This is a genomic window from Exiguobacterium sp. K1 (assembly GCF_033721435.1).
In the GTDB taxonomy this organism is placed as follows: domain Bacteria; phylum Bacillota; class Bacilli; order Exiguobacteriales; family Exiguobacteriaceae; genus Exiguobacterium_A; species Exiguobacterium_A artemiae.
Genome location: NZ_JAOTIT010000002.1, coordinates 115,344 through 173,014, shown reverse-complemented (window position 1 = coordinate 173,014; position 57,671 = coordinate 115,344). Strand labels below are relative to the sequence as shown.

Genomic DNA, 57,671 nt, shown 5'->3' with positions numbered 1-57,671 from the left:
GACGTCATGACGCCGAAGTTCCGGATCGACGAGATGGAAACGATCAATTTACAGCTACAGGCACAAGAACAGGAAACGAATCTCGCGTAAGACGCGGGATTTTCTAGGAGGAAAACAATATGATTCCAGTACAAAAAAACGATGAGCACGTCGTCGATATCGTCGACTTGACGCACGACGGTTCAGGAGTTGCCCGGATTGACGGCTACACGGTCTTCATTCCCGGTGCTTTGCCGACGGAACAAGTCAAAATCAGAATTACAAAAACGACGAAATCATACGGTTTCGGACGGATCATCCGTCAAAAAACGAAGAGTGTCGATCGTGTCGAGCCGCCTTGCCCGGTCTATAACCAGTGCGGCGGTTGCCAGTTGCAGCACCTCTCGTATGAGGCGGAACTGAAATTCAAACACAACCGTGTCCGTGATGCGTTCGCACGTCTTGCCGGTCTTGAGATTCCGGTCCACGAAACGATGGGCATGGAAGATCCATGGGGTTACCGCAACAAGGCACAAGTCCCGGTCGCGTTCCAATCCAACAAGTTAATGGCTGGTTTTTATCAAAAACGCAGTCACCGGATCATCGATATGGATTACTGTCTGATCCAAAATAAAGAGAACGACGATGCCATCCAAGCTGTCCGCAAAGTACTGGCTGACCTGAAGGTTCCAGCTTACGATGAAAAGAAAAACAGCGGTGTCATCCGTCACATCATGGCACGCCACGGGTACCACACAAACGAATTGATGATCGTCCTCGTGACGAAGGTCAAACAATTGCGCGGTGCTGATAAAATCGTCGAAGGCATCTTAAAAGCTGTCCCGAACGTTACATCGATCCAGCAAAACATCAACCCGGATGAGACGAATGTCATCCTCGGAAAACGGAACATCGTCTTACACGGACCGTCTGTCATCCGCGATCAAATCGCCGGATTGACGTATGAAATTTCACCGCATTCGTTCTTCCAGGTCAATCCGTTGCAAACGGAAAAACTGTACGGAAAAGCGCTGGAATACGCGCAATTGACAGGCGATGAAATCGTCGTTGATGCGTACTGCGGAATCGGTTCGATTTCATTATCGCTCGCCCAACAGGCAAAACACGTCTACGGCATTGAAATGGTACCGCAAGCGATTGACGACGCACGCCGGAATGCAAAAGCTAACGGCATCGATAACGTCTCGTTCGAATACGGAACGGCAGAAACGGTCATGCCGGCACTCGTTAAAGGCGGCATCAAGCCGGACGTCATCGTCGTTGACCCGCCGCGTAAAGGCTGTGACGAAGAATTCCTCCGTGCTGCTGCTGAAGTCGCGCCAAAGCGGATCGTTTACGTTTCTTGTAACGCTTCAACACAAGCGCGTGACGCGAAGCTTCTTGCTGAACTCGGCTACAAGCTGATGGAAGTGACACCGGTCGATATGTTCCCGCATACGACACACGTCGAGAGCGTTGCTTTGTTCGTGCGTGAAGAAAACTAAGTTCTCTTAAATTATAAAAAGCGAGAATCCCTTTACCGATCTTTCGGTAAGAGATTCTCGCTTTTTTATATGATTTTAGCTGGAAACAATGCATTAACAACCCGTTGACTGGCTTTCCCGTCATCCAGGCTGCAAAAGCGTTCCTGGAACGCGGTGTATTTCTCTTCGTACTGTTTGGATCGGGTTTCGATGTGTTCGATATAATCGATGACCTGATCACTTTCTTTTAACAGTGGACCGGGAACGACCGCTTCAAAATCAAAATAGAATCCCCGGAGGACGGAAGCGTATTTTTCTAAATCATACGTAAAGAATAACATCGGACGGTTCAAGTGAGCATAATCGAAGAAGACGGACGAGTAATCCGTAATCAACAGATCACTGATCAGATACAGTTCCGCGATATCGCCGTAAGCGGACACGTCGTATGCAAACCCGTCAAACGCCGTCAAGTCCAGGTGTTCCGCAATCAAGTAGTGCATCCGTAACAGAACGATGTAATCGTCACCTAAACGGGATTGCATCTGTTTCAAATCCAGTTTGAGATTAAACCGGTACTGACCTTTCGTTACGAACTCGTCGTCCCGCCAGGTCGGTGCATACAATATGACTTTTTTACCGGGCGGCAATCGCAGTGACTGTTTGATCTGCTCGGCTTGTTGCTGACGGTCCGGCGCATACAACAGGTCATTTCGCGGATAACCGGTTTCAAGAAGCAGTCCCCGGAAATCAAAGGCCCGTTTGAAGATGGCGCTGGAATAGAGATTGGGTGAAAGCAGATAGTTCCATTCCTTGGCCTGGGCAGAAAAGTTCGTTTTGTACTGTTCGGTATTCGTACCCGGCATATGGACCTCATCCATGTCGAGTCCGAGCCGTTTTAAAGGAGTCCCGTGCCAGGTCTGTAAATACATCGTTTCCCGTCGTTTTTTTAAGCTGAGCGGCTGACGCGTATTGAAAATCCAGTACTGCGCCCGGGCCATCAGGTAATAGTATTTCGGGCTGTTCCGCAATACCCAGTTCGGACAAGCTGCCTTGACTGCGGCGTTCGGTTCTTTGGCAAAAATCCAGACGAGCTGAAGTTCCGGACGCTGTTTTTGAAGTGTCAGGTAGAGCGCTTTCGGATTGTCCGAATAACCGCGACCTAAAAAGCTTTCAAACAGGACAAGATTTTTTTGAACCGGAAGCTGTTGAAACAGCCGATAGAGAAGCAATCCTTTATGGATTTTCTTGCGGCGGATTTTCGTAAGTAGCTGTGTCATGTCATACTCCTTTAAAAAAGATTAAAAATGATGTTGTCTGTAATGAGTCGGTGTCTCGCCGGTCGTCTGTTTGAACGCCTGACTAAAATGACTTTGACTCGAGAAATGTAACTTGTTCGAGATCGTCAGCAGGGAATCATCCGTCGAACGCAACAGCCGTTTCGCTTCACGAATCCGTTCACGAATGACGTAACGTGCGAGCGGAAGTCCCGTCTCTTCCTTGAACAGGACGGATAAATAATTTGATGAAACGTGAATCGCCTGGCTGATCGACGAGACCGATAACGGATCATACAAGTGCTGCTGGATATAACGGATCGCGGCGAGTACGTGCGGCGAATGGCGCAACTCCTGAATCTGTTTGACGGCCTCTGCAAAGCTGACCGTGATCCGGACGTGGCGGTTACGCAGCTCGGAAATACTAGTTGCCGCTTCAATCGATTCAATCATCCGGTCGCTGAGCATAAAGGCTTCATCCGGTTCCAGCCCGCCGTTAATCGCAGCCCGGGCGCTCAACAACACTGTGCCGAGCAACAGATTTTTTTCAGCCCTTAACGGCTGGTGACGCGCAAGTGATCCGAATTCACCGTAAGCGGGTAGAGAGTAGGTCGTCGCCAAGCGTTCGCTTTGTCCGGACGAAATCCATTCGATGATCTGCTGTTCCCGCTCCCAGGCCTTGATGTAGGCAGTCGTTGCAGTATGAGGGGAAACATCGGCAATCAGCGGAATTTCCTGCTCTTCGCTTTCCGATTCGGTTCGGATGTCCCGTTTAGCGAGTTGCTGGCCGGTCAGTAAACGGTGGACCAGATGAGCGCAGTCGATCAACCGGTTTTCCGTCGTCCGGGTCAAGGCTTTATAAAATTGATGGAACGCTTCATCCTGAATGTGCGCACGGAACAGAGCCGATTGCAGTAAGACCGGACCGATCCGGTACTGTCCTTGTTCCTGGACGGGAATAAACAGGTAAGCCGTTCCATCTTTTAAGGTATACAGGAGCGGTGTCTGATCCGGTGCCGGCCATTCCTGTTCGATCGATAACCGGCTCGGATGCGAAGGCGCGGCCGGACTGATATCCAGTTCCTCACCGGTCAGGGACTGGTACGAAACAAAAAAGCCCGTCGTCCCGTAAAGACTTTCCGCGATTTGAATCAAATCTTCTGTTGATAAGGGCGACACTGGAGTTCCTCCGTTCTTTAAAAACGTGTTGTTTTCAGTTTACGTCGTGTCCCGATGATTGTATAGCAAGAATCATTTGAAGCCGAGAAGACATTTTAAAAAACAAAAGACATCAACGGCCCGTTTGTTCAGGCGGTTGATGTCTTTTGAGTTGGAAGGAAAATCGTTTACCGGGGAGCATCGTCAGAAGAGTCTGAGTCAGCCGAATCAGCCGATTCATCGTCCTTTGACGTTTGCTCGGGTTCAGTATGTTCATCGAGTGAAGCCGCCACTTCGTCGTAAGACAAGTCGTGTACGAGTGGTTCAGATGTTTCAGCCGGAGGGAGAAGTTCGTCCCCGTCAATCGGTTCATCGACTTGGAAGTCGACGGTCAAGGCATGGAGTTCCGTTGCGATTTGCGCGAGATGAGCCGCTGCTGTCGTGACGGCTTCGATCGTCGCATTTGTTTCCTGGATGCTTGCGGCACTCGTCTCGATACCGGCAGCATTTTCTTCCGTCAAGGCAAGAATCGTTCCCATCGCGTCAGATACCTCTTCGGTCGCATGAGTCAGGGCACTGATATCTCCCGTCAAAGATTCTGTCCGGTTCGAGACATGCTGGACGGATCCGGCAATCTGTTCGAAATCGACCCCGGTCGTTTTGACCGATTCAAGCGATTGTTTTAAGTCATCCATGACGCCGTTCATCGCACCCATTGCTGTCTGCGTTTCGTGTTGGATATTATCGAGTAACTGTTTGATTTGTTTTGCGGACTGATCACTTTCTTCGGCCAGTTTCCGTACTTCGCTCGCGACGACGGCAAACCCGCGTCCCTGTTCCCCGACACGTGCCGCCTCGATGGCCGCGTTTAAAGCCAAGAGATTGGTTTGACTGGAGATGGCCTGTAACGTTCCAAGAATCTTGCCGATTTCTTCAGAACGTTTGCCGAGGAAGTCGGATGTATTTTGAATCTCCTGTTCCAATGAATCAGAATGCTGCAACAGATCCGTGATGGTCTGTTTCGTCAGGCGACTGCCGCGTGTCGCGGCAGAGGCGACGGATGCGACTTCGGTCAGCGTTTCGGTAGCAGCGGTCTGCATCGCAATCGATCGTTCTTTGACGCCGTAAACCGCATGAGAAGAGCGTTCCGCTTGTTTCGTCTGCGTTTCGCCGGCAGCAGCAATTTCTTCCATTGTCTGTCCGATTTGAACCGATGCATTTTGAACATGAACGGCATTTGACGATAAATCGTGCGAAGCATCCCGGACGGTGCCGGCGGACTCGGTCATCGCTGTAATTGTTTGCCGGAGCTTTTGGCGCATGGCGTCAAAGTTTTCGCCGAGATCCGACAGTTCATCGCGAATCCAGCGTTTCGGGCGGTTCGTTGTGCGTAAATCACCGCTTGCGATGGCTAACGCCTCACGGCGAAGACCGGCTAACGGCCGATTGATGGAACGGCCGATGAGCCAGGCGATTAAAGTCGCCAAGGCGATTGCAATGACGAAGTTGATCAACGATTGTGTCAGCATTGCGTCTTTAGGGGCATACAACGAGGCATAATCGAGAACGACCGCCAGTTTAAAGCCCGTCTTCGAGGACAGTTGCCAGATGACGACGGATTTTTTTCCGCCGACCTCCATGATCGTCGAACCGGATTCTTGGCTGATCATTTGTTTAGGGGCTTCGAAATACGCTTTTCCATCTTCGCGTAACTGGTCGACTTTCTTAAAGAAATAGTTTTTATTCGGATGCGTGACGATCTGACCGTCTTTTGTATAACTGAAAACAAATCCTTTTTGACCGATTTCAATCCGTTTCATGTCTTCCGATAACCGGTCGACACTTTTATAGACGGATAAGACACCTTTGATATTCGCCTGATCATCGAGCGCTGCTTTTGAAAAACCAATGACCGAAAGCTTCGTTGCTTGATCATAGTACGGTTCACTCATCGCGACCGTACTCGAATTTTCCAACGCCTGTTTGTACCAGACGTCCTGACGGGGGTCGTACCCCGACGCGGCTTCCTGTTTCGGCCAGTTTAAATAACCGCCCTTGGTATCCGCATACTGAACAAAGGAATTTTCGATTTTTGATGAACCGTATTTCTCAAGGACGCTGTAGATGTCTTTTGCTTTTTGGGACGGGAGTTCCGCTCCCGGTTCCGGTGTATTGCTTATGTAACTCGGCAGTTGTCCGTTCGTCCGGTTAAACGGGAGACCGGCCAACAGGGTCGTATCTTTTTTTGTGTCATCGATGATACGGGAGAAGGATTGCTCAAGCTGTTTTAAGGCCGTTTGGGAGGTCGAATCGACCAACCGTTCGACAGTCTGACTCGTCTGATTATATGAAAACCAGGTCGAGACTCCTAACGTGAGAGCGGGCAGTAAAATTAACCCGATGAAAAGCCGGCGTGTGATTGGAAGACGCATATGTAATTCTCCTATCTTTTTAAATAGTCTTTAAAATCTGTCTATTCTGATTATCGGAAGGGTAGTACTAAATATGAAGGAATTGTGGGGAGATTTTCATGATTTGGGAACTGAACGAAACCTGAGTTCATGATAAAATAGAAGCGGTGTCACAGAGTGGCTAGGGAGGAACGAACATGAATATTGCTTTTTTCTTATTACCAAAAGACGAAGTGAAATACTTAGATCCTGAATCAACGGTCAGACAAGCACTTGAAAAGATGAAACATCATCGATTCACATCGGTCCCACTCGTTGATGACAAAGGAAAATATGCAGGAACCCTGACGGAAGGGGATGTCCTGTGGGCACTTGAAAAAAATCTTGAACATGCGGATTACGATCATGTCCTGCAAACCCGTTTAACGGATATCAAACAGCGTGTCCGGTACAAACCGGTCTCGATCACAGCACAGATGGAAGAGATGATTGAAGTCATCACCGATCAAAATTTCGTACCGGTCATCGATGACGGGAAACACTTTATCGGCATCATTCGTCGCCGTGACATCATTGACTATTTTGCTAAAAAAGTGGCACGCGAGAACGTTCAATACTAAAATCTAGTATAAAAAGCACTGATTTTCACGAAAAGTGGGAAGAAGTGCTTTTTATTGACCCTTTTTAACTGCTTTTGACTTCACGAACCGGCCCGACAAGACGATATAGAAACATAATGACAAGTTAGGGAGGACGATGTGTTGCGACGTTTATCACCAGTCTCCATCGTAGAAGCATTCCGAAAACGCTCCTACTACAAAACGTTCTCATGGATGATTTCAGTTATCGGTCTGTTAGCGTTGTTGATCGCGACGCAACAACTGGTAAAGAATCTGGAAGAAGGATATCAGTTCAAACGCTCAAGCGAGATGATGGATATTTTTGAACGACTCAATCAGGTCGAACGGGATGTGACGAATGAGTATTACCTCACCTTAAGTGAAACGACGGGAGATGCCGTTGCGACACGGACCGAGACGTGGCAACAAACGAAAACGGAACTGACGGCACTTGACCGGCAGATCAAAGATCTCAAGATGGAGGGACCGGCCCAAAAAGAACTCCTGACTGAAATCAACCGGCTGCAGACCGGCGGATATCAGTCGGAGCATCAATTTTTTCAAGCGGCGACTGCCTATAAAAGCGAAGTCCTGTTCAACCAACTGTATTTGAGCGGCGAGACCGGGACTTATTACACGTTTTTCTCGAATCTCTTTTTGATGCAGGAAGAGCTTGGCCGGGCGGGACAGTTTTTAGTGAGCATTAACCGGGAGAATCAATTGAACTCGATTGATCTGTTGCGCCTTCGTCAGACACGCCAGGAGCTGAACTCACGGAACAACGCTTTGATCCAGTCCTTCTACGCAACGATGCGGCCGGAAGATGAAGAGCTTCGCCGGGATATCTCGGTGATGAGCAATCAGATGTACGCCTATTTACGAATGATCGATGCGACCATCAATCAACCGGAACTGAAACAATACGGAACGATGGACGAAGTGGCAAAGCGGTATCAAACCAGTATGTACCGGTCGTTTGATCAAGGGATTGCCGATGTTCAGACCGAAATGACGGATCATGGAAATACGTTGATCCGAAATGCCTGGCTGATGTTCATTGCGACGTGCTGTGTGATTCTGCTTCTGCTTTGGCTGACCTTATCCCTGTTGCGGGCATTCCGAAAGGACTTACATATTTTGCAGGCGGAAGCCGACTTTTTTGCGGAAGGTCCGAAACAGTCGCATCATCAGGTGCCGGAGTTAAATGACTTCCATCCGGTCGTTGAAGCGTTCCGGACGATGACGACGATCATTTCCGGATTACTCGATTATAACGATAAAAAAACGATGGAAATCAAACAGAAGAAAGCAGAAATCGAATCCTTATTTTCTCAAAATACGAATCCGATTGTTGCACTCTCCTCTGATTTTCAACTGCTCAGCGGAAATGACCGTTTCAAACAGTTGGCCCAGTCGTCTGAATTGATGACAATCGAGGAACTGATTCATCCGGCAGATTTAAACCGTGTCCGCCGGGCCCTCAACCGGGCAATCGACGGGTACAGCCAGACCATCCGTTGCCAGATGATTTTCAAGCAGGACATTCGGAACATGTTCGTCAACATCATTCATGTTCCTTCGAAAAACGGCAACGGAACGGCACTTTATCTGACCTGTCATGATGAGACCGATCAATTTAAGCGCGAAGAAAAGATCACGCAACTGGCCCTGTTTGATGTGTTGACCTCTTTGTTGAACCGGAACGGGTTTGAGCAAAAGATGGAGGAAGCCATCGCTGCGCCGCAACCGGGAGAACTGGTGACGATCGGCGTCCGGCAGTTCAGACGGATCAACGATATCTACGGACACAGTGCCGGTGATCAAATCCTAAAAGAACTGGCAAACCGCTTGCGTCACCATTTCATCGGGACAGGTTCAGCAGCCCGGATTGGCGGCGATGAGTTTGCCGTCCTGATTTTCCAACAGGAGATCGTTGATTACCGCGATCTGAAAACGATTTTGGAACGTCCTTACCGGATCGACGGTGAAAAAATCGATGTCAGTATCAGTATGAGTATGGTCCGTTATCCGGATGATGCGGTCGCGGTGACGTCGTTGCTGTCTTCCGTCGACATCGCGATGCAGCATGCGAAACGGGAACAGACCGGTGGACCGATCTGGTTTGAGTCCTGGATGAGTGAAGAATACCGGGAATCCGTCGTTCTCGAAGCCGAGTTGCGGGAAGCGATTGCCCGGAACGAACTGCAACTGTTTTATCAGCCGCAAGTCAATCTGAAAACCAAAACGGTCGACGGATGCGAAGCCTTGTTGCGCTGGTTCCATCCCGAGCGTGGGATGATCAGTCCGGCTGTCTTCATCCCGATTGCCGAACGGTCGATGCTGATTGAAGAAATCGGAATGTGGGTGGTCCAGGAATCCGTCAATCAGGTCAGACGATGGGAAGGGACACCGCTTGAGTCACTTCGTGTGTCCGCCAATCTATCCGTCAAAGAACTGGTCTCCGGCCGGATCGTCGAGTTGTTGACGGATGTCCGGGAACGTTATCCCGGGATTGAACAACGGATGGAGCTGGAAATTACCGAATCATTTGGTGTTTTTTCCGATACGCGCGTCTTTGATGCCTTGCAGACACTGAATCGACTCGGTTACCGGCTGGCGATTGACGACTTCGGAACCGGCTATTCCTCGCTGTCGTATTTGAGCCGTTTGCCGATTCAACGACTGAAGATTGACCGTTCGTTCATCAGTGGAACGGATGCCTGTTCAAATGCTCCGTTAATCGAGACAATCATCCGACTCGCCCATACGTTAAAGTATGATGTCGTGGCGGAAGGGATTGAACAGGCCGAACAGGGAGAGAACTTACGAAAGCTCGATTGTGAGTATGGTCAAGGGTTCTATTACTCTCGTCCGATTCCGGCTGATGAATTCGAAATCTGGTATGACCGTTATCAAGAAGATATTAAACAATCCGGATGATCCATTCATCCGATATCATCTGCATACGAAAAGTGACCGCTTCCCGACTGGTGTCGGGAGCGGTCACTTTTTTAATGGAATCAGAACGTCTTGCCGGCGAATTAATCAAACACGATCGAGTGCGAGATCATCCGTTTCCGATAAATAGGCTTTGATCGGTTCGACGGCTGCCCCGACGGTTCCCGGAGCGAACGGAGATTTCAGTCCGGCACGTTCCACGAGTGTCAGGAAGCTTTCCGATCCACCCGCTTTACAGAGTTCAAGATACGATTTCCAGGCGGCTTCCCGGTCTTGCTCCATCCAGGCATAGAACTGGAAGGCACAGACTTGCGCCAGCGTGTAATCGATATAGTAGAACGGGCTACCGAAAACGTGGCCTTGTTGATGCCACCAAGCGCCTGAATCCAGGTAATCATTTTCTTCATAATTCCGGTGCGGCAGGTATTTCTTCTCAATGTCGCGCCATGCCGTCCGGCGTTCAGCCGGTGTCAGCTCCGGTTGATTGTAGATGACGTGTTGGAACTCATCGATGGCGACTCCGTAAGGCAGGAACGTCACGCCACCGGCAAGGTGACTGAACTTGTACTTGGCCGTCTGATCGCCGAAGAATTCTTCCATCCACGGATAAGCAAAGTATTCCATCGACATCGAGTGGATTTCACAGGCTTCATACGTCGGGAACCCGTATTCCGGCACGGTGAAGTGACGGCTTTCGTAGACCTGGAACGCGTGTCCGACTTCGTGTGTCAGGACATCGATGTCACCGGCCGTTCCGTTGAAGTTCGAGAAGATGAATGGGAGTTTTTCGTCCGCGATGTACGTGCAATAGCCGCCGCCTGCTTTACCCGGTTTCGCCGTCAAGTCGAGCGCGCCGCGTTCAAGCATGTATTCAAAGAACTCATTTGTCTCCGGTGACATATCACGGTACATCTTTTTCCCGCCTTCGATGATGAATGCTTCTTCGCCCTGCGGTGTCGCGTTGCCGGTTTTAAAAGCAAATCCTTCATCGTAATAGTAGAGGGAATCGACGCCGATCCGGCGCTGCTGGCGTTCTTTGAGGGATGTCGCAATCGGGACGATCGTCTCGAGAATTTGTTGACGGTAGTTTTCGACCATCGATTGATCGTAATCGACACGCAACATCCGGGCATAGCCGAGTTCGACGAACGACGGGAAACCAAGTGTCTTCGCGATATCGGTCCGGACATGGACAAGTTTGTCGTAAATCGTATCGATGGCGTCACCGTGTTCTTTTAAATAGCCGTAGCGTGCTTCGGAAGCAGCTTTTCGGACAGTTCGGTCAGCTGACTGGAGATAGGGACCGAACTGGGACAAGTTTAGTGTCTTGCCGTCGAATTCGATTTGCGCCGCCGACATCAGTTTCGTATATTCACTGGCCAGGCGATTTTCTTCCTGGAGTTTCGGAATGATTTCGTCAGAGAATGTTTTCAGACTGGCTTCCGCAAGTAAGAAAAGCTGTTTGCCCCACGTCAATTCGAGCGAAGAACGGAGAGGATGAGTCGTCAGTGCCTGATAATAACTCGAGACGTATCCTTGGTAAACCGGACCGGCTTCGTCAAAGAAACCCTGTTCTGTTTCGTAGAAACCGTCACGCGTATCGATCGTATGACGGATCTCCACCAACTGACTGGCTGTTTCAAATTGATTTCTAAGGGTATTAATCTCAGAGATGGCATTGTTTGCTGTATCGACATCTGTTGCTTCACGCAAGCGATCGATAGCAGCATGCATAGAAGTTTCAAGGACGTTCAGGTCAGGACGGACATATGTAAGTTCTGAAAATGTTAACATGTAAGCGCCTCCTTGTGATTTCTAACTATTATCACACAAAAATACTTGCAAAACCAGAGTTACAAACGTATGCTTTTTGTGAGAACGTGAGCGAGTTTGCATTTAACTGGCTCCTATAAAAAAATCGAATCTTCTTTAAGAAGAAAACGATCGAGAAAGTAGAGGGATAGTATCATGGGATTCTTTAAAAAATTGTTTGGTGGTAATGACGCAGGAAACACAAAAATCGCTTCTGCCCTTACAGGTAAAATCGTCAGCATCGAGAACGTACCTGATCAAGTTTTCTCGCAAAAAATGATGGGTGACGGTATCGCAATCGAGCCGACGGAAGGTAAAGTCGTTTCACCAATCAACGCAACGGTCGAAACAATCTTCCCTACAAAACACGCAATTGGTCTTAAAGGCGAAGATGGTCTTGAGTTGTTGATCCACGTTGGATTAGACACAGTTAACCTTAAAGGTGAAGGCTTCACGGCACACGTTCAGTCTGGCGATAAAGTTAAAGCCGGTGACGTCCTCGTTGAGTTTGATCTCGAATTCATCCGTGCAAACGCACCATCTACAATCACACCAATCATCGTGACAAACCACGATCAATTTACACTTTCTGCAGTACCGGCTGAAGGAACATCTGTTGTCGCAGGCGAAACAGAACTCTTCAAAGCAACACATAAATAATCATATAACGAATACGTCCCCTCGTCTTAGACGAAGGGACTTTTTTTGTTGTCTCCTACCCGAACTTACTATTTTGTAAGATGAATGAAAGTCTGACCGATTCTTTGAAAGACGGATTGCCCGGTATACTGACAGCAAGATTAAGAATACGGGAGGAAACACATCATGAAAGCCATCTTACACGCAGAACAGATCACGAAAGTCTACCATACGAAAAACGCACGGCACGAGGCGCTCCGACCGACGACACTGACGATTCACGACGCAGAGTTCGTCAGTATCATGGGACCGTCAGGCGCAGGGAAGTCGACCTTATTAAATTTGTTGTCGACCATTGACCAACCGACGGACGGGACAATTCATATCAATGGAAAAGACGTGACGGGGATGAAAGAAAAACAGTTGGCCCGGTTTCGGCGGGAACAGCTCGGATTTATTTTTCAGGACTTTAACCTGCTCGACACGATGACGGTCGAAGAAAACATTGCCTTACCGCTGGCGTTACAACACATGCCGAAAGCCGATATTCTCGTTCGAGTCACATCCGTCGCCCGGGAGCTTGGAATTGAGGATCTGCTCGCAAAACGGCCGTCTGAACTGTCGGGAGGTCAAAAGCAACGGACAGCTGCTGCACGCGCCATCGTTCATCAGCCGTCACTGATCTTGGCGGATGAGCCGACCGGAGCACTCGACTCGAAATCAGCGACCGGTCTGCTTGAAGCCATGGTCGGCTTGAATGAACAGGGTGCAACGATTTTAATGGTGACCCACGATCCGGTGACCGCATCGTACGCGGAACGGGTGCTGTTCGTCAAAGACGGAGAGTTGTTCCGGGAAATTCACCAGTTCGGGACACGCAAGGAGTTTTTCGAACAGATCATGGAAGTCCAACGTGAACTCGGAGGTGCGGTCCGTGAACTTGTTTAAGTTAGCTTTCCGGAATTTAAAAAACATCCGGCAGAACATGATGTATCTCGGCGCAGTTACGTTCGCGATTTTGATTTATTACACGTTTTTAGCCATCCGTTCCAATGAGGCGATGTTACAAGCCAATGAACTATACGGGAAACTCGGGACGGTCTTTACCGGTTCAAGCGTCATCCTGGCTCTTTTTTCCGCCGTCTTCATCTGGTATTCGAGTGATTTTTTCCTGCGGCGCCGAAAACAGGAAATCGGGCTGTATGCACTGCTAGGTCTCGAACGCCGGCAAATTGCCAAGTTGCTGTTTCTTGAGACGATGGGGTACGGACTGATCGGTCTATTAATCGGTGTTTCACTCGGAACGATTGCCTCAAAATACTTTGTCCAACTGTTGGCCTACGTTATGGGAATGACGATTGAATCCGATTTCTCCATCAATGCCGGAGCAATCGGTCAGACGGTTGTCGTCTTTTTGACAATCTTCCTTGTGATTGCGCTCCGGTCAGCCCGGACGATTTATCGATTTACCCTGATCGAGTTGTTTAAGGCGAAACAGCAGGTCGAAACGATTCCGAAAGTCCATCCGGTCCTGGCTCTTGTTTCCATCCTGTTGATTGGTGTCGGGTATTATTTGACCGGGGAACCGTTGCTCGCACACTTTACGATCGTTGCGCCGGTCTTGATGCTCTGCATCATCGTCGGAACGTTCGGTACGATGAGCTATTTCACGATTTTTTTACTCCGTCTCCTCAGCAAACGTGGTCGCCATTATCGCGGTACGAACCTGATCTTACACGGACAGTTGCTGTCGCGGATTAAATCGAATGCCGTCATGTTGTCGACGATTACCGTCATCACGGCCGTCACCTTGACGACGGTCGGAACCGCGACGTCAATCTATTATTATATTGACCGGACAGTCGAGGAACAGATGCCGTACAGTTTATCGATTGCAAGCCAGCAACAGGCAGCCGAAAAATTAATTCGGTCATCCGACCAAACGATTGAATCGCGGACGATGGTCAACGTCAAAACGGTGAATCATCCATTGAAGGAGTTACCAAATCCGTTGTCGTTTACGATGTCCTATCAGACATTCGGATTTGACGGCGAGCCGGGACAGTTCAGCTACATCAGTTATTCCGACTATCAGAAGTTGGCCAAAAGCAACGGGAAGAAGCAGTTGCCGGAACCGGGAGCCGGTGAAGCAATCGTGCTTGAGACGTTCAAAGGGAACGATTTGCTGAAGGAATCGGTCAAGTCACCGGTGGGCGTGACGTTTAAAGACGATCACTCGTCCTTTCGGATTACCGGTGCGACGGATTTACCAATCACTCAACTCTATGCGAAAAAACGGCTGGCTTTTGCCGTTTCGGATGATGTCTTTGCCATGATGCCGGAAAAAGCAGCGATGCTGACAAACTATCAGTTCTCGGACGAACGTTCAGATGACGGACTGATCGACCGACTGGAGCAATTGTACGGCAAAAAAACGGAGACGGAGATGGCCGCTTATTATCCGGTCTATGCCATGACGACAGCGACGACAGGTCTGCTTGCTTTTGCCGCCGGATTCCTCGGACTCGTCTTTTTACTGGCGACGGGATCCATCATCTACTTTAAGATGCTCGCAGAGGCGGAAGAATCGAAACAACGGTTTACGATCATCCAAAAAATCGGCGTCGATCAGCAAGAACAGACCGGTATCATCCGGCAATCAGTCGGATTCATGTTCGTCCTGCCGTATCTGCTCGGTCTTGTCCACAGCCTGTTTGCGATGCAGGTCCTGGAAAAGTTATTAAATTATGATTTGCGGTTACCGATGTCGCTTGCAATCGGTTGTTATACCGTCGTTTATCTCGTGTACTATCTCGTCACGGTACGCGCCTATCGACGGATTGTCATCTAATGTAAATGGACAGGAGACGATTAATCGTTTCCAGTCCATTTTTTGTTCGGTATCATGGAAGAAGAAGGAGTTGAATCTGCAGATGGAAACGATTTTATTGGTAGAAGACGATCAACAAATTGCACTGTTATTAAAAGAATTGTTGGAACGGTATGATTTTAACGTCATTCATGAAGATGGATTAGGAGACGTCGTCGCTCGATTTGAAGAAACGCAACCGGACGTCATCCTGCTTGATGTCAATTTACCGAAGTTTGACGGGTTTTACTGGTGCCGCCAGCTCCGAATGAAGACGCGGGCACCGATTCTGTTCATCTCGGCCCGGGTCGGGGAGATGGATCAAGTCATGGCACTCGAATACGGCGCGGATGATTACATCGTCAAGCCGTTCCAGGGAGCCGTCGTTATCGCGAAAATCAAAAGTCAGATTCGACGCGCTTACGGGACATTGTCGCAGGAAAGTGACGAGCGGACGGTCAGTCGTGCCGGACTGACGTTGTATTTGGACCGGTATATCGTCGAGCACGAGGACCGATCGATCGAGCTGTCGAAAAAAGAAGGACTGATTTTAGAGATGTTGTTGACGGTGAGCCCGCGGATCGTCAGTCGGGGTGACTTGCTGGAACGGATTTGGGATGATGAAGCGTTCGTCGATGAAAATACCCTGAACGTCAACATCACCCGTGTCCGGAAACGGTTGGCGGAAATCGGCATCGGGGGTCTTGAGACGGTTCGGGGAGTCGGCTACAAATTGGTCCTCGACAAATGAGACTTTTCTTCAAACATGCGATTCCGGGGGTTCTGTTCTTCAGTGGGCAGATGGTAGCCTTGTTTCTTATCCTGTGGTTATACGATCTGTATCGTCCGGCAGCCTTTTTTTACATCGCGCTCTTAAATGCAATCGCCTTGCTGATTTATTTAAGTTACCGTTTCTTCAGTATGTTACCGTTGCTCAAACGATTGCAGACACCGATTGAGTCGGTTGCGGAACCGATCCGGGCCGACAGTGACGAACCGCTGGCAGCAGCCGTCGAGCACTTCTTGGAACGCCAACAGACCGTCTTTCGGAACAGCTTGTTTGCTGAACGACGGAAGGAAAAGGAACGGCACCGGTATGTCGACCAATGGATTCATCAAATGAAGACGCCGTTGTCGGTCATCGAGTTGATTCTGGAACATCCGGGCGAACAGTTCCAGGCGGACTTACGCCATGAAGTCGACCGGCTGCGGATCGGACTGGATCAGATGTTGTATTCATCGCGTCTCGAAGCGATCGAGACGGACTTAAAGGCGGAACGGCTAAATCTGCGGACGTTAGTGACGGGCATCATCAATCAGGAAAAACGGCTGTTCGTCAAAAATAAAGTGTATCCGAAGCTTGAGCTTGCACCGGAGCTGTATATCTATACCGACTCCAAGTGGTTCCGTTTTGTGGTCCTGCAGTTGCTGACGAATGCCGTCAAATACACGGCCGGTCACGGACATGAAGTCTATATCCGTGCCGTCGAACAAGCGGGGAAAATCGTGCTGACGATTGAAGATGACGGCGTCGGCATACCGAAACGCGATCTGCCGCGTGTCTTCAACGCCTTCTTCACCGGGGAAAACGGCCGGCGTTACGGCGAATCAACCGGAATGGGATTGTACTTCGTCAGTCAGATTTGCCTGAAGCTCGGTCATACCATTGAACTCGACAGCACGGAAGGGGTCGGGACGACCTGTCGTCTGACGCTCGTAGGAGGGAAACAAGATGATTGAAGTCAAACAGTTAGGAAAAGTCTATCCCGGAAAAGTGACGGAACAGCCGTTGACCGACATCAATTTTCGTGTGGAAGAAGGGGAGATGGTCGCCGTCATGGGACCGTCCGGCAGCGGCAAGTCGACCTTGATCAATCTGCTTGCGACACTGGATCAGCCGAGTTGGGGCTCGATTTTGATTCAAGGCATCGATACGGCGACGTTCAAACGGAAAGAAACAACCCGCTTCCGGCGCGAGACGCTCGGAATCATCTTTCAGGAATTCAACCTGCTTGATTCGTTGACGGTAGCTGAGAATATGCTTGTTCCTTTGATGCTCAGCGGTAAAAAAACGAAGGAAGCCCGGGAAGAGATGCAGCATCTCGCAAAACGGTTACAGATTGATGAGTTGCTTGATAAACAGGTCGACGAGGTCTCGGGCGGGCAACGGCAACGGACGGCCATCGGACGGGCTTTAATTCACGCACCGCGTCTGATGCTCGCCGACGAACCGACGGGGGCACTTGATTTTCAGGCGACGAAACACGTCATGGAGTTGCTGGCAGAACTGAATGCAGCCGGTATGACGATGGTCATCGTCACCCATGATCCGACGGTCGCCTCGTATTGCAATCATGTCCTGTTTCTGAAGGACGGCAGCATTCAGACGGAACTGTTCCGCGATGAACCGCGCCGGGTCTTTTTCCAGCGTGTCATCGAATCGCTCTCGTTATTAGGAGGGGATGAACATCACTTATCTGCAATACGCCCTACGTAACATCAGACGTTATCAACGTCTTTATTATGGCTATGCGTTAACGATCATCGTCGCGATGACGATTGCGACCAGTTACTGGAATCTCGTCGTCAGTGAATCGTTTCAGAACATCGCCAAAGTCCTGAGCCAATTGAATCAGGTCATTGAATTTACGATGATCTTTGTGTTCATTGCCGAAGTCATCATTCTGTTTTTCAGTATTTTATTCATCTATTCGACGACCTATACGATGCTCGAGCACCGGAAAAACGACTTACGGATCATGCGGACGCTTGGAAGCGGATTTTCACATTTTCTGAAATATTTTATGATTGAAATCCTGATTGTCGGCGGGCTCGCGATTATGGGCGGCATCACGCTCGGCGTTGTCCTGACGAAGCTGATGTTACTTTCGATTGAAAAAGTCATGTTCTTACCGCGCCTGACGATTGAGCTTTCCGTTCTTTCTTTTTTAGTATTGATTGCAGGAGCGATGTTGACGTTGTTGATTGCGACGGTCCTCGCGATTTATAGATTCCGTCCGGACCGACCTGTCCGGACTCGTTCCCGGCTTCGTGTCCGATTCGGTCTTGCGATGCAGGGAACGGCCGTACTGATCCTGTTTTACGGCTATTTCATGGCATTGACGCGGCAGGATAACTTTCTATTTGTCTTTCCCTTCATCATCTTCGTCGGTTCGTTCTTTTTCTGCCGCCACGTCATTCCGGTCGCGCTCAAACTCTACCGGCCCCGCCGGTTGTCGTTACGCAAGTTAATCGTCTCGGAAATCGCGGTTCAATTACGGACGAACAGTACACTGGTTGCCTTGGGGACGATTTTGACCTCCTGTGCCTTAACGGCTGTCGGTCTGATCTTTATCTTTCAAATGATCGGGTTTGACCTCTCGTCTGACAATCAGTTCGGACTGGTCTATTACGAGGAATCGTCTGTTCCGTCCGGTCGTCTGGAGACTCTGGAACGGACGATGACAAAAGCGTTTCCGGATAAATACCGGCAGGATGTCCGGCTCAAAGGCGGGAAGAGCCGGTACGTGATTCCGTTGTCGGACTACAATCAGCTGATGAAGCATTTGGGTTACGAGCAACGGACGTTGTTGACGGACAAACAGACGTTTATGATTCCGGCCCGCCCGGTTCAAGTCGAGGAAGTCACACCGACGATGAAAAAAGCAAAAACGGAAATGAAGCAAGCTGGCTATCAGCTGGAACCAATGGCGGAGCACGGTCTGTTATTCGGATACAACGACCGGATTAAAACATTGTTCGTCGTCAGTGACCGGGTGTTTGCTACGATGAATCGTCCGGTCGCCCGGATCCGTGTCTTTGATACACCCTCGTACGCCGATTACGGGACAGAGCGTTGGACAAGTTGGATGTCGATTGTCCGGGACATCCAATCGAAAACGGAGCTCGGTAAAAAAGCATCGGTTCCTTATCAATTGATCAATGAGACGGAAGATAAACTGGACGGGATCCGGATCATTCGTCTTGTCTCGTTTGTCGTCATCCTGTTGACAATCTGGCTGTTTGTCATCAATGCAAGCTTCCTGCACGTCTGGATGCAGATGACGGCGGAGCGTGAACAAAAACGGCTGAAGACCCTGTTTGCGCTTGGTTTCAGTAAAGAGAGCATTCGCCGTTTCCTGTTCATCAAATACGGTACGGTGTTGATGGTTCCGTACTTTATTTCGATTTTTCATGCCTGGTTACTCTTTCAAGTCATCATATCGGAAGGGGGACTCGAGATCGGTCCGTTTCTTCCGTTGTCCTTCACCTGGATCGGAATCGTCACCGGCTGTTATTTCATCAGTATCCTGCCGTTATGGGCCCGCTATCCGCGTTATTTATTAAAAAAATCGTGCGAAAGTTCGATGTATCCGATACCGGATTCGAGGGTATGATAATAGCATAGCGAGGAGGGGTAACATGCTGGACCATTCACCTTACCGGGGATACGGTGACCGCATCCGAATCTTACGGGAACGCGCCGGAATCTCAATCGACCAGTTGGCGGACAATCTCGGGGTCGCTCCCTATTTCATCCGCCGGACGGAACTCAGCGAAGTGTATCCGACAAAAGCTTATATCGAATCCTTGGCGGAAGCCCTGCATATCGATTCCAGTTATCTGGCACGGCATATCTGGACCGGGGAGTCCTTAAAATTCGTCATGCAGGAAAAAACGCCGCTTGAAGAAATGCGATTGGCGTATGAACAGACAATGGGACAAGACGAAACGATGATTGAACAGCAGCTGGAAGAACGGATGCGCCTGTTTGATTTGATGTATGATGAGGACGTCAAACGGATTGAACAGACGATGAGTGCCACGGAACAACGGATTTTTCATGAGCTGGTGGAGGCGGTCATGGAGGCGGGGGAATTGCAACGGGAAGACGCGGCAGAGACGTTTGAACTGTTTGCCGACAAACTCCCGACGATGCTTCAACTCGATGAATACCTCAACCGTCTGACGGAAGACACTGAGACGACGACAACCGATTGTTATACGGAGTTCAGCCGAAAGATTGACCGAACACGTTATCACCGCAAATGAACGACCGGAATTGATGTTCAGCCAAACAAAAAGAGGAAGACGGATCAAATGTCCGTTTTCCTCTTTTGTGTACACCGACGCTAAAGCCGGTGATGTTTTTTTAACGATTAACGCTGTGGCGCAGGACGTGGAGCCCGGCGTCCCTTTTGTCGTGTCCGTCCAATCAAGAAACCGATGATGGCATTTGCGATGACAAGCACCCAGCCGACATAGCCGAAGTTTAAAGTCAGACTGCCGAGCATGGCCTGCCATTTTAAAATCATCATGAAGTCTCCCCGAATCAGGAAACGAGCGACACAAACGAGTAAAACCGTCGTTCCGCCGATAAAGACGCCGATCCAGCTTCCGAATAAACGCGAGGACTGGATCCGTACAGCGACGAAAGACCAATAAAATAAACTGACGATGAATGTCACTCCGCCGTAAGCGAGGACCAGCTTCCATGTCTCACTTGCTTGTGGAAATTTCGTGAACATGACAAGGGACGAGACGATGGCGGCAGCTGTGAATAAAATCGCTGCCCAAAAACGAGACCGCATAACGTAATTCCTCCTCAAGGCTTTTTCTCACCTAACGATAGCGGAAACGGTTCGTCTTGTAAACTACTACTGGCGTCCGCCTAAAATACGGCGCAATTGCTTCAGCGGATTTGATCCGTAAAAGAGGACACCCCCGCGGTAGAATCGTGTTCCGACGAACAGGGCGAGTGCGATGCTGATCACCATCAGGATGAGTGATAACGCGACTTGCCAGACCGGGACTTCCGTCAGCATGACGCGTAGGAACATCAGCATCGGGGTAAAGAACGGCACGAATGACAGAATGACGACGGCCTGGTTCGTCGGAGCGTTCAGGCTGAAAATCGACACCGTGAAAGCAGCGACGATCAACATGATGACCGGTAGGGTGACCTGTTGGGCATCTTCGACCCGGCTGACGAGCGAACCGAGTGCGGCGAGGAGCGTCGCATACAGCAGATAACCGAGCAGGAAAAAGACGAACAGGTAAACAATCGTCTTGACACTCAGGGAATCAAGCGACAGCTGATCAAACAGGCTGCTGCTCTGAGCGCTGTAATAGCCGACTCCGACGAGTAACGACAATTGAATCAGACTGACGGTGGCGATTGACGTGATTTTCGCCAACATATGCTGAATCGGACTGGCGGCGGAAATCAGCAGTTCCATGACACGTGATGATTTTTCATTGGCGATTTCCGTCACGATCATGCCGCCGTAGATGGCAATCGTAAAGTACATCAGAAACAGCAACACATAGACGAGAGCTGACGCGGCGAATAATTCGTCCTCGCTTTTACCGCCGGTTGATGTCAATTCCTGTTTCACGTCGATCGGAGCGGCAAGCGAAGCCAGTAAAGCCGGATCGACGTCGGCGTCCGTAATGATCGTCTGGTCACGGACTTGTTTTAAAGCAGTCGACAGTTGTGTCTGCAACTCCTGTTCCGGACTGGCACTGATTAACGTCACCCGGTACGGATCGTCGGACAACAAAGCGACTGCGTCATACGTCCCTTTGTCGACGACTTGTCGTGCCTGCTTCAGGGAATAATCTTTTTCGGTGATCTTTGTTTTGATGCCGACTTCTTTTAGAACCGGAACGATCGGAGCTTCAAGCGAGCTGACGACCGCGATTTTAGGATCGTCTCCCGAGAACCAGTCGATGATCCGCTCGATGTTGCTGAATCCGACAAGGAACACGACCATCAGGACGGTCGAAATCAGAAAACTTTTCGCCCGTAATTTTTGAAACAGACTGAAACGATACAATGTCAGGAATTTACGGTTCATAACGTTTTCCAACCTCCTCGATGAAGATGTCTTGCAGGGATAATTGATCCCATACGAATCGCTCGACATGGAATCCTTCTGTAATCAAATGACGGAGCAGCAAGTCGGCCGCCTCTTTTGACTCGACTTGTAAGCTGTGGCCGGTTCCGTCCGATTCGACTTGAAGAATGCCCGGCAGTGCATCCCAAAGCAGGGCAGGCGCATCGGTCGTCAATAAGACACGTGTCTTGCCGTATCCTGCCTTGATCTCCGGAAGATACCCGGCGACAACCGGTTTCCCGTGATCGAGAATGGCGACATGTTCACACAGTTCCTCGACATGATCCATCCGGTGGCTTGAGAAGACGATCGTCGTGCCTTCTGCCGTCAGTTTCCGGACCGCTTTTTTCAACTGTTCGACGTTGACGGGATCAAGTCCGCTGAACGGTTCGTCGAGGATTAATAAGTCGGGTTTATGTAGGACGGCAGAAATCAGCTGGATTTTTTGCTGATTTCCTTTTGATAATTGTTCGACCCGCATCTTTTCGTACTGCGGAATCTGGAAGTAGTTGAGCCATTCGAGTAAAGAGGCTTTGGCATCTTTTCGTTTCATGTCGCGGAGTTCAGCTAAAAAAATCAATTGTTCATCGACCCGGATTTTCGGATACAAGCCACGTTCCTCAGGAAGGTAACCGATTTTTGATAAAGGAATCGGTTGTCCTTTCCACGTGATCGACCCTTCCGTCGGTTGCAATAAACCGAGCAACATCCGGAACGTCGTTGTTTTTCCGGCTCCGTTCGCTCCAAGTAATCCGAAAATCTGTCCTTCCGGCACTTCGAATGATAAATCGTCGACCGCTGTGAACGACCCGAATCGTTTCGTGATGGCTTTAATTTCAAGCATGGAATCAGTCCTCCTTCATTCAGATAAAGTGCATGGTCCAGTTGAAGTATCTCTTATTCTTACGGGTAAATGGAAGAAAGGTTCCAAAAAAGAGATGTTTAAGCATAATGATTTACTTTTAGTAAATGAGTTACTATTATTGTGTTAAAGGAAATGAAGAGAAGGGAGCGTGAACGAATATGAAAACGAAAGGCATTCATCACATTTCAGCAATGGTCGGTAATCCACAGGAAAATCTTGATTTTTACGGTACGACGCTTGGTCTGCGTTTCGTCAAGAAAACGGTCAACTTTGACGATCCGGGAACCTATCACTTTTATTTCGGCAATGAATCGGGTAAACCTGGAACAATCATCACTTTTTTCCCGTTTGAAGGCATGCAGCAGGGGAAAGTCGGAGCGGGTCAAGTCGGAACGACGGCATATGCGATTCCGACAGGCAGCTATGACTTTTGGAAAAACCGTTTAACGGAAAAGTTAGTGACGTTCGAAGAAGCAGAACGCTTCGGAGAAAAGCAGCTTGTTTTCCAAGATCCGCACGGATTACAGATTGAGTTGGTTGAACGAAGCAAAGGTCCGAACAGTCGCTTTGAAATCGACGGGATCTCGACGGATGTCGCGATCAAAGGATTTGCCGGTGCGACGTTGTTGTCGCGTGATCCGGCCGATACGGCACGTCTTTTGACGGAAGCATTCGGATTAACGATTGCGAAACGCTCCGAGACGATGGACCGCTATACAGCGGAAGGCGAGTTCGGCAATACCATCGATATTTTGCATACGAACGTACCGGTCGGCCGTCCGGGTGCCGGCACAGTCCACCATATTGCGTGGCGGGCCGACGACCAGACCGAACAACTGGACTGGATGAAACAAATCAATGCATTCGGATTGATGACGACGGAAGTGAAGGACCGTAATTACTTTACATCGATCTACTTCCACGACCGGGGGCGGATTCTGCATGAAATCGCAACGGACAATCCGGGATTTACGGTCGACGAAGCGTTTGAGCTGCTTGGAGAAGATTTGAAATTACCGGAACAGTTTGAAGCACACCGGGCGACGATCGAGGGACATGTCGCACCAATTACACTACCAAAGGGGAGACTTGTATGATTCATTTATTTGAACCGGCGAAACGACCGGGCGCACCGATTTTTCTTTTATTACACGGAACAGGCGGAACTGAACAGGATTTAGTCGGGCTCGTCCGACTCCTCGATCCGGAGGCCGGTTATCTGTCGATCCGGGGCGAAGTGACAGAAAACGGGATGCCGCGGTTCTTTAAACGATTGGCGGAAGGTGTCTTTGATGAAGAGGATCTCGCTTTGCGGACAGCCCGTCTGATTGATTTCGTGAAAGAGACAAGCCGTACTTCCGGTTTTTCCCTTCAAGACGTCATCCCGGTCGGTTATTCGAACGGTGCGAATATCGCGGCGAATATGATGTTTGAAGAACGGTTGTTTGAACAGGCGATCTTGTTGCATCCGATGGTCCCGCGTCGCGGCGTGACGTTACCGGATTCGTCACAAGTTCGCGTCTTTATCGGAGCCGGAACCAATGATCCGATTTGTCCGGCTTCGGAGACGGAAGATTTAAAAGTGATTTTCGAACAGGCAGGGGCTACGGTCGATGTGACCTGGTCGAACCATGGTCATCAGCTCATCATGCCGACGATTGAAGCAGCAGCAAGTTGGCTTGCCCAAAAATAATCATAGAAAAAGAGCATGGAATCCAGGAAGCGTGTCCTGATTTTCCATGCTCTTTTTCCATTCAAGCAGGATGGTCACTCTTAGGACGGGAATAGACGATGAGGATACCACGTTCGACAAGTTCGTTCGCAAGTGTCTCGATGGCTTCTGGTGAAGTTTTCGTTCGGGTGATGTGTCGGTAGAGGTGACGGAGTTCACGGCGCATCGGTTTACGGATCAACCACATGCTGTCGATGATGAGGCACCAAGTCACGACGGTTTCATGACCGATGTAAAACTGGGTTTGACGATTGAGGTACCGGATCCACCATTCATCCCGGGCCATTTTTAACAGGACACCGGTAGTCAAGAGGACAGCCAACACAAGCGGAATGCTTTCGTAGATGGGGAGGCTCGCCAGTCGATCGCGAAGTCCGGTTACGAAACTGAGCATCGTCCATCCAATGAGACCGATGACGAACCAATAACTAAAGTTGACTATACTTCGTTGCTTCATCTGGAGTCGGGGTTTTAGGATTGGGGTTGACATCAGAATCACCTCCTCGTTAAAATATCGAATTTTCTGACAATTTATAGTTGTCCTTCTACTATAGTTACTTTTTCCCGAAACGTCCAGTCGTTAGACATAGAAAATGTGTTTCTTTCTTGACGAATTTCGTGTACGCTAAAAAAAGAAAGTGAACGGTTACATACAAGGGGGAGAAATGATGGATCAAGTCGTATGGATTGCAATCGGTATCGTCGCGATTGCTGTATTTTCAGCATCGAGCGTCGCCGCGTACATGGGTGTTAAAAACCAGGAAGACTGATGACACGGTGCCTGTCACCGCGTAGATGAACGTCGAAAAAAGGAGACTCCGTAAAAAACGCAGTCTCCTTTTTTCGACGTTCATTTGTTTTCCGTAATCTGAATCCGTTCCGCAAATGGTTTTAACGCATCACTCCATCGCAGGTAGCCGCCGCCGACCAGATGGAGTCCGTCGTACGTCATCCGGTTTTGAAGATAACCCTGTTGATTCGTCAACTCCGGACGTAAATCGACAAACGGAACACCGGCTGATTTGGCAAGCTGCTCGAGATTCCGGTTCAAGGCTTCGACGTCACGATTGACACGGACCGAATCGGAGTACTTGGGTGCGACGGGTAACGTTGACTGAATGACGACATCAATGTTATTTTTTCGCAGTGTCGTCACGATTGTCGTCATGTTTTCCGTGATCGTCGGAATCGGGGTGAAGTGCCGGATGTCGTTGATGCCGCCCATCAGGAAAACACGTTTCGGTTTCATCTCGACAATCAGGTCGAGGCGGGTCAGAAAGCCTTCCGTCGTATCACCGGGAATTCCGAAATTGACAATTGTCGGATCATTGAGCAGGATCCGCCAATCACCAAAATTCGTCATCGAGTCACCGAGCATGACAGAATTCGGTGATTTTGGGTATTGATAAGTATGGAAAAGACTATTCAAGCGGACGTAGTTCGGATTTTTCGTATATTGGAATGTCGAAATAGGCTGTGTGTTCGTCGCAGGAAAGGCCTGCTCGAATAACTCGATCGGTTTACGTCCGAGTAATAACGCGAGGAGGACGACGTTGGCGACGATCGAGAGAATGACTAGTGCTTTTTTCATAAAACAATCGTTCCTTTCGAGGGAGTATAAGGGGTAGTGTAACATGAATCGAAATCCGTGGTTTGATAATATCAAAGGATTCCTTGTCATTTTCGTAGTAATTGGTCACATGCTGACGGATTTACGGTTTGATTACGATGGAAAGTTACTCGAAACAGTGTACCTGGTCATTTATTCGTTTCACATGCCATTATTCATTATTTTAAGCGGCTACTTCTTCCGGGAAAATAAATACTTGCGTGTCATTCAACTGTTTGCCGTCTATTGTGTCTGGCAGATTTTGATTGGCTCATGGGCAACGTTTGGAGAAGGACTGCCGTTGTTATCCGGACAAAATCTCGGAACGCATCTGCTCCGGCCGTACTGGGCACTCTGGTATTTATTCGTCATGGTCGTCTGGTATATCGTCACGCCGTATGTCGTCCATCTGCGCGGCTATGTCTGGTTCGGACTCGCTTTTGCCTTATTATACGGTTTTGAATTAGAAAACACCGGATTTCTGGCTTTACGAAAATTGATCATGTTCTATCCGTACTTCCTGCTCGGGAACTACTTGTCGGAACACGAATTCATCCGGATTTTCGAAATGCCGAAAAGCTTTAAACGGCGGATGAACGTCCGATTGATCGGCGGGCTGGCTTTCGCAAGCGTCGTCGGCTTCCTTCTCTATGAAGCATGGCGCGATACACCGCAGGAAATCGTCGCCTTGGCAAATGCGTTCAAACATCGTTTCCCGTATGTCGAACAGTACGACAGTGATGCCTGGATCGGTGTGTTGAAACACAGTGTCATCTACTTCCTGTCGATTACGGCGTCGCTTGGCTTCATGATGCTCGTCCCGATGCGTCGTCTGCCGCTCGTCACGCGGGCAGGGGAACTCAGTTTATATGTCTACCTGTTGCACGTCTTCTTCGTCATGGCATGGCGGCAGTATGTAACGACAGCCTTCGTACCGCAAACCTGGCTCGCCCTGCTGATCGTCATCGGTGTCGCCTTGTTGATTGTCGGCGTCATCATTCATCCGTTGATTGTCCGTCTGATGCGTCCGTTGATCGAAATCGATATTCGTCCGATCGTCGAAGAACGACAAGACCTTTCAAAAAAAGGTTAAATGCTATACACTTTAAAGTAGAGCGATTAATAGATGAAGGGCGTGGAAAGTATGTCGTATAACTTAAACAATGCGGATGGTGTCGTCAACGTTTCTCAACAAGTGATTGAAGTGATTGCCGGGGTAGCGGTTCAGGAAACAGAAGGAATTGCTTTTACTCAGGACGATTCGAAGTTACAGGAAAAACAGATGGTCAAGCTCGTGAAGGTCGAAGACGAGGACGGTGCCATTACGGTCAGTCTTTCGGTTCATATCAAATACGGGATGTCGATTATCAAGACAGCAGGAAAAGTACAGGAACGGATTGCCCAAGACATGGAAAACATGTTGGCATTCCAGCCGAAAGCGGTCAATGTTCGTGTCATCGGTTTATTAAAAGGATAATCCAAAAGGGGCTTTTCGTCATTGACGAGAAGCCCCTTTTTTTGAAGGAATTATTCCGGCAGGTACCGTAAAGCCAAAGCATCACTCGGATGTGCCGTGTAGTCAAACAGCAGGCGGACCGCTTGTTCGCTTTGCGGAGACACGGTCACCGAGGCATGCCGGGTTACGGCGACCACCTGATCACCAAGCAACAACTCAAACGCAAGTGAGTCGAGTTCGAGCGTTTGTCCACTCGGATTGCGGACCAGTAAAATGGACTCGACGATCTGTTCCTGTTTGAAAATTGAGACCGGCAACAAGGACCAGCCGTCTGTCGGTGGAGCAGGATGAGAGAAAGCAATTTGACGAATCAGGCGTTGCTCCGAAGCAGTAAAGGAATCATCGATGACGAGATCCGTTAACTGTTCATTGGAGAAAACCAGTTCGAGCGGAGCATCAAGCGTCGACAACTCGACGAACTGCTCTTCCTCCGAAAAGTCGAGCCAAAGCGGTAAGGTCGCTTTCGGAAGCAACACCGGTACCTCTTCAATCGTAAATGTCTTCCTTGCGACGAGCTGATCGCTTGACAGGACGAGGACAACCAGATCATTGAGCTGGAAAGAACGTTCAAGTGTATTTTGGAACAACGCAATCAGCTGCAACGGTTCCGTCTGCAATACTTGAAAGAGGTGGATAGCCAACTGATTCGGTCCGAGTTTCGGTAACTGATTGAGTGCGTACCGAAAAACATACTCGTCTTCTTTGACGATCGGCATATCTTCGGTAAAGTAAAGCGCAGGTTGAATTTCATCTTCAATCGACGGTTGCATGAAGCAGTCCTCCTTGCAGAGTGGTTTCTTCCAGACGGCATAGTCCGGAAACGACTTGTTTTTCAAAACTGAAGATCGCATAACGGAAATAATCCATACCTTCCTGTTCGAAAATCCGGACCGGCTGTTCTTGACCGTAGCTACGTAAATGAATCCCTTCCTTGAGGGAATTCATCGCTGTCAAATGACTCGTCCACTGCTCATCGAGTGCCAGTAACATGAACCGTCGCGCCGTTTCTTCATCTTCGGTGATCTGTAAGGCCATTCGCTGGTCGACCGCAGCAATGAGCGGTTCCAATTGCTGTTTGATTGTTTCAATCGAGTCAGCCAGAGGCAGTTCGACCGGCTGATGCAACAATTGTTCCAGTTCCGTCGTCAATAATTCAATCGGCCATTCTTCCGGAACGAGGTCGTCCGTCAAATACTGATCGAGATAGGCGTGGACGGTCCGGGCGGCAAACGGCTGGACGAATTGGTCCAGTGTCGCCGAATCAACGATTTGATTGCGGAGACGATAGATGGCAAGACGTTGTTCACTGATGACTTCCTCGAGTTGGACGAGATCGTCACGGACGCTGCGGTTGACCGATTCGCAGGTTTCCTGCGCATAAGCCATCAGCTGCTGAGCTTCTTTTGCACTGATCGGACCGGTGACGGAACCGAGCTTCTTTTTGACGCGCTCTAACCGTTCACGGGCAAACCGTCGAGGCAGTTCATCTTCGAGCGACAGGTAGAAACGTGTCAGACCGGGATCTCCTTGACGTCCCGCCCGGCCACGCAACTGGTTATCGATCCGGACTGATTCGTGACGTTCCGTGCCGATGACGAACAGACCGCCTTGCGCTTTCGCCGCATCATCGAGCAGGATATCCGTTCCGCGTCCTGCCATGTTCGTCGCAATCGTCACCCGGCCGTGGCGGCCGGCGGACTCGATGATCCGAATTTCCTGGTCGACCGTTTTGGCGTTCAGAATCTCGTAAGGAATGTGCCGCTGATCGAGGACGTCTGCCACCTTTAAGGATTGTTCGATCGAAGTCGTTCCGATCAAGACCGGTTGCCCCGTCGAATGAGCTGTTTCGGTCGCTGCCGCAATCGCGCTGTATTTCTCAGGACTCGTCAAGAACAGGACATCCGCTTCATCGATTCGGATTTTCGGACGGTTCGGTGGAATCGATACCACATCCATCCGGTACGTCTTCAAAAATTCATCACGGGAAGTGGCAGCGGTCCCGGTCATCCCGCACACTTGTTGATAGAGACGGAAGTAATGCTGGATCGTGATTTGCGCTGTCGTCCGATTTTCTTCGGTCACGCTGACGTGTTCCTTCGCTTCAAGCGCTTGGTGGAGACCGTCCGATAAACTGCGTCCTTCCATCAAACGACCGGTGAACAGGTCGACGAGTGCAATCTTATCGTCCTTGACGATGTAATCAACGTCTCTTTGGAGAACGACATGAGCCCGCAGCGCCTGAATGACATAATGGAACAAGACAGCATGTTCCGCTGCAAACAGCTGATTGATGCCGAAAGTCCGCTCAATCGTCTCGATGCCTTGATCCGTCAAGGCGACCGCCTTGATTTCTTCATCGAACGTATAATCGGCGTCTTCTTTAAAGTCTTTGACGACATGACGGACCAACTGTTGTAAACCTTCGTGAACGGTGTCCCGTTCCGCCATGATGAGAGGGGTTTTGGCTTCGTCGATCAAGACACTGTCGACTTCATCGATTAACGCGAAGCGGAGGGGACGTTGCAGACGATCTTCCTGCCGCATGACCAAATGGTCCCGCAGATAGTCGAAGCCGAATTCCGTTCCGACTCCGTATGTAATATCAGCGGCATAAGCCTGCTGTTTTTCTTCGAATGACAGTTCTGCTGAATTGATGCCGACCGTCAAACCCAGGAAACGGTGAATCTGACCAATCTGTTCCGCATCACGCTGAGCGAGGTATTCGTTGACGGTGATGACATGGACCCCTTGACCGTGCAGGGCCTGGGTGAAACTAGCGAGTGACGCGACGAGTGTTTTTCCCTCACCGGTCGCCATTTCGGCGATATGTCCGGACAGAAGGGCGAGTCCGCCGATCAACTGGACATCGTAATGACGAAGACCGAGTGTCCGCTTGCTGGCTTCCCGGACAAGGGCAAAGGCAGTCACGGTGATTGCCTCGATTTTCTCACCGGCCTGCAGACGATTTTTCAAAGATGTGGTCAAAAGCTGTAGTTCTTCATCCGTTTTTTGTTCCATTTCTGCTTCTAAGCTGTTAATTAATAAAACGGTTTTTTCATAACGACGCATTCTGCGACTCTGTTCATCTATTAATTGTTTAACGCGCTGAAACATGATTGGTCACTCCTTCGGTTCGACTGTCAAACTCGCTTTTATTATAACAGTTAAAAATTGTAAAACGAATAGAAAAGAACGAAATAAGTAAAACATTCCCTTGAAATTGAAAACGGTTTCTTTTCAGAAAGGGAAACGATTTGGATTTGTTTTTTGATAACGCTTGCAAAGGGGGAGGGGAACAGGTAAAATAATTCTTGAGGCAAGTGCAATCGTTTGCGCAAATCATTCGATTTCTTGTCTTTCATGTACGATGGATGAAAGGATGGATGTCGGATGGCACCAACGATTGAAGCGGTCATTTTTGACTTGGACGGCGTAATTACCGATACAGCCGAGTATCATTATCTGGCTTGGAAACAACTGGGTGAGGAGTTGGACATTCCGTTCGACCGGGAGTTCAACGAAACACTGAAAGGCGTCAGTCGGACTGATTCACTGGAGCGGATTTTGACACTTGGCGGGAAGCAGGATGCTTTTACCGCTCAGGAAAAAGAAGCGCTCGCAACGAAAAAGAACGACCATTACGTCACGTTGATCCAACATATTTCAGAACAGGATCTTTTACCGGGAATCATTGCATTCCTGGATGAAATCCGTGCGACTGGGCTGAAAATCGGAATGGCGTCAGCTTCTAAAAATGCGTTGACTGTCGTTGAGGCACTTGGAGTCCGGCACTATTTTGATGACATCGTCGATGCGGCAACCGTCGCCCAGTCAAAACCACACCCTGAAGTGTTTTTACGGGCAGCAGAGGCGCTTGGCGTCGCACCTGAACGTTGCATCGGTGTAGAAGATGCAGCGGCAGGAATCACGGCCATTCACGCAGCGGGTATGTACGCTGTCGGAGTCGGTCCGGAAACGACGTTACATGAGGCAGACTATCGTGTCGATTCGACGGATTTGCTTTCCCTTGAGCAGATTCTAGCTAGTCGCTAATGAACATCCGCCATTCCCTGATGGCAGATGGTTTTATCTGATCAATCTCTTTTCATGTGAGTACAAAAGGACCGCTTCCCTGAGCGGTCCTTTTGTCATATAAAAAACGCTCGTTCCGATAGACGGAATGAGCGTTTTACAGTCTTTGAACTTAAAGTGTCGCGAGAATACCGTCGGCAATCGCCTGGGCGTAACGTGCCTGATAAGCGGGGTCTGCCAGTTTCGCACGATCTGACGCATTCGATAGGAAACCGAGTTCCGCCAGGACGGCCGGTGCCTGCGTTCCGCGAATGACAGCATAATTGGCAAAGTGGACACCGCGGTCGCGCATGCCGGCATAACCTGTCAGCCGTTGCTGGATTGCCTGTGCAAGTTGAATCGAAGCCGCTCCTCTATAGTAGTAACTTTCCGCACCGGACGCACTGACGGCATTCGAAGCATTGATGTGGATGCTGACGAACCGTGACGTCGACAAAGCGTTTGCCATCGCACTCCGGTCGCCGAGTGACGGATAATAATCGTTTGTGTAGCGTGTTAACGTCAAATCCACTTTTCCTGCCAGCAGACCGGCGACTTGACGGGCAACAGACAGGACGATGTCCCGTTCTGCGAGTCCTGCCCGGACAGCGCCCGGATCGTAAGCACCGTGTCCGGGATCGAGGACAATCAATGGACGATTAGACGGACTTGGTTGAAAGAGCGTCAAATAAGTAGCTTCCACATAACCGCGACGTCCGTCAGCTGTTTGGACAGCTACAAAACCACGTGTCTTATGAAGATTGTTTGTCACGACAACCGGTGTACCACGGCCGAGACGGGTGATTTGTCCGCTGAGAACGGAAGCGGATGCCCGTAAGGCGACGGTGCTTCCGGCATCAATCAGGACGTACATCTTGCTACCGCTGTAATCCGCCGTTCCGGCAGTCGGGACGGTCGGAGAAGCCGTACCTTTTTTTAAATACGTCCCCATGACATATCCGGTTTTCCCGCCGTAACTGATTTTGTGCCAGTTGGAGCTGACGGATAAGGACTGGACGACTTGATTGCTCGGAATCGTCATCAATAGAGCGCCAGATGTCGTCGGTGCAGTCCGGAAGTTCAGCCGTTCCGTCGTCGTATAGGCTGTCGACGATGCCGTCACTTTCTTTAGATAGGCACCCGATACGAAACCGGTTTTATTGTTATACGTCACTTTGTACCAATTGCCGTCACGGAAGCTCGACGTAACCGTCGTCTTGACCGGAATGGTCAAAAGGCGGACTGAAGATGTCGAAGCATCCTGACGCAACGATAAAGCATCCGTCGTCTGGTAGGCCGTCTTCGCGAAGGCCGTCCCGCTGACGACTTTCGTTAAGTATTGACCGAGTACGTAACCGGTCTTTCCGCTGTGTGTGACACGATACCAGTCACCGATCCGGTAGTTGGACGTCAGCGTCGTTTTTTTCGGGATCGTCGTTAATTTTTTGGAGGAAACCGAGTCGGACGAACGTAAATTCAGTAAATCTGTCGTTTGATAGGTCGTTTTCGTAAACGTTACGCCGGAAGCAGCCGATACTAATGAGGACGGAAAAGCGATGGTCACTAGAAGCAAAAGTACTAGCGTCATTGTGAGGATTTTAGTTAATTTGTCCATTAAATTCCCAGTCTCCTTTTAAGTAGAATGAATACGTAGAAATGCTTATATAGTCAATTAAGTATTTTTAAAATAGTTTAATTTATAATTTATCTGTTCCGTTCTATCTCCTTTCTGTTAATATGAAGTGTAGTCAAGTGACAACCAATGAGAGAAAAATATTACAGAATAATTAAATATATAATAAAATTATATATTAAAGAGGCAAATTGTAGTTTATTTTATTTCAAAAAACATACAATTGAAACATAATTGAAATATTTATGTTTAATTTAGGAAAGTGGGTTAACAAATGGGATCGAGTGAACATATCTACCGAGAACTGATGGAAATTGAAGAGGAATACCGTCGTCTGCAACGGCGCGCTGAATATTTAATCGCAGAATTAAGTCGGGGAACAAGTGATTCGGCAAAAGAAGTTGCCGTGACACAGGAACGTCCGCTCAAGCAACGCCGAGTCAACCAACGTTACCCACTGGAAGTTTATGTGCATCAAATCAGCGACTTGATGCGTGAACGCGAATCAATGTCGGCACGGGACATTCAAATGGAACTGGAACTCCGGTACCGTCACCAAATCAGCAACATCTATCAACTGATGGCAAAAGTGGAACAAGCGAATCCGGCGATTAAAAAAGTCGGACGCGGCATCTATACATATGATCCATCTGCAGAAGTCCCAATCTTCATGTGAGCCGCTCGTCGGCTCTTTTTTTTTATGATATAATTCGCGCAGGAGCGTGATGTTATTATGTTATGGACGGCGTCCATTGTCTGTTTTATCGCGGCCTTACTGATCACACCCGTCGTAAAACGCTTTGCGATTGCCGTCGGTGCCGTTGACAGTCCGGACGCACGAAAAGTACACGTACGAATTATGCCGCGTTTAGGCGGTCTTGCGATTTACATTGCATTTATGATCGGTTACTTTATTTTGCAACCTTCAAGCCCGTATGCGACACATATTCTGGTCGGAGGCTTTGTCGTGATTTTGACAGGCGCACTCGATGACCGTTTTCAATTAAATGCCCGACTGAAACTGATGGGGCAGATCGTTGCGGCCGTGGTCGTCTTAAACGGCGGGATCCGGATCGAGTTCATCAATCTGCCGTTCGATCAACAATTGTATCTCGGTTGGTGGAGTGTTCCGCTGACGTTTCTTTGGGTCATCGGCATCACAAATGCCGTCAACCTGATTGACGGACTGGACGGACTGGCGGCAGGGGTTTCAAGTATCGTCCTGCTGACCCTGATCAGCCTGGCCGTCATCCAGGGCAATGTCTACGTGACGATTGTCGCAATTCTTTTATTGATGAGTACATTCGGTTTTCTGTTCCACAACTTTTATCCGGCCAAGATTTTTATGGGAGACACCGGTGCGTTATTCCTCGGATACATGTTGGGTGTCTTGTCGTTGCTTGGTTTCAAGAACGTCACCCTGTTTTCACTCGCAGTGCCGGTCATCCTGCTCGGCATCCCGATTTCCGATACGCTGTTTGCGATTGTGCGCCGGGTATTACAGGGAAAACCACCGTTTGCACCGGATAAAGCCCATCTGCATCACCGGTTACTTGACCTTGGATTTACGATGCGGCAGGCGGTACTCGTCATTTACGGACTGTGTGCCGTCTTCGGGATGACAGCGGTCCTGTTTTCACAAACGACTTCGCTGGGAGCACTCGTTTCCTTGCTGATGTTATTGCTCGTACTCGATATTTTAGTCGAATCGCTTGGATTACTGGGCGAGCGCTATCGACCGTTACTGAATTTGCTGGAACGAATGACATCAAAATGACCAATCAGCCGCTCAAAGGAATTTGGGCGGCTGATTTGGCGATAGGGGAGTCGAAATGAATCCGATTGAACGAGCCGACCGAATTATCTATCTGGATGTGTTGCGGGGATTCGCTTTATGCGGCATCCTCTTTGTTAATATGCCGAGCTTTCTCGGCGAACGTTTCACGCGTGAGATGGGGAGCACCGATCAGCTGTTGCGTCTCCTGTTTGACCTGTTCATCCAAACAAAATTCTATACGTTGTTCAGCGTTTTATTCGGAGCCGGCTTCATTCTGTTCATCGACCGCTTGCGGGTAAAACGCAAATCACTGTGGATTTTTGTCCGCCGTTTACTCGCTTTATTTCTGTTCGGTCTCATCCATCTGCTGTTCTGGAGAGGAGATATCCTGCAGACCTATGCCCTGTGCGGTCTGATGCTGCTTGCGTTCATTCAGACACGACCGTCGACGAAACTGTGGGCCGCTCTCGCCTTACAGCTGTATGTCTTCTTCCGGTATCTGTCAATTTATCAATATGCCGAGTCCGTCGGCGACCGGTCGATTCCGGACCCGGATACGACGTTGCAATCGATCGTGGCAGCGCGTGACGTCACGGCATTCGTCACCTATCATGCGACCGTTCAATTGCCGCACGGCTTGGCGAATTCTCTGGCCATCTGGCCGGAAATTCTTTCCCTGTTTTTAATCGGGGCTTACTTGATGGAGCGGTTCACGGTGCGCCCGCCGGCGACCCGGACGATTGGTCTTGTGTTTGGTGCCAGTCTGTTGCTGTCATTGCCGTTGCTCTATCCGGTCGTTCAGATTCATCAAGGCCGTTTCCCGGACGGACTGGCCAATTACTTTTTTGTCTGGTTGTCGGGTCGCACGCTCGCTGTCGCATATGCGGCGGGAATTGCCTTACTCGTCCGGTTTGGGCGTCCGTTAAGCGGATTTCAAGTATTGGGACGGATGGCGTTGACGAATTACCTCATGCAGACGGTCATCTTTACACTGGTGTTGTTCATGACCGGACGGTACGGGACGATTCCGCTCTGGCAAGGAACTTTGCTGGTGATCGCGGTATTGGTGGTACAAGTCATCTTCTCGAACTGGTATTTAAAACGCTACCGTCAAGGGCCTGTCGAGACTTTTTGGAGAACTATCACATATGGGCGGAAAAAATCACGAAACACCTGAATGGTCACAGAAAATTTACAAAGTTTTCGTATAATTTAGCGTGGAGGTGATCAGATGAACAGGTGGATTGAAATTTTCATCGTGTCATTAAAACTTGGATTAACATCATTTGGCGGACCCGTCGCCCATTTAGGGTACTTTTACGAGGAATATGTCAAGCGAAGGAAGTGGGTGGATGAGAAAGCATACGCCGATTTCGTCGCCCTTTGTCAATTTCTGCCCGGACCGGCTTCGAGTCAGGTCGGGATGGGGATTGGTCTCGTTCGGGGAGGTGTCGTCGGTGCGATCGTCTCATTCATCGGCTTTACGTTGCCGTCGAGTATTCTGCTGATTCTGTTTGCGGTGCTCGCAACCGAATTTGATTTGACAGAAGCCGGTTTCATCCATGGTCTCAAGCTTGTCGCCGTCGCGATCGTCGCGGACGCCGTGCTCGGTATGGGGACAAAACTTGCCGTCGGGCCGAAACGGTTATCTTTGATGTTGTTGGCGTTGGCTGGTGTCTTGTTGCTTGCCCATCCACTCGCGCAAGTCGGTGTCTTGCTTGTTGCGGCACTGATCGGTTTATTTTGGTTTGAAGATGAACCTGCAGGTGGCGGGAAATTAGATATTCGTGTTCCGCGTCTTCTCAGTATCGGTGCATTGATTTTGTTCGTCTTGTTGCTCGTTGCGACACCAATTTTAGCGAATGTTGCAACCGGAAATCTTCAACTGACAAGTATCATGTACAGTGCGGGTGCCCTCGTATTCGGCGGCGGACATGTGGTTCTGCCGTTTTTACAGCAATCGCTCGTGCCGAACTTTTTGACAGGTGATAGTTTCTTAGCCGGTTATGCGGCAGCACAAGCCGTTCCGGGACCACTCTTTACCTTCGCGACATATCTCGGGACGGTCGTGAACGGATTGACGGGCGGAATCCTTGCGACGCTCGCGATTTTCCTGCCCGGATTTTTACTTGTCCTCGGTGTCCTGCCGTTTTGGGACCGGGTCCGTAGCAACAAGCCGGTCGGCCGGATGCTGATTGGGGTCAATGCGGCAGTCGTCGGTATTCTGCTCGCTGCGTTATATGACCCGATCTTCACGTCGAGTGTCAAAACAGGAGTCGATTTTTTGATTGCTTTCGGACTGTTTTGTCTGCTGCGTTTCTACAAACAATCACCGCTCCGGATTGTTATCCTCGGTGCGGTGATTGGATCGATCATGGGTTGGTTCTGATTGGTATTAAACGTACGAGTTTTTACAGCTGAAAAGGGGATGACTTAAAAAAGAATCACTCCTCTTTTCACGCCCTTTCCTCAGGCGAGACACAAGCCAGTTTCCCTGCCTCGTTCAGGCAGGAACCCTGGTCTTGTTCGTCTCTGACAGCGCAAGCCAGCTTGCACTTTTTCCTGTAGGAGTGGCATGTGACGAGTGATTCTTTTTTTGTACGCGACGAGGGTGGCAGAATGATAATCTGCCACCCTCGTCTTTGTGAAGACTGGCTTTTGAGTCAGTCTCTTTTTCTATGGTTTTTCACGTATCCAGTGCGTCGTCACGTTCGAGTGTCACGAGAACGATTGCATCCCGTCTGACTTGATGAACAGGCCGGAATCCGAATTGGCGATACAAGGCGATAGCCGGTTCGTTTAATGCGGCCGTCGAAACGATACGAAGCGCTTGATGTTCCAAGGTATGCCGGATCAATTGCGTCGCGATGCCCTGACGAAAAGAATCCGGGGAGACGAGCAACCGGGTGATCGTTTCCCCTTCGACGGTCAAAGCGCCGACGAGCCGTTCGTCGAGACGCGTGATGTAACCGGCCGGTTGTTCTTCGTGAAGTGCTGCTTCCGATTGAAGAAGCGGCGGAAAGAAAGTGGCACCGATTAAATCAGCCTCGACACGGTACGCTTGTTGCTGGAGCCGGTGAAGTTCGGGATAATCAGTTGCTTTCAACGGTCGAATCATTGGAAACCTCCGGTGTAGTGGTCGAATCGTCAGCCGTCTCCGGTAAGTTCAGCTGTTCCTTTAACATTGTTTTCGCATCAGCGAGTGAACTTGGGTCAAGCTGATAATAGTAGGCACCGTTGATTTTTGTATCGGTTCCCTTTAAGTCGATCCGGTTGACGGTGTTCAAGGATTTGACGAACGGTTGTAATTGGAACGCTTCCGTCAGGGACATGTTCGTCGTGAAATTATCACCCGTCGCATCCATCAGCTTATTCAGCTTCGTGATGGATCCGAATGACGTCGATTGATCGATGATCGCCTGGACGACCTGTTGCTGGCGTTTCGTCCGCCCGATATCGCCTTCCGGATCTTCGTAACGCATCCGGGCATAGGCGAGGGCCTCCTCGCCATTTAACCGTTGAAGACCGGGTTCGAGCTTGACGCCGCCTTTTTTATCGGAGGAGTTCAACGTATCGATCGGTAATTTGACATCGACGTCAATGCCGCCGACGGCATCGACGATCGCGACAACACCGTTGAAGTTGATCGAGCCGTAATAATCGATCGGGATATCAAGTAACGTTTCGACGGTCTCAATCGTTGAATCAATGCCTCCGAACGCGTAGGAATGATTGATTTTATCTTCGTACCCGACAGACGGAATCATGACGAGGGAATCACGGGGAATACTCAGTAAATTGACTTGTTTATCCGTTTTGTTGAATGTTGCGACAATCATCGTATCGGCGCGTGAGGACGTATCGCCGGGACGTTCATCCGTTCCGACGAGCAGGACGGAAAAATGATCTTTCGTTAAGTCAACGGCAGCAGCCCGCTTATCTGATTTATCTCCGCGCGACAGTTCAACTTCCGATTGTTTAGCTGTTTGAAACGTTTTGTTGGCGACATAGGCAAATGCAGCACCTCCGGCGATGAAAACGACCAGAAAGACGGTGACGAACACTTTAAACCACGACCGCTTTGGTTTTGGTTTGGCAGAACGGGATCGTTTGGAATCATCCACGGTTCATTACTCCTTACTTTACTGAATTATTAAAAAACTTTTAAATTCTTTACAATCAGTATAGCAGGTCAAGGTTGAATGTCACGTTCGACATAGCGCGAATCGGTTTTCTCAAGCAGAGCCTGTCCGTTCGTCAAATTCGTCATCCATTCCATAAAAGCGGGGACGGCGGTTTCTTCGACCCAGACATCGATTTTGACATGATCGAGATAATGAATCTGATCGATGATGTGTTCGGTTGCCCGTAACTCATTCTCCAGCTTTCCGAGCCATGTATAATCGACTGTGACTTCGACTAAATCGTGGGCAATCCGCTCCACGATGCCGACAGCGTTCAACCCTTCCGAAACACTGGAACCGTAAGCCCGGATCAAGCCGCCGCCGCCGAGCTTGATGCCGCCGAAGTACCGGGTCACGACGACAACGGTATTGCGGAGATTCCGTTTTTTTAAGACTTCGAGCATCGGGACGCCTGCCGTTCCGCTCGGCTCCCCGTCATCGTTGGCTTTTTGAATCTCATTGTGTTCACCGATGACGTAAGCGGAGCAATTATGATTGGCATCCGAATGTTTTTTTTTGAGGTCGGCAATGAAGCGCTGTGCCTCTTCTTCCGAGGTGGCACGCGCCAAATATGTAATAAATCGTGACTTTTGGATAATGATTTCATGGAAACCGTTTTCTTTTACTGTATAATAATTAAATAATGTCATAATCAAAAATGTCCTCCTCGTTAACTAGTTCTTTCTAGCATAACGACGATTCGAGAGAGAGACAACCGTGGGGACTGGCAAGGAACGGAGGGAGTAGTATGACGAATGAGATGGGGGAGCGACTGTCCTTGAATGATATCGTACAGAACATCATTGGTGTCGTAGAAGAAAGCCGGGAAGAAATCGTCCGGATTACGGAAAGTTCGCGGGAACAGTATGCTGAAATCCAGCAGGAGTTACGGGAACTGAAGATACGCGTTCACGACTATATAAAAGAAGCTGAACGGCTAGAACGACATATTAAGGATTCGAAAGCGCGACTCGTCATCGTGAGTAAAAACTTCGACAACTACTCAGAACAAGACATCCGGACTGCTTATGAGACAGCCAACGCACTCCAACTCGAATCGTTCATCAATCAACGTGATGAGATGAACTGCCGAAAGCGCCGGGACGAGCTGGAACGCCGTCTCGTTCAACTGGATGAAACGATTGAACGTGCCGACATGTTGATCAGCCGGGTTTCCGTCGTGCTGAACTTCCTGACGGACGACATGCAGGTCATGAACGAAAAGTACGAAAAAGCAATGCAAAAACAGGAGATGGGCTTAAAGGTCTTCCAATCGGCGGAAAATGAACGGCGCCGCCTGTCGAGGGATATGCATGACGGTCCGGCGCAGACACTTGCACATGTGTTGATCCGCGCCGATTTAATTGAAAAGATTCACCAACATAACGGTGCAGAAGCGGCCTTTGAAGAAATCCACCGTCTGCGGAAATTGATCCGTGACGGACTCGCCGATATTCGCCGCATCATTTACGATTTACGTCCGATGACGCTTGACGATCTCGGATTCGTCCCGACACTGGAACGGTATTTACGGCATATGCAGGAAATCTCCAGCATTCCGATTCACTTTAATTATCTCGGTGGCGGGGAACGGATTGAATCGACCTATGAAGTCGCCGTCTTCCGAATTGTCCAGGAAGCGGTCCAAAATGCAGTTAAGCATTCCAAAGCAGGGGACATTCGTATTATCATAGAACAGTATCAACATTCCGTCCGAATCCACGTCAAGGATAACGGGATTGGATTTGACTTTGATTCGATTGTCGAATCGTGCGATGAGTCATTCGGACTGATCGGGATGCGGGAACGGATTGAATTGATAGACGGTGAGTTTGAAATTGAGACGCAGCCGGGTAAAGGGACAGTCATCAAGGTAAGGATTCCAGTTGAGGAATCCGGAGCGAGAGGAGAAACACTGTGAATAACGAGCAAGTAAAAGTAGTCATCATCGACGATCATCAGTTATTCCGGGAAGGCGTCAAACGGATTCTTGATTTTGAAGAAGAGTTCGTCGTCGTCGCGGAGGGCGAGAGTGGAGCAGACGTGATTCCACTCGTTGAAACACATCAGCCTGATATCGTCTTAATGGATATAAATATGCCGAAAGTCAATGGTGTCGAAGCGACAAAACGTTTGATGGAAGTTCATCCCGAAGTCCGGGTCATCATCCTGTCGATCCATGACGATGAAACCTATGTCATGCACGCGCTTGGCGCAGGTGCGGTCGGTTATCTCTTAAAAGAGATGGCGACGGATGAACTGGTCAATGCCATCCGGTCCGTGTACCGCGAAGGCGGATACGTTCACCCGAAAGTCACACCGAACTTGTTACAGGAATACCGTCGTCTGATGAAGATGAAGCAGACGATGTCTTCGCAACCGATTGAAAAACGTGTTGCCGAAGCACCGCTGCACGTGTTGACACGCCGGGAATGCGAAGTGTTGCAGCTACTTGCGGACGGTTTCTCGAACCGGGCAATCAGCGATACGTTGTTCATCAGTGAGAAGACCGTTAAAAACCACGTTTCCTCTATTTTACGTAAAATGAATGTGCCCGACCGGACCGGTGCTGTCGTCGAAGCGATTCGCCGCGGCTGGGTCGTCGTCGTTTAAGTACGGACGGAAGCCGATTCGGCTCCGTCTTTCTTTTTTTAAAACTTCAACCTGTGATATGATAAATAAGCGATTGTGACCTGTCAGAATACCTTATGTCACGACGGAACTCTTAAAAGCGAGGAAATTCACGAATGAGCCAAATTGTGATTTTAACGGATAGCACTGCCTATCTGCCAACTACCTATTGTGAAGAAAACAATGTTCACGTTGCACCGCTTAGTGTCATCTTCGACGGAGATGCGTATCGTGAAGGACTCGATATTTCCGTACCTGATTTTTATCAACGCATTCAGACAGGAAGTTTACCGACGACATCACAGCCGAACATCGGCGATCTTGTTGAATCGTTTGAACAGTTGCCGCAGGGGACGGATATCATCGGCATCACGCTATCGAGCGGAATCAGCGGGACGTACCAGGCACTACATACGATCAACATGATGGTCGAACACGTCGAGGTGCATCCGATTGATTCGCGGATCTCCTGCATGCCGCAGGCTTTCCTGGTCAAGGAAGCAGTTCGGATGCGTGACGCCGGCGCGACGGCACTTGAAATCGTCGCCCGTCTTGAAGCATTAAAAGAAGTCATCCGTGCCTATTTCGTGGTCGATGACTTGGAACACCTCCAACGCGGCGGACGTCTCAGCATGACACAAGCTGTCGTCGGTTCTTTCCTTAAAATCAAACCGGTGCTTCATTTCGTTGACGGGAAAATCGTGCCGTTCGAAAAAATCCGGACGTTCAAACGGGCCGTCAAACGGATTGAGGAAATGATGGATGAGACGATTCAAGGAACCGGTGCCGGTCATGTCATCGGTGTCATCCATGCGGAAGACTCTTCAAAAGCGGAAGCGGAAATTGCCGTCCTGCAAGAACGGTTCCCGGACGCCCGGATTGAGATGAGTGTGTTTGGTCCTGTCATCGGGACCCACTTAGGACCCGGTGCGATCGGCATCACCTGGTATCAAGAAGCGTAACCCTGTATTATCCATAGGACATACAATGAACAACGGCGTATCTGCGAAAGCAGGTACGCTTTTTTCGTCCCGTTATGCTAAATGGATGCTTCCAGGCGGCGGCAGGAAGTCCGTTCGACTTGCCGAAAAGGAGAGTCAGTCAACGAAAGGAAGTGACTTATGGATTTACGTGGACGATTGATTCCCGACTACCGACTCGACATGTCGGTCGATGCTCCTCTTGAATACCGGCCGGCTGTCACGTGGCGTTGCGAGCGGTGCGGAAAATTACCGACCCGCGGACCGTGTACGTGCGGGAAACGCTGTTATTACTGCCGCCATTGTTTGATTTTCGGCAAACTGCGGACGTGTGACCGCCTTGTCACGGATCCGCGCCCGCTTGACCCCGTCCGTCCCGATTATCATACGGAACTGAATTTGACGAGTGATCAGCAACGGATTGCCGATGCGATTATCCGGACGATTGATCAACAAGAGAAGATGCTTGTCCATGCCGTCTGCGGCGCCGGAAAAACGCCGATGTTGTTTCCGGGCATCGAACGGGCACTTTGTACGAATCGCCGTGTCCTGATTACGACGCCGCGCGCGGACGTCGTCCGGGAATTGACAGGGCATCTGAGACGGGCGTTTCAACAGGCAACCATCGTTTCGTTGTTTGGAGGGTCCGCTGACCGGTTGGGACTCGGCGACATCACAATCAGTACGACCCATCAATTGATTCATTACCGCGCGTGTTTTGACGTCGTCTTCATTGATGAGGTCGATGCCTTTCCGTACCGGACCGATCGGACGTTACACCGCTATGTCCGTCAGGCGACGGCTCCCGGTTCTTCTTTGATTTTACTCAGTGCGACACCTTCGTTGCGCGATCAACGCCTGCCAACGGTTCGTTTGATGCGCCGCTATCATGGTTTTCCGTTGCCGATTCCCCGCCTGCAGATTCCCTATACGAAACAGGATATCGTAGACTGGCTTCGGACGCATGCGACTAAACCACGTCTGTTGTTCGTGCCGCAAGTCGCGGCGCTTGAGACATGGCAGACCTTTTTGCATCAGCAGGGGATCGAGTGCGAAACCGTCCATGCTGCCGATCCGGAGCGGGTCACAAAGGTCGCCCGTTTCCGTCAGACGACCGGTATTTTGTTGACAACGACGATCCTCGAACGGGGCGTGACGTTAGTCGACGTTCAAGTGGCAGTTCTCGATGCCGATCAATCTTTCAGCAGTGCGGCCTTGATTCAAATCAGCGGACGGGTCGGACGAAATGCTGATTTTCCGGAAGGGGACGTCGTATTGTTTGCGAATGACCGGTCCGATGCGATGTACCAAGCGATTCATCACATTAAACGAGCGAACCGGGAGGGATTTCGATGAACTGTTACCTGTGCAGGCAGGACTTTTTACCCGGCTGGACGTTATCAAATGTCTGGACTAGTCAAACCCTGTGTCCGACCTGTAAAATAGAATTTGTAAAAAGAGGGGAATGCGGAGGGTGTGAGGATTGCGGAAAACCGGGACTGCCGCTCTGTTCGGATTGTCAGAACTGGCGCAACCATGGACGACGATTGGTCACGCACCCGCTATTTCTTTATCAGACACAAGCAAAGGCGTTCATGAAACGGTATAAGTTTCTCGGGGACACGGCTTTGCTCGACGTGTTTAAAACAGAGCTCAAAAAGGTAAAAGTCAAACAGGACTGGATTGTGCCGATTCCGCTCAGTCCGGAACGGTTGCGCGAACGCCGCTTCAATCAAGCCGAACTGATTGCCCGGATGATGCGGGGACGGGTCCGGCTCGTGCTCGAACGGGCGGATGGAGCCGCATTCAGCCATCAGACGAGGCACGAACGACTGGAACGGGACAATCCGTATCACGTCATTCAGCCGGTGACCGGAAAAACGATTTTGCTGGTCGATGACGTCTATACGACCGGAATCACCTTGCACCAAGCGGCTTCACGGCTTTATGAAGCCGGCGCCAAAGAAATTTCTGCGGTAACTTTATTTCGAAGTGTTTAAAAAATCTTCATTCCTGCCGATATTCAATATGAGGTGAAGGAAATGGATGTATTAAACTGCAAAACTTGCGGGAAGTTATTTGTTCGTCAATCTTCTGATCTGTGTGTCGATTGTATCAGAAAAGATCATACTGATTTTGAGAAGGTGCGTGAGTTCCTGCGAGAACGGCGAAAAGTCCGAACCTCACCTAAAGATGTTGAGATGGCTATCGGAGTAAAGAGAGAAACGGTCTTCCGTTACATTAAAGAAGGGCGATTGTTGATCTCTGAAATTTCTCAGATGGAGATCATGTGTGAGAGTTGCGGGAAGCCCTCCCGTGATGGCACGATTTGTGCCGAATGTCGTGAGAAATTACGACGTGAACTCGCCCAAGCGATGCTTGATTCTTCTGCCCCTTCGAAACCGCGAACGTATCGAACTTGAATTAAGAATCTTGTAGTCTAGAAAGCAGGTGTTCACATGCGAATTGATTCTACGAAGTGGGTTAACATGCCTAAGACGTACGAAAAAAATCAAAAAGTAGAAGGAACAGAACCAACACGTACGAATCGGCCGGATGAAGTGACGATTTCAAGCGAAGCACGTCTGCGCTTCAACGAAACGACGCCTTCACGGACCGAAAAAATTGAATCTCTTCGACAAGCCATTCAGGATGGAACCTACAAACCGGATGCGAAGAAAATCGCGGAACGTTTCTTGAACTTGTAAGAAGACTAACTTAAACAATAGAGGCGACTCGGGGCACGGATGCGCGGGTCGCTTTTTATATGAACGAACATAGACGGAGGAGGACAGGACGGATGGAACTCATCGATCAGCTGACGGCGGAACATGCCGCACTACTGGAACTGGCGGAAGAAAAAAAACAGGTCTTGATTCAAAATGATATGCCGCGTCTTTCGCAGCTCGTCAAGGAAGAACCGATTCATTTAAAACGAATCGAACAGTTGGAGCAGCAGCGTCTCGCTCAGATGGGGACGATGACGATGACGGAGTGGCTGCAAGCGCACCCGGAGGATGTCGATTCCATGCGTCGGTTGCTTCAAACGATTGGTCAGTTGAAGGTACTGAACGAGTTGAACGCTGACTTACTCACTCAATCGTTACACTATTTAAACTGGCATCTGGAATTGCTGATACCAGAAGCAGATGATTTTACATATGGTCAGTCCGCGCTTGATCGCGCACATTTCAATCGAAATGCTTAAGGAGGCAAATACATGGGTTCAACATTCATGGGGCTTGAAACCGGTCGTCGTGCACTGACGACGAATCAGTGGGCGCTCCAGTCGACCGGAAACAATATCGCCAATGCAGGAACGGCCGGCTTTTCACGGCAACGTCTTGTCATGGCGACGACAGAGCAATTGTCGATGGCAATCGGTACAGGTAAAATGGGACAAATCGGTACGGGTGTAAAAGGTGAACTCCTCGAACGTGTCCGCGATGTCATGCTCGATAAACAATATCGAGACGAGGCGACGAAGACATCTTACTATGGTACAAAAGAAGCAGCATTCGGTCGTATGGAAGATGTCATCAATGAACCGTCGGATACAGGCTTGTCTAAAGCATTTGACGGGTTTTGGGAATCCCTTCAGACCTTATCAACGAATCCCCAGGATTCAGGTGCCCGGAGTGTCGTCCGTCAAAAAGCGGAGACATTGACACAAACGTTTAATTATATGGCGAAGGCACTTAATCAAGTACAAGGTGACCTGAAAAGTGAAATTGAGGTCTCGACTAAAAAAGTAAATGATCTGTTCAAAAAGATTCATAATATCAATGCTGAAATCCATACAGTCGAACCGCTTGGTGTGTTACCAAATGCACTTTATGATGAACGAGACCGTTATTTCGATGAACTCGCAGAGTACGTTGATTTTGAAAAAGTATCAGTCGACGGTGATGCGATTCAGCAAGGAACACTTGGGAATACGGTTAAAACGGCAGAAGGTCGGATTGATGTTCGAATCAAATTACCGAATGGGGATAAGTTGCTTGCAGTGGATTCAGATTTACCAAAAGCAGGAACGTTGACCTTTACAACAGATGACAATGGTCTCTATACAGGATTCAAAACAGATTCACAAACGATCTCATTTGACGCAGCCGGTGGTTTTTCATCAGGTCGATTAATTGGTCTGATTGAGATGTACGGACACGTTGAGGATGGTCAAGCAACGGGTGAGTATGTCAATATGCAGGGACACCTGGATGAGATGGCAGCAACGTTTGCGACAGCATTCAACGAAGCTCATGCGACGAATGTAAAAAAAGACAAAACAGCGGGTACAAGTGAATTTTTTGTTTCTTCCAACGGAGGAGTAATCACAGCAAAGTCGATTACGCTTGGAGCAGACATTAAAAAGAGCCTGGATAACATTGCTACCTCGACAGACGGAAACATCGGTGATAGTGCCGGTGCCTTGAAACTGGCCAACATGAAAACGGCAAACATTCGTTTTGAACGATCCGATACGACGACGACAATCGGTTCGTTTTATCAAAATGTCATTGGAGATATGGCAGTCGCGACGGATCAGGTCGCTCGGCTCGGTCAGAGTTCTGCCGTTTTGATGGAAAGTGCGGAACAGCGCCGTATGTCGGTTTCGGCTGTTTCAATCGATGAAGAGATGACGATGATGATTCAGTACCAACATGCATACAACGCGGCAGCGCGTAATATTACTACGGTTGATGAGATGCTTGATAAAATCATCAATGGTATGGGAATCGTAGGACGGTGATGACTAAATGCGCGTAACACAAACGATGCTGACGAAAACAAATATCGGACATCTTTCCGCCAGTTATCAAAAACTGAGTGCGATGCAGGAACAATTAATCAGTGGAAAAAAGATTCAGCGACCATCTGAAGATCCGGTCGTCGCAATGCAAGGGATTCGTTACCGGACAGAAGTGCGTGAAGTCGAACAGTTCAAAAAAAATGTCAATGAAGCGACAGGTTGGATGGACTTGACGGACTCGGCGCTCAACGAAGTGACATCCGCCATGAGTCGGGTCCGCGAATTGACGACACAAGCTGCGACGGATACGTATGATGCTACGCAACGGAAAGCAATTCAGAGCGAAGTGGGTCAGCTGATTGAACATATCGGGACACTGGCGAACACGAAATATAATGAAAAAGCCATTTTTAATGGAACAAAGACGGATCAACCCTTCATTTCGATGGAAGGTCTGAAAGAATATTTAACAACACCGGGTAAGGCGGTTAATACCGTATTTACAGACGGTGATCCAACTCTAAAAGAAGAAGAAGTCATCCGTTATGAAATCTCTTCCGGAATTGAAGTTCAAGTCAACGTTTCACCGACAAATGTATTTAGTCCGGAAACGTTCACGACGCTCAAAAAATTATACGATGCTCTTGGTGGGGTTTCAGACGCAGGTGCCGTTGATAGTTCAAATAATGGAGCCGAATTATCAGGGATGTTAAAAGATCTTGATAGTATGCTCAATCAGACGGTCGAAACGCGTGCTGACCTTGGGGCGCGGGTCAACCGACTTGAACTGAACGCATCTCGTCTGGAAGATCAAGAAATTATCGCAAAATCGGTCATGTCGGATAACGAAGACATCGAAGCCGAAAAAGTCATCATGGAACTGAAGTCGTATGAAACGTTACATCGTGCGGCACTCAGCGCGGGGGCGCGGATCATTCAGCCAACCTTGCTTGATTTCTTACGTTAAGAAGGAGATGACGGACGGTGAATCTGCCACATCTTGAGATGCGTCAAACGTCAGCGAAGATTGGAATCAACACCACCCGTGCGACACTTGAGCAACATCAGGCACCGGCGACATTATCGATTGAACAGCCAAAAGGGAATCTGTCGATTGAAACCGTCGCAGCACGACTCGAAATTGATTCGACCCAAGCGATGATTGAAACGGGACGACTTCCAGCTTTTGAGTCAGTCCAGCGTTATGCAGAATATGGTCGTCAGATGGGGCAACAGGCAGTTGGCCGGGTAGCGTCTGAAGGCGATCAATTGATGCGAATCGAGCAAGGGGGAAATGCGGTCTCCCGCGTCGCAAAATCGCGGGACACACCGCCTGCTGAAGTGACGACACTCGGCTTTTCGCCACGCAGTCTCGAACGCGTCAAAATCAATTATACACCGGCGGAAGTGCAACTCAATTACACAGCAGAACGACCGCGAATCGAGGTTCAGGTCAATCGACCGGAGTTGAATGTGACGGAAGGTACGGTCGAAATTTATCTGCGGGAACAAAATCAACTGGATATGTGGCCGGTCGGCGGCATGTTCGATGGGGAAGGATAATCATATGCAAATCATGACTGATTTTTTTGGTCCGGTTCAAGTCGACGAAAGTGAAATCATCACCTTCGCCTCGGAAGTACCGGGTTTTCCGGAAGCACGACGCTTTATCCTCTTACCGTTCGGAGAAGGGATTCCTTTTTGGTCATTCCAATCGATTGACCAGCCGGAGTGTGCGTTTGTCGTGACGAATCCATTTTGGATTGATCCGGATTACGTGTTTGAATTACCGGAATCGGCGAAGGAACAACTTGGGATTCAGGAAACGGCACAAGTCGCCGTCTATACGACGGTCACGTTACGTGAACCGTTCCAGGAATCGACGACGAACTTACGGGCACCATTCGTCATGGAGACGAAACGCCGTCAAGCGAAACAGATCATTCTCGATGAAACGTATGCGAATCGTCGGATGATCGGCAGTTTGACCGAAGTAGGTGGCCACTGATGCTCGTCTTAAAACGAAAAACGGGAGAAGCGATTCAAATCGGGGATGATATTGAGTTGACGATTCTCGCAATCGAAGGGGATCAGGTCAAACTCGGCATCAACGCGCCCCGGCAAATCGACATCCACCGCAAAGAAATCTATCTCGCGATTCAGGATGAAAACGCGGAAGCTTCGCAAAGTACCGGTCTGATGAGCCAATTATTAAAACAACGGACAGATACATGACCAGGACGGGACGGACTTCAATGTCGGTCCTGTTTTTTCGTTCAACAAAAAAATGCTCATTTCTTTTGAATCGTGTATAGTAATGTAGAGAAAAGAAACCTTTTTGACTAAAGAGGGAGTGTAATGGATGAATGAGACGAAGCAGCTGAAGAAAGATGCGAATCGTGTATTAAAAGCGACGAGCCGGACATTTTATATACCGATCAGCCGTCTGTCACAGGAACTACAGGAAGCCGTTGGTGCGGCTTACTTATGTATGCGGGCGATCGATGAAATCGAGGACCACGAAGAATTGCCGACCGGGGTCAAGACGACATTATTGCGCGAAACGGCGTTAATGATACGGGGAACATTCGACGAGCAGACATACCGGACGATGATCGCCCCTTACGCGAATCAGTTGCCGGAAGTGACGCTGCGCCTGTCAGAATGGATTGCGTATTGTCCGGTCGGTATTCGGGCGAAAGTCCTGGAATCGACAGCCGAGATGGCAGAAGGCATGGCCACTTGGGCCGAGCGGGACTGGACGGTCAAAACGGCAGCAGATCTTGACGAGTACACGTATTACGTTGCGGGACTGGTCGGTGTCATGTTATCCGACATCTGGTACTGGAAAGCCGGTATCGTGACGGACAAGCAACAGGCAATCGGATTCGGACGGGGACTGCAGGCCGTCAACATCCTGCGCAATCAACAGGAGGACGCCGAACGCGGTGTCGGCTATTTCCCACCGGGTTGGACGACGGAGACGATGTTCGAGTATGCCCGGGAGAATCTGGCGGAAGCCGATGCATATCTCGCCTCGATTCCAAGAGAGACGACGATTTATGAGTTCTGCAAGATTCCGCTTGCACTCGCCCACGGAACACTGGATGCGCTCGCACGGGGAAAAGAAAAACTCAGCCGGCCGGAAGTCCTGAAAATTGTCGGGAGTGCCGTTCTAAAACGATAATGGATAGACAAAAGGAGACATTGTTCCTCGGAACAGTGCCTCCTTTTTTTAGCGAATATCTTCGAGATACGATAGGATTTTTTCTTCATAGGCTTTCCGGTCATGTTTGTACGACTGGACGTGTCCGCCGTTTTCCGTCACATACAATTCAGACCGCGGTGCCGCTTTTTGCAGCCGCATACTTTCCGTGACCGGAATCGCATCATCGTCCTTGCCGTGAATCATCAAGATCGGATAATCAATCCGGCGGATGGCTTCGAGCGGTTGGACACGTTCCGGGTTCAGTCCCGTCAAAGGCGGTGTCACCTGGAGAATGACCGGCGTGAACGGGAAGTTCGGCAGACCGCTCCAGACCGGCAGATTCGTCGCAAGATAGTTCTTGAGATCACTGAACGGACTGTCCGCGATGACACCTGCGACTTCGGCTTTCGGTGCCGTGACGAGAGACGTTGCCGCGCCCATCGAGATGCCGTAGAGGACGACCGGTTCCGAGGCCCGGGATTTCGCGTAGCGGACGGCGGTCAATAAATCATCCTGTTCCTTCGCACCGACCGTGACGCGTTTTCCTTCCGACTGACCGGAGCCGCGGAAATCAAACGTCAGGACGTTATAGCCGGCTTGATGGAACTTTTTGAACAGCGGCAACACCGGGACATCGTTTTGTTCCCGGTTTTTTCCGTACCCGTGGGCAAAGACGATTGTCAACTTGGCGTCTTCACTCGGAATCCACCAGCCGGATAAACGGGTCCGGTCTTTATAAGAGCGGAACGAGACATTTTCGTACGCCAGATCCTCCGCCTTTTTCGGATTGGTCGTCAACGGTTCCCGGGGCGGCTCCGTTAAGGAAGAACCGACATAAGCAGAAATACCGACGATGGCAATCAACACTAAGACGATGAGGACAATCAGTCCGGCAATCAGTTTCTTGCGATGTTTTTTCAAAAACGACACGGCGATTCTTCCTCTCTGCAGTAGGATACGTTAATGAATATCTTTTTTCTTGAAACGACCGCCATGGACATCATGGATGTTGCCGATCGCGATAAAGGCTTCTTCGTCAAAATCGCGGACGATTTCCTTCAGCTTTGTTTCCTCCAACCGACTGATGACACAAAAGATGATTTTTTTGTCATCGCCGGAAAAAGCGCCTTCCCCGTTCAGGTACGTCATCGTCCGGCCGAGCCGGTCCATGATGGCAAGACCGATCTCTTCATGGTTTTCCGAAATGATCCAGACACTCTTCGACTGATCGAGCCCGTCGATGACGACATCAATCGTCTTGAAGGCGATGAAGTAAGTAATCAAGGAATACATGGCCCGGTCCCAACCGAAGACGAAACCGGCAGCCCCTAAAATAAAGACGTTGAAGAACATGACGATTTCGCCGACGGAAAACGGGGTCGAGCGGCTGAACGAGACTGCTAAAATTTCGGTCCCGTCGAGTGAACCACTCGCCCGGATGACGATCCCGACCCCGATTCCGAGAATCAACCCGCCGAAGACGGTTGCGAGGAGATCGACCCGTGTCATCGGACCGATGTCTTCCAGTAACTTCGTCGCAATTGCCATGACGGAAATGGCATAAAGCGTTGATAAGGCAAACGTTTTCCCAATTTGTTTATAACCGAAGAAGATGAACGGGATGTTGAGAAAGAATAACCACAATGCGAGTGTCGAATCGGTCAGTTTCGATCCGATGATGGAAATGCCGACAATCCCTCCATCGATGATACTGTTCGGAACAAGGAATCCTTTGAGTCCGATAGCGAAAATCACGGCACCGATCGTAAGCAACAACAAACGACGGACCAGTTGCCATTTCGTTGAACGGCGGTGTCGTTTGGCCTGTTCAGCTGCGGGCATCGAACCCCTCCTTTTACATACACTTTTCATTACTATAACAAAAAAGCACTAAGGCACGCGAGAACGACCTTAGTGCTTATTTCACCCGTTGTAGCGTAATGTCTGGAAAAACCGTAAGACCAGTTCCGCTTCCTGCGTCGTCGTATAGCGTCCGGCATATTGTCCGTCCTCAAAAGCAGTGACAGTCAGGGTGCAGGAGACCAGCTGCAGACCTTCCGACAACCGGACTTCAAACGTCGCGGTTTGCAGAGGTAAGGGAGTATCGGTCGTAAAGTAGAGGTGACGTGTACTCGTCCGGTGGGCTTGAATCTCGGAAAAACTAAAGTCGAATGTCTGATTTTGATGTTGTAGCATCTTAATTTTGCCTTGGACCGTAAAGCTCGGGACATTATCCGAGGCAAGCGAACAGGCTTCGATCGGATACAAGACTTCCCGGATCAGAAAACTTTCCATGACGGCCGCGGACACCGGTCGGCTGAATAAATACCCTTGGATGTTCGGACATTCAAGCGACCGGAACGTCTCGAGCTGTTGAATCGTTTCAATCCCTTCCGCGATGACGGCAAGATTAAACTCCTTCGCCATGTAGAGAATACTTTTAACGATGGCTTGGGCTTTCTTATCCTCGGCGATATGGACCGCAAACTGGCGATCGATCTTGACGACATCAATCGGGTACCGTTGCAGGTAGACCATTGATGAATAGCCTTTTCCGAAATCATCGAGCGCAATCCGGACGCCGAGCCGGCTGACATGTTCCAGCGTCCGGCTGATGTTCGGATCATCCATGATCAATGCCGCTTCGGTGATTTCCAGTTCCAGCAGCCCGGCCGGCAATTGATACGCAGCCAGTATCTGTTCAATCTGGTGTTCGAACCCGGGAATCAAAAACCGTTTCGGCGAGACGTTGACAGATACCGGGACAAGATCGGCACCGGCACTGGACCAGTCAAGCATCGCCTGGCACGCTGTCTCGACGACCCAGTCGCCGATTGCGATATGCAGGGCACTTTCCTCGGCGAGCGGGATGAAATCATTGGGCGGAATCCGTCCCCATTCCGGGTGTTGCCAGCGGATTAACGCTTCGAGACCGATGATTTTCCCCGTCCAGCTGTCGACTTTCGGTTGGTACTCAAGAAACAGTTGCTTCCGTTCAATCGCATAGTGTAAATCCTGTTCGAGCCGGTAACGGCGGTAATAATCGATATCGAGATTGGACGCATAATGATGGACGGTACTCTGATTTTCACGTCGTGACCGCCGGAGCGCCGTATACGAATGTTTCATCAATTCGACCGGATCGCTGCTGTCGTCCGGAAAACGGCTGATGCCGATCGAAACGCGGGTGAATAAGGCGTACGGATCAATTAAAATCGGTTCGACGGATAAAGACAATAACGTTTCCGCATACGACGTGACATCGTCCTTGAGGCTCGACGGAACGAGGATTGCATATTCGTCGCCTCCGAGGTGTCCGAAAAAGACACCCTCCGGTTTTGAGGTGTTGAGGAGTGCACTTGTCGCCTGAATCCACTGGTCACCGGAAGCATGACCAAACGCATTGTTGATATCCGAAATCCGGTTAAACGAAATCGACAGAATCGAAAATGCCGTGTTCGCCTGCATCCAGTCACGGATTGTCTCCGTCAACGAAAGACGGTTCGGCAGACCGGTGACCGAGTCATACATCGCCAGCTGTTGCAAGCGTTCCTCGTACTCTTTTTGAAGCGTAATGTCGTGCATGATGCTGTTCGTGTAGGCAATCGAACCGTCCAGCTGGAAGACTGGAATTTGTTGGTCCTCAATCCATTTCATACGCCCATCCGGGAACAGCAGACGATACTGGATCGTACTCGGCTTTCCGGACGTCAGCCGGCGGATGAATCGTTTCATCGCCGGTACGTCACGCGGATCGAGTCGCTCGAACAGCCAGTCCTGACTGAGGATCAGATCGTGCGGCAACTCTTCGAAAATCTGGAAAAATCCTTTGGAATGAAACAACAGGCGTCCGGTTGATAAGTCGATTTGTGAAATAGCGGCTTCGAGTGCTTCATAGATTTCACGCGTCTGTTCCCGTTCGCGTGCCAGTTCACGGCGCGCTTCGCTGACTTCTGACAAATCATAAAGAATCAGAGAAATCAATCCGGTCGGACCGTCGCGTCGTAATGCCTTCAGGCGTAACAGTTGATATTCGTAGTCGGCATTCAGGACGGATACTTCCTGTTCGAACGTATCGATTTCTCCATCAAGCAGGCGGATCATCTGAAAGCGGAGCGGATCAAAATCACGCGGATGGATACGTTGATGTAACTGTTCATTCGTAAAGGGTTGCACCGGATTGGACTCGATGCCTAAGTACTTGATTAACGAAGGTGAATACTCGATCGTCCGGCTCGTTGAATCGTAGTGAAAGACGACCAGTTCCGGAATCTGTTCTGTCAGTTCCAGTTGCGACCGGATATGGACGACATCATCCTCCAACTGTTTTTCGCGTGTGATGTCACGTGCGATCCCGTACACCCCGACGACATGACCATCCTGTTCAATCGGCATGTTCGTGATTTTGAGCGTCAGCCGGTGTTGATCGGCATGCAGACCTTGTGCCGTATAGTGGACCGTCTCACCGGCCAGAGCCCGCTCGAAAAATGCCGTCACGGACGCATGCTGCTCCGGTGGATTGAAGACGGCGAAATGATTATATAAAGTTTCTTTCGAATAGCCGAGCATCCGTGGAAGCTGTTCGTTGAAATAGATGATTTCACCAAGGTGATTAAAGAAAAAGACAGCATCTGTACTTTGCTGAAAAAAAGGTTCCACACGTTCTGGGCGTGACAGCTCTAACCCGCCAATCAGCAGAGGGGATGTAGATGAACGACTCAGTCGTTGCATCGCGTCGAAAAAAGTCATAGACAAATCTCCTCACTCGAATTTTTTCTCTCACTCTTAGTATCGGAGTAAACGAAGATCAATTGCAATCAAAGTTCGAAGAATAGACTTTTTTTTCAAAAAAAGCGAATCATTTTTTGGAGAATGGGAGGAAGTGGAATGGAAAAGAAGGGGGTGAGACGGGAAGTCTGTTTTCTTTCGCTCGCTTTTCTCGGGCGGAACGGAAGCCGCGGTCGTCGTGACCGTCGACCGGGTCTTCCTTGTTCCTGTCGGAAGCAGAGCTTCCTTTTCCCGTAGAAGTCGAGCTTCGAAAGCAGACTCCGACAAATCATTCATTCAGAATGAGAACGTAAGAACGTAAAAGACAAAAAGACAAAAAGACAAAAAGACAAAAAGACAAAAAGACAAAAAGACAAAAAGACAAAAAGACAAAAAGACAAAAAGACAAAAAGACAAACCCCGCCGATACCTGTTGAATGGCATATGTCGAAGTTTGTCCGTGATTTACACATCAGATGGCAAGGTCAACCGAAGTGTCACTGGCATTTGGATCAGCTTGATCTGGACGGTCGGAACCGTTCATATCGGGACCGTTATGACGTCCCGGTCCGTGTCCACCGCGCGGTCCTTGTTGTAAGTCATCGTAACTTGAGACTTCATCCGCCCGTTCCTGCATCCGTTCTTTGATAGCGGCCGCTTGTTTTTTCGTGATGGCACCGCTTTTAACTTTCGCATCGATCGCTTTCGTTTGTTCGGCAAGGACAGCCTTCTCGAAATCAGCGAAGGAGATGTTGTTCGCTTCCGCGAATTCCGGTAATGGTTGGTTCGCCGTTTTGAACTTCGTTGCATCGAGATTCAATCGCTTCAGGATAGCAGATGTCGTATCACCGAAGACATCATGACCCGGTCCACCGTGTTCGCCTGGTCCATGTTGACCGCGGTCCGGTAAGTCATCATAGCTGTTGGCATCGGAAAACTCTTCCGTCAGACGGGCTTTGATCTCGGTCGCTTGTTTTTTCGTCATCTTCCCGTCTTTGACGAATTGATCGAGCTGTGTCGTCTGCGCCGCAAGCAACGCTTTTTTGTAATCCGCGAACTTGATCGACTGGGCTTTCGCATAAGCGGCGAGCGATTGATTGGCGGCGTCAAATTTATCTTGGCTGAGACCAAGTGCTTTCAAGACATCGGCGATCAATGATTCGTTGAAGAAGCCCCCTTTGTCACCATGCTGTCCTTTTGGCATCTGTTCTTTTAAATCGGCATAACTCGAAACGCCGCTAAAGCGTGCTGTATGATGTTTTAACATATCTGCTGCCTGCGACTTCGTTAAATCACCTGATTTGACGAGGGAAGCGAGCTGTTCTTTTGCGGCGGCGAGTTCCGCCTTTTTATAGTCACTGAACGAAATTCCTTTTTGTTTGGCCAGGTCGGCGATCGATAAACCTTTTTTACGGGCGGCATCGACCTGTTTTTCTGTCAGGTTTAATTTTTTGAGCAGTAATGTAAAGTCGAGTCGCTTCATCCCTTCAAAATGTGGACGTTCCGATTTCGTTTCTGTTGAGCTGTCGTCATTGGTTGCAGCACAAGCAGAAGCTCCTCCTACGGTTAAGGCGCTGATTGTCAGTGCGGTGATCCATTGTTTTTTGAATTGCATGGGTGATCACTCCTTTCACCCTTTATGTTAGCGGGCATCCGAACAGAAGTTGTGAGGAAGTTGCAAGGAAATCGCAAAGAAACGTCAACCGGTTAAAAAAGGCGGTACACTACAAGTGGAGGGATGCAGATGAACATTTTAGTGATTGAAGATGAACTGAAGCTGGCACAGGTGACGGAACGGTTCCTGCGTCATCACGGCTATACGGTCACGCTTGCGGCGTCACT

At 49.5% G+C, this 57,671-nt stretch carries 56 protein-coding genes (2 of these 56 cut by a window edge); 37 read left to right on the top strand and 19 right to left on the bottom strand.

The window, feature by feature from the left end:
* Together N7U64_RS06225 and rlmD are read left to right on the top strand one after the other, a co-directional pair.
* Positions 1-90: the final stretch of a diacylglycerol kinase gene (locus tag N7U64_RS06225; RefSeq protein WP_012371373.1), read on the top strand. It extends 879 nt beyond the left edge of the window; the window shows 90 of its 969 coding nt (coding positions 880-969); its start codon lies off the left edge, out of view; it ends in the stop codon at positions 88-90.
* Positions 91-119: 29 nt separating this feature from the next.
* Positions 120-1,484 (top strand): 23S rRNA (uracil(1939)-C(5))-methyltransferase RlmD, encoded by a 1,365-nt coding sequence (gene rlmD / locus N7U64_RS06220; RefSeq protein WP_114595032.1) that lies wholly within the window; start codon positions 120-122, stop codon positions 1,482-1,484.
* Positions 1,485-1,549: 65 nt separating this feature from the next.
* Here the strand turns inward: rlmD and N7U64_RS06215 are convergent, their stop codons facing one another.
* From N7U64_RS06215 to N7U64_RS06205, 3 genes are all read right to left on the bottom strand, one after another.
* Positions 1,550-2,743, bottom strand: a complete 1,194-nt coding sequence (locus N7U64_RS06215) for a CDP-glycerol glycerophosphotransferase family protein (protein WP_318928880.1) — start codon at positions 2,741-2,743, stop codon at positions 1,550-1,552.
* Between the two features lie 21 nt (positions 2,744-2,764).
* Positions 2,765-3,919 carry a helix-turn-helix domain-containing protein gene (locus tag N7U64_RS06210; RefSeq protein WP_290827733.1) on the bottom strand — a complete coding sequence of 385 codons (1,155 nt, stop codon included), beginning with the start codon at positions 3,917-3,919 and terminating at the stop codon, positions 2,765-2,767.
* A gap of 167 nt (positions 3,920-4,086) precedes the next feature.
* Positions 4,087-6,330 carry a methyl-accepting chemotaxis protein gene (locus N7U64_RS06205; protein ID WP_290827731.1) on the bottom strand — a complete coding sequence of 748 codons (2,244 nt, stop codon included), beginning with the start codon at positions 6,328-6,330 and terminating at the stop codon, positions 4,087-4,089.
* Positions 6,331-6,506: 176 nt separating this feature from the next.
* Here N7U64_RS06205 and N7U64_RS06200 point away from each other — a divergent pair, with 176 nt between their 5' ends.
* Together N7U64_RS06200 and N7U64_RS06195 are read left to right on the top strand one after the other, a co-directional pair.
* Positions 6,507-6,929 (top strand): CBS domain-containing protein, encoded by a 423-nt coding sequence (locus tag N7U64_RS06200; protein ID WP_012371366.1) that lies wholly within the window; start codon positions 6,507-6,509, stop codon positions 6,927-6,929.
* A gap of 138 nt (positions 6,930-7,067) precedes the next feature.
* Complete coding sequence (locus tag N7U64_RS06195) at positions 7,068-9,869, top strand: bifunctional diguanylate cyclase/phosphodiesterase (protein ID WP_318928879.1); 2,802 nt, start codon at positions 7,068-7,070, stop codon at positions 9,867-9,869.
* Positions 9,870-9,974: 105 nt separating this feature from the next.
* On the opposite strand, the gene N7U64_RS06190 is transcribed toward N7U64_RS06195, so the two are convergent.
* Complete coding sequence (locus N7U64_RS06190; protein ID WP_318928878.1) at positions 9,975-11,681, bottom strand: M3 family oligoendopeptidase; 1,707 nt, start codon at positions 11,679-11,681, stop codon at positions 9,975-9,977.
* A gap of 174 nt (positions 11,682-11,855) precedes the next feature.
* Between N7U64_RS06190 and N7U64_RS06185 the strand changes: the two genes are divergently transcribed.
* The 8 genes from N7U64_RS06185 to N7U64_RS06150 all read left to right on the top strand — a co-directional run bounded on the left by N7U64_RS06185 (position 11,856) and on the right by N7U64_RS06150 (position 20,259).
* A complete protein-coding gene (locus N7U64_RS06185) occupies positions 11,856-12,359 on the top strand; it encodes a PTS glucose transporter subunit IIA (protein ID WP_012371363.1) in 504 nt (167 codons plus the stop codon).
* Positions 12,360-12,524: 165 nt separating this feature from the next.
* Positions 12,525-13,286 (top strand): ABC transporter ATP-binding protein, encoded by a 762-nt coding sequence (locus tag N7U64_RS06180; protein ID WP_318928877.1) that lies wholly within the window; start codon positions 12,525-12,527, stop codon positions 13,284-13,286.
* Positions 13,273-15,189 (top strand): ABC transporter permease, encoded by a 1,917-nt coding sequence (locus N7U64_RS06175; RefSeq protein WP_318928876.1) that lies wholly within the window; start codon positions 13,273-13,275, stop codon positions 15,187-15,189. The genes N7U64_RS06180 and N7U64_RS06175 overlap by 14 nt, the downstream gene beginning before the upstream one ends.
* Before the next feature lie 82 nt (positions 15,190-15,271).
* Complete coding sequence (locus N7U64_RS06170) at positions 15,272-15,958, top strand: response regulator transcription factor (RefSeq protein WP_290827721.1); 687 nt, start codon at positions 15,272-15,274, stop codon at positions 15,956-15,958.
* On the top strand, positions 15,955-16,947 hold the full coding sequence (locus tag N7U64_RS06165) for a sensor histidine kinase (protein ID WP_214765904.1): 993 nt from the start codon (positions 15,955-15,957) through the stop codon (positions 16,945-16,947). Before N7U64_RS06170 ends, N7U64_RS06165 begins: the two co-directional genes overlap by 4 nt.
* Entirely contained in the window at positions 16,940-17,704 is a 765-nt protein-coding gene (locus N7U64_RS06160; protein ID WP_214765902.1) for an ABC transporter ATP-binding protein, read from the top strand. The genes N7U64_RS06165 and N7U64_RS06160 overlap by 8 nt, the downstream gene beginning before the upstream one ends.
* Positions 17,670-19,604, top strand: coding sequence for an ABC transporter permease (locus N7U64_RS06155; RefSeq protein WP_318928875.1), 1,935 nt, complete (start codon positions 17,670-17,672; stop codon positions 19,602-19,604). The genes N7U64_RS06160 and N7U64_RS06155 overlap by 35 nt, the downstream gene beginning before the upstream one ends.
* 25 nt (positions 19,605-19,629) lie before the next feature.
* Positions 19,630-20,259, top strand: coding sequence for a helix-turn-helix domain-containing protein (locus N7U64_RS06150; RefSeq protein ID WP_012371356.1), 630 nt, complete (start codon positions 19,630-19,632; stop codon positions 20,257-20,259).
* A gap of 107 nt (positions 20,260-20,366) precedes the next feature.
* On the opposite strand, the gene N7U64_RS06145 is transcribed toward N7U64_RS06150, so the two are convergent.
* From N7U64_RS06145 to N7U64_RS06135, 3 genes are all read right to left on the bottom strand, one after another.
* A complete protein-coding gene (locus tag N7U64_RS06145; RefSeq protein WP_012371355.1) occupies positions 20,367-20,798 on the bottom strand; it encodes a hypothetical protein in 432 nt (143 codons plus the stop codon).
* Positions 20,799-20,864: 66 nt separating this feature from the next.
* Positions 20,865-22,067 (bottom strand): ABC transporter permease, encoded by a 1,203-nt coding sequence (locus tag N7U64_RS06140; protein WP_214849610.1) that lies wholly within the window; start codon positions 22,065-22,067, stop codon positions 20,865-20,867.
* The gene (locus N7U64_RS06135) at positions 22,057-22,950 is read right to left on the bottom strand and encodes an ABC transporter ATP-binding protein (protein ID WP_012371353.1); all 894 of its coding nucleotides are present in this window, start codon (positions 22,948-22,950) and stop codon (positions 22,057-22,059) included. Before N7U64_RS06135 ends, N7U64_RS06140 begins: the two co-directional genes overlap by 11 nt.
* Positions 22,951-23,129: 179 nt before the next feature.
* On the opposite strand from N7U64_RS06135, the gene N7U64_RS06130 reads away from it, so the two are divergent.
* On the top strand, positions 23,130-24,068 hold the full coding sequence (locus N7U64_RS06130; protein WP_318928874.1) for a ring-cleaving dioxygenase: 939 nt from the start codon (positions 23,130-23,132) through the stop codon (positions 24,066-24,068).
* Positions 24,065-24,664, top strand: a complete 600-nt coding sequence (locus tag N7U64_RS06125; protein WP_318928873.1) for an alpha/beta hydrolase — start codon at positions 24,065-24,067, stop codon at positions 24,662-24,664. The genes N7U64_RS06130 and N7U64_RS06125 overlap by 4 nt, the downstream gene beginning before the upstream one ends.
* Before the next feature lie 61 nt (positions 24,665-24,725).
* On the opposite strand, the gene N7U64_RS06120 is transcribed toward N7U64_RS06125, so the two are convergent.
* Together N7U64_RS06120 and N7U64_RS06115 are read right to left on the bottom strand one after the other, a co-directional pair.
* Positions 24,726-25,193: a hypothetical protein gene (locus tag N7U64_RS06120; protein WP_214765886.1), complete on the bottom strand. Its 468-nt coding sequence runs from the start codon at positions 25,191-25,193 to the stop codon at positions 24,726-24,728.
* 360 nt (positions 25,194-25,553) lie between these two features.
* The gene (locus tag N7U64_RS06115; protein ID WP_012371349.1) at positions 25,554-26,294 is read right to left on the bottom strand and encodes an SGNH/GDSL hydrolase family protein; all 741 of its coding nucleotides are present in this window, start codon (positions 26,292-26,294) and stop codon (positions 25,554-25,556) included.
* A gap of 43 nt (positions 26,295-26,337) precedes the next feature.
* Between N7U64_RS06115 and N7U64_RS06110 the strand changes: the two genes are divergently transcribed.
* Together N7U64_RS06110 and N7U64_RS06105 are read left to right on the top strand one after the other, a co-directional pair.
* Positions 26,338-27,405 carry an acyltransferase family protein gene (locus N7U64_RS06110; protein WP_214765882.1) on the top strand — a complete coding sequence of 356 codons (1,068 nt, stop codon included), beginning with the start codon at positions 26,338-26,340 and terminating at the stop codon, positions 27,403-27,405.
* Between the two features lie 51 nt (positions 27,406-27,456).
* On the top strand, positions 27,457-27,789 hold the full coding sequence (locus tag N7U64_RS06105; protein ID WP_234944539.1) for an Asp23/Gls24 family envelope stress response protein: 333 nt from the start codon (positions 27,457-27,459) through the stop codon (positions 27,787-27,789).
* Between the two features lie 50 nt (positions 27,790-27,839).
* Here N7U64_RS06105 and N7U64_RS06100 read toward each other — a convergent pair whose 3' ends face one another.
* A complete protein-coding gene (locus N7U64_RS06100) occupies positions 27,840-28,598 on the bottom strand; it encodes an SLAP domain-containing protein (RefSeq protein WP_318928872.1) in 759 nt (252 codons plus the stop codon).
* Positions 28,582-30,942, bottom strand: a complete 2,361-nt coding sequence (gene secA, locus N7U64_RS06095) for a preprotein translocase subunit SecA (protein WP_318928871.1) — start codon at positions 30,940-30,942, stop codon at positions 28,582-28,584. The genes N7U64_RS06100 and secA overlap by 17 nt, the downstream gene beginning before the upstream one ends.
* 276 nt (positions 30,943-31,218) lie before the next feature.
* On the opposite strand from secA, the gene pgmB reads away from it, so the two are divergent.
* A complete protein-coding gene (pgmB, locus tag N7U64_RS06090) occupies positions 31,219-31,881 on the top strand; it encodes a beta-phosphoglucomutase (RefSeq protein WP_214849598.1) in 663 nt (220 codons plus the stop codon).
* Between the two features lie 151 nt (positions 31,882-32,032).
* On the opposite strand, the gene N7U64_RS06085 is transcribed toward pgmB, so the two are convergent.
* Positions 32,033-33,514 carry an N-acetylmuramoyl-L-alanine amidase gene (locus N7U64_RS06085; protein WP_318928870.1) on the bottom strand — a complete coding sequence of 494 codons (1,482 nt, stop codon included), beginning with the start codon at positions 33,512-33,514 and terminating at the stop codon, positions 32,033-32,035.
* A 292-nt stretch (positions 33,515-33,806) separates the two neighbouring features.
* On the opposite strand from N7U64_RS06085, the gene N7U64_RS06080 reads away from it, so the two are divergent.
* Genes N7U64_RS06080 through chrA form a run of 4 tightly spaced genes read left to right on the top strand, consistent with a single transcriptional unit; the run spans position 33,807 to position 37,698 of the window.
* Positions 33,807-34,208 carry a hypothetical protein gene (locus N7U64_RS06080; RefSeq protein WP_012371342.1) on the top strand — a complete coding sequence of 134 codons (402 nt, stop codon included), beginning with the start codon at positions 33,807-33,809 and terminating at the stop codon, positions 34,206-34,208.
* Positions 34,209-34,265: 57 nt separating this feature from the next.
* Positions 34,266-35,309: a glycosyltransferase family 4 protein gene (locus N7U64_RS06075; protein WP_012371341.1), complete on the top strand. Its 1,044-nt coding sequence runs from the start codon at positions 34,266-34,268 to the stop codon at positions 35,307-35,309.
* A 55-nt stretch (positions 35,310-35,364) separates the two neighbouring features.
* Entirely contained in the window at positions 35,365-36,486 is a 1,122-nt protein-coding gene (locus N7U64_RS06070) for a DUF418 domain-containing protein (RefSeq protein ID WP_318928869.1), read from the top strand.
* 54 nt (positions 36,487-36,540) lie between these two features.
* Complete coding sequence (gene chrA, locus N7U64_RS06065) at positions 36,541-37,698, top strand: chromate efflux transporter (protein ID WP_318928868.1); 1,158 nt, start codon at positions 36,541-36,543, stop codon at positions 37,696-37,698.
* Between the two features lie 297 nt (positions 37,699-37,995).
* Here the strand turns inward: chrA and N7U64_RS06060 are convergent, their stop codons facing one another.
* The 3 genes from N7U64_RS06060 to N7U64_RS06050 form a co-directional block, all read right to left on the bottom strand.
* Entirely contained in the window at positions 37,996-38,427 is a 432-nt protein-coding gene (locus tag N7U64_RS06060) for a GNAT family N-acetyltransferase (protein ID WP_318928867.1), read from the bottom strand.
* Positions 38,402-39,433, bottom strand: coding sequence for an LCP family protein (locus N7U64_RS06055; protein ID WP_214849588.1), 1,032 nt, complete (start codon positions 39,431-39,433; stop codon positions 38,402-38,404). Before N7U64_RS06055 ends, N7U64_RS06060 begins: the two co-directional genes overlap by 26 nt.
* A gap of 68 nt (positions 39,434-39,501) precedes the next feature.
* Positions 39,502-40,143: a YigZ family protein gene (locus tag N7U64_RS06050; protein ID WP_318929156.1), complete on the bottom strand. Its 642-nt coding sequence runs from the start codon at positions 40,141-40,143 to the stop codon at positions 39,502-39,504.
* A 98-nt stretch (positions 40,144-40,241) separates the two neighbouring features.
* Here N7U64_RS06050 and N7U64_RS06045 point away from each other — a divergent pair, with 98 nt between their 5' ends.
* The 15 genes from N7U64_RS06045 (at position 40,242) to N7U64_RS05975 (ending at position 51,041) form a co-directional block, all read left to right on the top strand.
* Positions 40,242-41,414 carry a sensor histidine kinase gene (locus N7U64_RS06045; protein ID WP_318928866.1) on the top strand — a complete coding sequence of 391 codons (1,173 nt, stop codon included), beginning with the start codon at positions 40,242-40,244 and terminating at the stop codon, positions 41,412-41,414.
* Entirely contained in the window at positions 41,411-42,106 is a 696-nt protein-coding gene (locus N7U64_RS06040) for a response regulator (protein WP_214765865.1), read from the top strand. The genes N7U64_RS06045 and N7U64_RS06040 overlap by 4 nt, the downstream gene beginning before the upstream one ends.
* A 134-nt stretch (positions 42,107-42,240) precedes the next feature.
* A complete protein-coding gene (locus N7U64_RS06035) occupies positions 42,241-43,086 on the top strand; it encodes a DegV family protein (protein WP_318928865.1) in 846 nt (281 codons plus the stop codon).
* 159 nt (positions 43,087-43,245) lie between these two features.
* Complete coding sequence (locus N7U64_RS06030; protein ID WP_214849586.1) at positions 43,246-44,460, top strand: helicase-related protein; 1,215 nt, start codon at positions 43,246-43,248, stop codon at positions 44,458-44,460.
* A gap of 127 nt (positions 44,461-44,587) precedes the next feature.
* Complete coding sequence (locus N7U64_RS06025; RefSeq protein WP_285801095.1) at positions 44,588-44,713, top strand: hypothetical protein; 126 nt, start codon at positions 44,588-44,590, stop codon at positions 44,711-44,713.
* Entirely contained in the window at positions 44,700-45,104 is a 405-nt protein-coding gene (locus N7U64_RS06020) for a ComF family protein (RefSeq protein WP_318928864.1), read from the top strand. Before N7U64_RS06025 ends, N7U64_RS06020 begins: the two co-directional genes overlap by 14 nt.
* A 42-nt stretch (positions 45,105-45,146) precedes the next feature.
* Positions 45,147-45,527: a hypothetical protein gene (locus tag N7U64_RS06015; RefSeq protein ID WP_114595068.1), complete on the top strand. Its 381-nt coding sequence runs from the start codon at positions 45,147-45,149 to the stop codon at positions 45,525-45,527.
* A 36-nt stretch (positions 45,528-45,563) separates the two neighbouring features.
* Entirely contained in the window at positions 45,564-45,812 is a 249-nt protein-coding gene (gene flgM, locus N7U64_RS06010) for a flagellar biosynthesis anti-sigma factor FlgM (RefSeq protein ID WP_114595069.1), read from the top strand.
* Positions 45,813-45,904: 92 nt separating this feature from the next.
* Positions 45,905-46,312, top strand: a complete 408-nt coding sequence (locus tag N7U64_RS06005) for a flagellar protein FlgN (RefSeq protein ID WP_114595070.1) — start codon at positions 45,905-45,907, stop codon at positions 46,310-46,312.
* A gap of 12 nt (positions 46,313-46,324) precedes the next feature.
* Positions 46,325-47,854, top strand: a complete 1,530-nt coding sequence (flgK, locus tag N7U64_RS06000; protein WP_114595071.1) for a flagellar hook-associated protein FlgK — start codon at positions 46,325-46,327, stop codon at positions 47,852-47,854.
* A 7-nt stretch (positions 47,855-47,861) separates the two neighbouring features.
* Positions 47,862-48,821: a flagellar hook-associated protein FlgL gene (flgL, locus tag N7U64_RS05995; RefSeq protein WP_131502233.1), complete on the top strand. Its 960-nt coding sequence runs from the start codon at positions 47,862-47,864 to the stop codon at positions 48,819-48,821.
* Positions 48,822-48,838: 17 nt separating this feature from the next.
* Complete coding sequence (locus N7U64_RS05990) at positions 48,839-49,417, top strand: DUF6470 family protein (protein ID WP_318928863.1); 579 nt, start codon at positions 48,839-48,841, stop codon at positions 49,415-49,417.
* Positions 49,418-49,421: 4 nt separating this feature from the next.
* Positions 49,422-49,862 carry a flagellar assembly protein FliW gene (gene fliW, locus N7U64_RS05985; protein ID WP_318928862.1) on the top strand — a complete coding sequence of 147 codons (441 nt, stop codon included), beginning with the start codon at positions 49,422-49,424 and terminating at the stop codon, positions 49,860-49,862.
* Positions 49,862-50,089: a carbon storage regulator CsrA gene (gene csrA, locus N7U64_RS05980; protein ID WP_026827533.1), complete on the top strand. Its 228-nt coding sequence runs from the start codon at positions 49,862-49,864 to the stop codon at positions 50,087-50,089. Before fliW ends, csrA begins: the two co-directional genes overlap by 1 nt.
* A 127-nt stretch (positions 50,090-50,216) precedes the next feature.
* Positions 50,217-51,041 (top strand): phytoene/squalene synthase family protein, encoded by an 825-nt coding sequence (locus N7U64_RS05975; RefSeq protein ID WP_318928861.1) that lies wholly within the window; start codon positions 50,217-50,219, stop codon positions 51,039-51,041.
* Positions 51,042-51,089: 48 nt separating this feature from the next.
* Here the strand turns inward: N7U64_RS05975 and N7U64_RS05970 are convergent, their stop codons facing one another.
* From N7U64_RS05970 to N7U64_RS05955, 4 genes are all read right to left on the bottom strand, one after another.
* The gene (locus N7U64_RS05970; RefSeq protein ID WP_318928860.1) at positions 51,090-51,992 is read right to left on the bottom strand and encodes an alpha/beta hydrolase; all 903 of its coding nucleotides are present in this window, start codon (positions 51,990-51,992) and stop codon (positions 51,090-51,092) included.
* Between the two features lie 30 nt (positions 51,993-52,022).
* Positions 52,023-52,904: a YitT family protein gene (locus tag N7U64_RS05965; RefSeq protein ID WP_114595077.1), complete on the bottom strand. Its 882-nt coding sequence runs from the start codon at positions 52,902-52,904 to the stop codon at positions 52,023-52,025.
* A gap of 81 nt (positions 52,905-52,985) precedes the next feature.
* Positions 52,986-55,811, bottom strand: coding sequence for an EAL domain-containing protein (locus tag N7U64_RS05960; RefSeq protein WP_318928859.1), 2,826 nt, complete (start codon positions 55,809-55,811; stop codon positions 52,986-52,988).
* A gap of 490 nt (positions 55,812-56,301) precedes the next feature.
* Positions 56,302-57,444, bottom strand: coding sequence for a hypothetical protein (locus tag N7U64_RS05955; protein WP_318928858.1), 1,143 nt, complete (start codon positions 57,442-57,444; stop codon positions 56,302-56,304).
* A 129-nt stretch (positions 57,445-57,573) separates the two neighbouring features.
* On the opposite strand from N7U64_RS05955, the gene N7U64_RS05950 reads away from it, so the two are divergent.
* A protein-coding gene (locus tag N7U64_RS05950; protein ID WP_318928857.1) for a response regulator transcription factor crosses the window boundary here: on the top strand, positions 57,574-57,671 show its 5' portion. 562 nt of this gene lie beyond the right edge of the window; the window shows 98 of its 660 coding nt (coding positions 1-98); it begins with the start codon at positions 57,574-57,576; the stop codon falls past the right edge of the window.

Excerpts from the sequence above, each read along its gene's own strand:
- N7U64_RS06150 (WP_012371356.1), top strand. The coding sequence starts at position 19,630 with ATGCTGGACCATTCACCTTACCGGGGATACGGTGACCGCATCCGAATC.
- flgM (WP_114595069.1), top strand. The coding sequence starts at position 45,564 with ATGCGAATTGATTCTACGAAGTGGGTTAACATGCCTAAGACGTACGAA.
- N7U64_RS06125 (WP_318928873.1), top strand. The coding sequence starts at position 24,065 with ATGATTCATTTATTTGAACCGGCGAAACGACCGGGCGCACCGATTTTT.
- N7U64_RS05975 (WP_318928861.1), top strand. The coding sequence starts at position 50,217 with ATGAATGAGACGAAGCAGCTGAAGAAAGATGCGAATCGTGTATTAAAA.
- N7U64_RS06115 (WP_012371349.1), bottom strand. The coding sequence starts at position 26,294 with ATGAAAAAAGCACTAGTCATTCTCTCGATCGTCGCCAACGTCGTCCTC.
- N7U64_RS06100 (WP_318928872.1), bottom strand. The coding sequence starts at position 28,598 with ATGCAACCGTCGATTGAAGATGAAATTCAACCTGCGCTTTACTTTACC.
- N7U64_RS05960 (WP_318928859.1), bottom strand. The coding sequence starts at position 55,811 with ATGACTTTTTTCGACGCGATGCAACGACTGAGTCGTTCATCTACATCC.
- N7U64_RS06030 (WP_214849586.1), top strand. The coding sequence starts at position 43,246 with ATGGATTTACGTGGACGATTGATTCCCGACTACCGACTCGACATGTCG.
- N7U64_RS06020 (WP_318928864.1), top strand. The coding sequence starts at position 44,700 with ATGAAACGGTATAAGTTTCTCGGGGACACGGCTTTGCTCGACGTGTTT.
- N7U64_RS06180 (WP_318928877.1), top strand. The coding sequence starts at position 12,525 with ATGAAAGCCATCTTACACGCAGAACAGATCACGAAAGTCTACCATACG.
- chrA (WP_318928868.1), top strand. The coding sequence starts at position 36,541 with ATGAACAGGTGGATTGAAATTTTCATCGTGTCATTAAAACTTGGATTA.
- N7U64_RS06155 (WP_318928875.1), top strand. The coding sequence starts at position 17,670 with ATGAACATCACTTATCTGCAATACGCCCTACGTAACATCAGACGTTAT.
- N7U64_RS06070 (WP_318928869.1), top strand. The coding sequence starts at position 35,365 with ATGAATCCGATTGAACGAGCCGACCGAATTATCTATCTGGATGTGTTG.
- N7U64_RS06215 (WP_318928880.1), bottom strand. The coding sequence starts at position 2,743 with ATGACACAGCTACTTACGAAAATCCGCCGCAAGAAAATCCATAAAGGA.
- N7U64_RS05955 (WP_318928858.1), bottom strand. The coding sequence starts at position 57,444 with ATGCAATTCAAAAAACAATGGATCACCGCACTGACAATCAGCGCCTTA.
- N7U64_RS06135 (WP_012371353.1), bottom strand. The coding sequence starts at position 22,950 with ATGCTTGAAATTAAAGCCATCACGAAACGATTCGGGTCGTTCACAGCG.
- flgL (WP_131502233.1), top strand. The coding sequence starts at position 47,862 with ATGCGCGTAACACAAACGATGCTGACGAAAACAAATATCGGACATCTT.
- N7U64_RS06005 (WP_114595070.1), top strand. The coding sequence starts at position 45,905 with ATGGAACTCATCGATCAGCTGACGGCGGAACATGCCGCACTACTGGAA.
- pgmB (WP_214849598.1), top strand. The coding sequence starts at position 31,219 with ATGGCACCAACGATTGAAGCGGTCATTTTTGACTTGGACGGCGTAATT.
- N7U64_RS06185 (WP_012371363.1), top strand. The coding sequence starts at position 11,856 with ATGGGATTCTTTAAAAAATTGTTTGGTGGTAATGACGCAGGAAACACA.
- N7U64_RS06165 (WP_214765904.1), top strand. The coding sequence starts at position 15,955 with ATGAGACTTTTCTTCAAACATGCGATTCCGGGGGTTCTGTTCTTCAGT.
- N7U64_RS05965 (WP_114595077.1), bottom strand. The coding sequence starts at position 52,904 with ATGCCCGCAGCTGAACAGGCCAAACGACACCGCCGTTCAACGAAATGG.
- csrA (WP_026827533.1), top strand. The coding sequence starts at position 49,862 with ATGCTCGTCTTAAAACGAAAAACGGGAGAAGCGATTCAAATCGGGGAT.
- rlmD (WP_114595032.1), top strand. The coding sequence starts at position 120 with ATGATTCCAGTACAAAAAAACGATGAGCACGTCGTCGATATCGTCGAC.
- N7U64_RS06050 (WP_318929156.1), bottom strand. The coding sequence starts at position 40,143 with ATGACATTATTTAATTATTATACAGTAAAAGAAAACGGTTTCCATGAA.
- N7U64_RS06060 (WP_318928867.1), bottom strand. The coding sequence starts at position 38,427 with ATGATTCGACCGTTGAAAGCAACTGATTATCCCGAACTTCACCGGCTC.
- N7U64_RS06085 (WP_318928870.1), bottom strand. The coding sequence starts at position 33,514 with ATGGACAAATTAACTAAAATCCTCACAATGACGCTAGTACTTTTGCTT.
- N7U64_RS06120 (WP_214765886.1), bottom strand. The coding sequence starts at position 25,193 with ATGTCAACCCCAATCCTAAAACCCCGACTCCAGATGAAGCAACGAAGT.
- N7U64_RS06190 (WP_318928878.1), bottom strand. The coding sequence starts at position 11,681 with ATGTTAACATTTTCAGAACTTACATATGTCCGTCCTGACCTGAACGTC.
- N7U64_RS06205 (WP_290827731.1), bottom strand. The coding sequence starts at position 6,330 with ATGCGTCTTCCAATCACACGCCGGCTTTTCATCGGGTTAATTTTACTG.
- secA (WP_318928871.1), bottom strand. The coding sequence starts at position 30,942 with ATGTTTCAGCGCGTTAAACAATTAATAGATGAACAGAGTCGCAGAATG.
- N7U64_RS06145 (WP_012371355.1), bottom strand. The coding sequence starts at position 20,798 with ATGCGGTCTCGTTTTTGGGCAGCGATTTTATTCACAGCTGCCGCCATC.
- N7U64_RS06045 (WP_318928866.1), top strand. The coding sequence starts at position 40,242 with ATGACGAATGAGATGGGGGAGCGACTGTCCTTGAATGATATCGTACAG.
- N7U64_RS06105 (WP_234944539.1), top strand. The coding sequence starts at position 27,457 with ATGTCGTATAACTTAAACAATGCGGATGGTGTCGTCAACGTTTCTCAA.
- N7U64_RS06015 (WP_114595068.1), top strand. The coding sequence starts at position 45,147 with ATGGATGTATTAAACTGCAAAACTTGCGGGAAGTTATTTGTTCGTCAA.
- N7U64_RS06035 (WP_318928865.1), top strand. The coding sequence starts at position 42,241 with ATGAGCCAAATTGTGATTTTAACGGATAGCACTGCCTATCTGCCAACT.
- N7U64_RS06075 (WP_012371341.1), top strand. The coding sequence starts at position 34,266 with ATGTTATGGACGGCGTCCATTGTCTGTTTTATCGCGGCCTTACTGATC.
- fliW (WP_318928862.1), top strand. The coding sequence starts at position 49,422 with ATGCAAATCATGACTGATTTTTTTGGTCCGGTTCAAGTCGACGAAAGT.
- flgK (WP_114595071.1), top strand. The coding sequence starts at position 46,325 with ATGGGTTCAACATTCATGGGGCTTGAAACCGGTCGTCGTGCACTGACG.
- N7U64_RS06160 (WP_214765902.1), top strand. The coding sequence starts at position 16,940 with ATGATTGAAGTCAAACAGTTAGGAAAAGTCTATCCCGGAAAAGTGACG.
- N7U64_RS06200 (WP_012371366.1), top strand. The coding sequence starts at position 6,507 with ATGAATATTGCTTTTTTCTTATTACCAAAAGACGAAGTGAAATACTTA.
- N7U64_RS06140 (WP_214849610.1), bottom strand. The coding sequence starts at position 22,067 with ATGAACCGTAAATTCCTGACATTGTATCGTTTCAGTCTGTTTCAAAAA.
- N7U64_RS06170 (WP_290827721.1), top strand. The coding sequence starts at position 15,272 with ATGGAAACGATTTTATTGGTAGAAGACGATCAACAAATTGCACTGTTA.
- N7U64_RS06130 (WP_318928874.1), top strand. The coding sequence starts at position 23,130 with ATGAAAACGAAAGGCATTCATCACATTTCAGCAATGGTCGGTAATCCA.
- N7U64_RS06110 (WP_214765882.1), top strand. The coding sequence starts at position 26,338 with ATGAATCGAAATCCGTGGTTTGATAATATCAAAGGATTCCTTGTCATT.
- N7U64_RS06080 (WP_012371342.1), top strand. The coding sequence starts at position 33,807 with ATGGGATCGAGTGAACATATCTACCGAGAACTGATGGAAATTGAAGAG.